This is a genomic window from Dactylosporangium sp. NPDC000244 (assembly GCF_040300725.1).
Classification (GTDB): Bacteria; Actinomycetota; Actinomycetes; order Mycobacteriales; family Micromonosporaceae; genus Dactylosporangium.
On the sequence record NZ_JBEPEH010000020.1, the window covers coordinates 115,344 to 171,299 of the forward strand.

The 55,956-nt window shown below is 72.7% G+C and carries 54 protein-coding genes and 1 tRNA gene (2 of these 55 running past the window's edge); 20 read left to right on the forward strand and 35 right to left on the reverse strand.

Annotation, left to right across the window (positions count from 1 at the left end; all coding sequences use genetic code 11):
• From rho to argS, 9 genes are all read right to left on the reverse strand, one after another.
• Positions 1 to 615 carry the 5' portion of a transcription termination factor Rho gene (gene rho, locus ABT369_RS27785; protein WP_350616240.1) on the reverse strand. Its footprint begins 1,518 nt before the window's first position, so the window shows 615 of its 2,133 coding nt (coding positions 1-615); it begins with the start codon at positions 613 to 615; the stop codon falls past the left edge of the window.
• Positions 616 to 1,552: 937 nt separating this feature from the next.
• Entirely contained in the window at positions 1,553 to 2,449 is an 897-nt protein-coding gene (gene thrB / locus ABT369_RS27790) for a homoserine kinase (protein ID WP_350616242.1), read from the reverse strand.
• Between the two features lie 350 nt (positions 2,450 to 2,799).
• Positions 2,800 to 3,030 (reverse strand): type II toxin-antitoxin system antitoxin, encoded by a 231-nt coding sequence (locus ABT369_RS27795; RefSeq protein ID WP_350616244.1) that lies wholly within the window; start codon positions 3,028 to 3,030, stop codon positions 2,800 to 2,802.
• A gap of 9 nt (positions 3,031 to 3,039) precedes the next feature.
• Positions 3,040 to 3,891 carry an SPFH domain-containing protein gene (locus ABT369_RS27800; protein ID WP_350616246.1) on the reverse strand — a complete coding sequence of 284 codons (852 nt, stop codon included), beginning with the start codon at positions 3,889 to 3,891 and terminating at the stop codon, positions 3,040 to 3,042.
• A 212-nt stretch (positions 3,892 to 4,103) separates the two neighbouring features.
• Entirely contained in the window at positions 4,104 to 5,315 is a 1,212-nt protein-coding gene (locus ABT369_RS27805) for an MFS transporter (RefSeq protein ID WP_350616248.1), read from the reverse strand.
• A gap of 142 nt (positions 5,316 to 5,457) precedes the next feature.
• Entirely contained in the window at positions 5,458 to 6,507 is a 1,050-nt protein-coding gene (thrC, locus tag ABT369_RS27810; RefSeq protein ID WP_350616250.1) for a threonine synthase, read from the reverse strand.
• A 6-nt stretch (positions 6,508 to 6,513) separates the two neighbouring features.
• A complete protein-coding gene (locus tag ABT369_RS27815; protein WP_350616429.1) occupies positions 6,514 to 7,785 on the reverse strand; it encodes a homoserine dehydrogenase in 1,272 nt (423 codons plus the stop codon).
• 15 nt (positions 7,786 to 7,800) lie between these two features.
• On the reverse strand, positions 7,801 to 9,186 hold the full coding sequence (lysA, locus tag ABT369_RS27820) for a diaminopimelate decarboxylase (protein ID WP_350616252.1): 1,386 nt from the start codon (positions 9,184 to 9,186) through the stop codon (positions 7,801 to 7,803).
• 8 nt (positions 9,187 to 9,194) lie between these two features.
• Positions 9,195 to 10,853, reverse strand: coding sequence for an arginine--tRNA ligase (gene argS / locus ABT369_RS27825; protein WP_350616254.1), 1,659 nt, complete (start codon positions 10,851 to 10,853; stop codon positions 9,195 to 9,197).
• 479 nt (positions 10,854 to 11,332) lie between these two features.
• Here argS and ABT369_RS27830 point away from each other — a divergent pair, with 479 nt between their 5' ends.
• From ABT369_RS27830 to ABT369_RS27845, 4 genes are all read left to right on the forward strand, one after another.
• Complete coding sequence (locus tag ABT369_RS27830) at positions 11,333 to 11,965, forward strand: DUF3105 domain-containing protein (RefSeq protein WP_497986605.1); 633 nt, start codon at positions 11,333 to 11,335, stop codon at positions 11,963 to 11,965.
• 3 nt (positions 11,966 to 11,968) lie between these two features.
• A complete protein-coding gene (locus tag ABT369_RS27835; protein WP_350616258.1) occupies positions 11,969 to 12,598 on the forward strand; it encodes a DUF305 domain-containing protein in 630 nt (209 codons plus the stop codon).
• A gap of 89 nt (positions 12,599 to 12,687) precedes the next feature.
• Positions 12,688 to 12,759: transfer RNA gene (locus ABT369_RS27840), tRNA-Arg, on the forward strand.
• A gap of 414 nt (positions 12,760 to 13,173) precedes the next feature.
• A complete protein-coding gene (locus ABT369_RS27845; protein WP_350616260.1) occupies positions 13,174 to 14,508 on the forward strand; it encodes an aminotransferase class I/II-fold pyridoxal phosphate-dependent enzyme in 1,335 nt (444 codons plus the stop codon).
• On the opposite strand, the gene ABT369_RS27850 is transcribed toward ABT369_RS27845, so the two are convergent.
• Positions 14,505 to 14,912, reverse strand: coding sequence for an ASCH domain-containing protein (locus ABT369_RS27850; RefSeq protein WP_350616262.1), 408 nt, complete (start codon positions 14,910 to 14,912; stop codon positions 14,505 to 14,507). The two genes, ABT369_RS27845 and ABT369_RS27850, sit on opposite strands and share 4 nt — an antisense overlap.
• A gap of 87 nt (positions 14,913 to 14,999) precedes the next feature.
• Between ABT369_RS27850 and ABT369_RS27855 the strand changes: the two genes are divergently transcribed.
• Positions 15,000 to 15,731: a hypothetical protein gene (locus ABT369_RS27855; RefSeq protein ID WP_350616264.1), complete on the forward strand. Its 732-nt coding sequence runs from the start codon at positions 15,000 to 15,002 to the stop codon at positions 15,729 to 15,731.
• Here the strand turns inward: ABT369_RS27855 and ABT369_RS27860 are convergent.
• Positions 15,717 to 16,382, reverse strand: a complete 666-nt coding sequence (locus ABT369_RS27860; protein WP_350616266.1) for a response regulator — start codon at positions 16,380 to 16,382, stop codon at positions 15,717 to 15,719. The genes ABT369_RS27855 and ABT369_RS27860 overlap by 15 nt on opposite strands.
• Positions 16,379 to 17,131 carry a sensor histidine kinase gene (locus tag ABT369_RS27865; protein WP_350616430.1) on the reverse strand — a complete coding sequence of 251 codons (753 nt, stop codon included), beginning with the start codon at positions 17,129 to 17,131 and terminating at the stop codon, positions 16,379 to 16,381. The genes ABT369_RS27860 and ABT369_RS27865 overlap by 4 nt, the downstream gene beginning before the upstream one ends.
• Before the next feature lie 197 nt (positions 17,132 to 17,328).
• On the opposite strand from ABT369_RS27865, the gene ABT369_RS27870 reads away from it, so the two are divergent.
• Both ABT369_RS27870 and ABT369_RS27875 read left to right on the forward strand, forming a co-directional pair.
• A complete protein-coding gene (locus ABT369_RS27870) occupies positions 17,329 to 17,991 on the forward strand; it encodes an ABC transporter ATP-binding protein (RefSeq protein ID WP_350616268.1) in 663 nt (220 codons plus the stop codon).
• Positions 17,988 to 20,318: an FtsX-like permease family protein gene (locus ABT369_RS27875; protein ID WP_350616270.1), complete on the forward strand. Its 2,331-nt coding sequence runs from the start codon at positions 17,988 to 17,990 to the stop codon at positions 20,316 to 20,318. The genes ABT369_RS27870 and ABT369_RS27875 overlap by 4 nt, the downstream gene beginning before the upstream one ends.
• Here the strand turns inward: ABT369_RS27875 and surE are convergent.
• Positions 20,268 to 21,089, reverse strand: coding sequence for a 5'/3'-nucleotidase SurE (surE, locus tag ABT369_RS27880; protein WP_350616272.1), 822 nt, complete (start codon positions 21,087 to 21,089; stop codon positions 20,268 to 20,270). The genes ABT369_RS27875 and surE overlap by 51 nt on opposite strands.
• Before the next feature lie 25 nt (positions 21,090 to 21,114).
• Between surE and ABT369_RS27885 the strand changes: the two genes are divergently transcribed.
• Together ABT369_RS27885 and ABT369_RS27890 are read left to right on the forward strand one after the other, a co-directional pair.
• Positions 21,115 to 21,420: a thiamine-binding protein gene (locus tag ABT369_RS27885; protein ID WP_350616274.1), complete on the forward strand. Its 306-nt coding sequence runs from the start codon at positions 21,115 to 21,117 to the stop codon at positions 21,418 to 21,420.
• 215 nt (positions 21,421 to 21,635) lie between these two features.
• Positions 21,636 to 22,277: a SnoaL-like polyketide cyclase gene (locus ABT369_RS27890; protein ID WP_350616276.1), complete on the forward strand. Its 642-nt coding sequence runs from the start codon at positions 21,636 to 21,638 to the stop codon at positions 22,275 to 22,277.
• Here the strand turns inward: ABT369_RS27890 and ABT369_RS27895 are convergent.
• Entirely contained in the window at positions 22,274 to 22,669 is a 396-nt protein-coding gene (locus ABT369_RS27895; RefSeq protein ID WP_350616277.1) for a cupin domain-containing protein, read from the reverse strand. The two genes, ABT369_RS27890 and ABT369_RS27895, sit on opposite strands and share 4 nt — an antisense overlap.
• 49 nt (positions 22,670 to 22,718) lie before the next feature.
• On the opposite strand from ABT369_RS27895, the gene ABT369_RS27900 reads away from it, so the two are divergent.
• Positions 22,719 to 23,522, forward strand: a complete 804-nt coding sequence (locus ABT369_RS27900) for an alpha/beta hydrolase family protein (RefSeq protein ID WP_350616279.1) — start codon at positions 22,719 to 22,721, stop codon at positions 23,520 to 23,522.
• Here the strand turns inward: ABT369_RS27900 and ABT369_RS27905 are convergent.
• Positions 23,497 to 25,374: a helicase-associated domain-containing protein gene (locus tag ABT369_RS27905; protein WP_350616280.1), complete on the reverse strand. Its 1,878-nt coding sequence runs from the start codon at positions 25,372 to 25,374 to the stop codon at positions 23,497 to 23,499. The genes ABT369_RS27900 and ABT369_RS27905 overlap by 26 nt on opposite strands.
• A 566-nt stretch (positions 25,375 to 25,940) precedes the next feature.
• Between ABT369_RS27905 and ABT369_RS27910 the strand changes: the two genes are divergently transcribed.
• Positions 25,941 to 26,432 (forward strand): LAVTG motif-containing sortase-dependent surface protein, encoded by a 492-nt coding sequence (locus ABT369_RS27910; RefSeq protein ID WP_350616281.1) that lies wholly within the window; start codon positions 25,941 to 25,943, stop codon positions 26,430 to 26,432.
• 92 nt (positions 26,433 to 26,524) lie between these two features.
• On the opposite strand, the gene ABT369_RS27915 is transcribed toward ABT369_RS27910, so the two are convergent.
• A complete protein-coding gene (locus ABT369_RS27915; protein WP_350616282.1) occupies positions 26,525 to 27,097 on the reverse strand; it encodes a TetR/AcrR family transcriptional regulator in 573 nt (190 codons plus the stop codon).
• An 80-nt stretch (positions 27,098 to 27,177) separates the two neighbouring features.
• On the opposite strand from ABT369_RS27915, the gene ABT369_RS27920 reads away from it, so the two are divergent.
• Positions 27,178 to 27,594: a tautomerase family protein gene (locus tag ABT369_RS27920; protein ID WP_350616284.1), complete on the forward strand. Its 417-nt coding sequence runs from the start codon at positions 27,178 to 27,180 to the stop codon at positions 27,592 to 27,594.
• Between the two features lie 64 nt (positions 27,595 to 27,658).
• Positions 27,659 to 28,507: a DUF72 domain-containing protein gene (locus ABT369_RS27925; RefSeq protein WP_502891831.1), complete on the forward strand. Its 849-nt coding sequence runs from the start codon at positions 27,659 to 27,661 to the stop codon at positions 28,505 to 28,507.
• Here ABT369_RS27925 and ABT369_RS27930 read toward each other — a convergent pair.
• From ABT369_RS27930 to ABT369_RS27965, 8 genes are all read right to left on the reverse strand, one after another.
• Positions 28,478 to 29,587 carry a winged helix DNA-binding domain-containing protein gene (locus ABT369_RS27930; protein ID WP_350616286.1) on the reverse strand — a complete coding sequence of 370 codons (1,110 nt, stop codon included), beginning with the start codon at positions 29,585 to 29,587 and terminating at the stop codon, positions 28,478 to 28,480. The two genes, ABT369_RS27925 and ABT369_RS27930, sit on opposite strands and share 30 nt — an antisense overlap.
• A 771-nt stretch (positions 29,588 to 30,358) precedes the next feature.
• Complete coding sequence (locus ABT369_RS27935) at positions 30,359 to 30,724, reverse strand: DUF4279 domain-containing protein (RefSeq protein WP_350616433.1); 366 nt, start codon at positions 30,722 to 30,724, stop codon at positions 30,359 to 30,361.
• Between the two features lie 192 nt (positions 30,725 to 30,916).
• Entirely contained in the window at positions 30,917 to 32,146 is a 1,230-nt protein-coding gene (locus ABT369_RS27940; protein WP_350616288.1) for a glycosyl hydrolase, read from the reverse strand.
• 35 nt (positions 32,147 to 32,181) lie between these two features.
• A complete protein-coding gene (locus ABT369_RS27945) occupies positions 32,182 to 33,069 on the reverse strand; it encodes a carbohydrate ABC transporter permease (protein ID WP_350616289.1) in 888 nt (295 codons plus the stop codon).
• Complete coding sequence (locus tag ABT369_RS27950; RefSeq protein ID WP_350616291.1) at positions 33,066 to 33,974, reverse strand: carbohydrate ABC transporter permease; 909 nt, start codon at positions 33,972 to 33,974, stop codon at positions 33,066 to 33,068. Before ABT369_RS27950 ends, ABT369_RS27945 begins: the two co-directional genes overlap by 4 nt.
• Positions 33,974 to 35,350, reverse strand: a complete 1,377-nt coding sequence (gene ngcE / locus ABT369_RS27955) for an N-acetylglucosamine/diacetylchitobiose ABC transporter substrate-binding protein (protein ID WP_350616293.1) — start codon at positions 35,348 to 35,350, stop codon at positions 33,974 to 33,976. The genes ABT369_RS27950 and ngcE overlap by 1 nt, the downstream gene beginning before the upstream one ends.
• Positions 35,351 to 35,426: 76 nt before the next feature.
• Positions 35,427 to 36,173, reverse strand: a complete 747-nt coding sequence (locus ABT369_RS27960; protein WP_502891832.1) for a sugar isomerase domain-containing protein — start codon at positions 36,171 to 36,173, stop codon at positions 35,427 to 35,429.
• Between the two features lie 2 nt (positions 36,174 to 36,175).
• Positions 36,176 to 37,093 carry a MurR/RpiR family transcriptional regulator gene (locus ABT369_RS27965; protein WP_502891829.1) on the reverse strand — a complete coding sequence of 306 codons (918 nt, stop codon included), beginning with the start codon at positions 37,091 to 37,093 and terminating at the stop codon, positions 36,176 to 36,178.
• 93 nt (positions 37,094 to 37,186) lie between these two features.
• Between ABT369_RS27965 and ABT369_RS27970 the strand changes: the two genes are divergently transcribed.
• Positions 37,187 to 38,107, forward strand: coding sequence for an N-acetylglucosamine kinase (locus tag ABT369_RS27970; RefSeq protein WP_350616295.1), 921 nt, complete (start codon positions 37,187 to 37,189; stop codon positions 38,105 to 38,107).
• On the opposite strand, the gene ABT369_RS27975 is transcribed toward ABT369_RS27970, so the two are convergent.
• Both ABT369_RS27975 and ABT369_RS27980 read right to left on the reverse strand, forming a co-directional pair.
• Positions 38,061 to 39,911 carry a LamG-like jellyroll fold domain-containing protein gene (locus tag ABT369_RS27975; protein ID WP_350616296.1) on the reverse strand — a complete coding sequence of 617 codons (1,851 nt, stop codon included), beginning with the start codon at positions 39,909 to 39,911 and terminating at the stop codon, positions 38,061 to 38,063. The two genes, ABT369_RS27970 and ABT369_RS27975, sit on opposite strands and share 47 nt — an antisense overlap.
• Positions 39,912 to 39,922: 11 nt before the next feature.
• A complete protein-coding gene (locus tag ABT369_RS27980) occupies positions 39,923 to 40,549 on the reverse strand; it encodes a hypothetical protein (RefSeq protein ID WP_350616297.1) in 627 nt (208 codons plus the stop codon).
• Positions 40,550 to 40,605: 56 nt separating this feature from the next.
• Here ABT369_RS27980 and pepN point away from each other — a divergent pair, with 56 nt between their 5' ends.
• Positions 40,606 to 43,041 (forward strand): aminopeptidase N, encoded by a 2,436-nt coding sequence (gene pepN / locus ABT369_RS27985; RefSeq protein ID WP_350616298.1) that lies wholly within the window; start codon positions 40,606 to 40,608, stop codon positions 43,039 to 43,041.
• Here the strand turns inward: pepN and ABT369_RS27990 are convergent.
• The gene (locus tag ABT369_RS27990; protein ID WP_350616300.1) at positions 43,031 to 44,122 is read right to left on the reverse strand and encodes a glycosyltransferase; all 1,092 of its coding nucleotides are present in this window, start codon (positions 44,120 to 44,122) and stop codon (positions 43,031 to 43,033) included. The genes pepN and ABT369_RS27990 overlap by 11 nt on opposite strands.
• A gap of 99 nt (positions 44,123 to 44,221) precedes the next feature.
• On the opposite strand from ABT369_RS27990, the gene ABT369_RS27995 reads away from it, so the two are divergent.
• Both ABT369_RS27995 and ABT369_RS28000 read left to right on the forward strand, forming a co-directional pair.
• Entirely contained in the window at positions 44,222 to 44,578 is a 357-nt protein-coding gene (locus ABT369_RS27995) for a YciI family protein (protein ID WP_350616301.1), read from the forward strand.
• Between the two features lie 13 nt (positions 44,579 to 44,591).
• Complete coding sequence (locus ABT369_RS28000) at positions 44,592 to 45,842, forward strand: RNA polymerase sigma factor (protein ID WP_350616303.1); 1,251 nt, start codon at positions 44,592 to 44,594, stop codon at positions 45,840 to 45,842.
• A 175-nt stretch (positions 45,843 to 46,017) separates the two neighbouring features.
• On the opposite strand, the gene ABT369_RS28005 is transcribed toward ABT369_RS28000, so the two are convergent.
• From ABT369_RS28005 to ABT369_RS28015, 3 genes are all read right to left on the reverse strand, one after another.
• On the reverse strand, positions 46,018 to 46,683 hold the full coding sequence (locus ABT369_RS28005) for a DUF2306 domain-containing protein (RefSeq protein ID WP_350616305.1): 666 nt from the start codon (positions 46,681 to 46,683) through the stop codon (positions 46,018 to 46,020).
• A 71-nt stretch (positions 46,684 to 46,754) separates the two neighbouring features.
• On the reverse strand, positions 46,755 to 47,417 hold the full coding sequence (locus tag ABT369_RS28010) for a response regulator (RefSeq protein ID WP_350616306.1): 663 nt from the start codon (positions 47,415 to 47,417) through the stop codon (positions 46,755 to 46,757).
• Entirely contained in the window at positions 47,389 to 48,744 is a 1,356-nt protein-coding gene (locus tag ABT369_RS28015; protein ID WP_350616308.1) for an MFS transporter, read from the reverse strand. The genes ABT369_RS28010 and ABT369_RS28015 overlap by 29 nt, the downstream gene beginning before the upstream one ends.
• Before the next feature lie 130 nt (positions 48,745 to 48,874).
• Between ABT369_RS28015 and ABT369_RS28020 the strand changes: the two genes are divergently transcribed.
• A complete protein-coding gene (locus tag ABT369_RS28020; protein ID WP_350616309.1) occupies positions 48,875 to 50,236 on the forward strand; it encodes an FAD-dependent monooxygenase in 1,362 nt (453 codons plus the stop codon).
• Positions 50,237 to 50,414: 178 nt separating this feature from the next.
• Here ABT369_RS28020 and ABT369_RS28025 read toward each other — a convergent pair whose 3' ends face one another.
• Positions 50,415 to 51,878, reverse strand: a complete 1,464-nt coding sequence (locus tag ABT369_RS28025) for a multicopper oxidase family protein (RefSeq protein ID WP_350616311.1) — start codon at positions 51,876 to 51,878, stop codon at positions 50,415 to 50,417.
• A gap of 142 nt (positions 51,879 to 52,020) precedes the next feature.
• Here ABT369_RS28025 and ABT369_RS28030 point away from each other — a divergent pair, with 142 nt between their 5' ends.
• Entirely contained in the window at positions 52,021 to 52,686 is a 666-nt protein-coding gene (locus tag ABT369_RS28030) for a permease prefix domain 1-containing protein (protein WP_350616312.1), read from the forward strand.
• 27 nt (positions 52,687 to 52,713) lie between these two features.
• On the opposite strand, the gene yidD is transcribed toward ABT369_RS28030, so the two are convergent.
• From yidD to ABT369_RS28045, 3 genes are all read right to left on the reverse strand, one after another.
• Positions 52,714 to 53,169, reverse strand: a complete 456-nt coding sequence (yidD, locus tag ABT369_RS28035) for a membrane protein insertion efficiency factor YidD (RefSeq protein WP_350616313.1) — start codon at positions 53,167 to 53,169, stop codon at positions 52,714 to 52,716.
• A 243-nt stretch (positions 53,170 to 53,412) separates the two neighbouring features.
• The gene (locus ABT369_RS28040; RefSeq protein ID WP_350616314.1) at positions 53,413 to 53,844 is read right to left on the reverse strand and encodes a hypothetical protein; all 432 of its coding nucleotides are present in this window, start codon (positions 53,842 to 53,844) and stop codon (positions 53,413 to 53,415) included.
• A 108-nt stretch (positions 53,845 to 53,952) separates the two neighbouring features.
• Positions 53,953 to 54,714 carry a helix-turn-helix domain-containing protein gene (locus ABT369_RS28045; RefSeq protein ID WP_350616315.1) on the reverse strand — a complete coding sequence of 254 codons (762 nt, stop codon included), beginning with the start codon at positions 54,712 to 54,714 and terminating at the stop codon, positions 53,953 to 53,955.
• An 80-nt stretch (positions 54,715 to 54,794) separates the two neighbouring features.
• Here ABT369_RS28045 and ABT369_RS28050 point away from each other — a divergent pair, with 80 nt between their 5' ends.
• A complete protein-coding gene (locus ABT369_RS28050) occupies positions 54,795 to 55,331 on the forward strand; it encodes a DUF4240 domain-containing protein (protein ID WP_350616316.1) in 537 nt (178 codons plus the stop codon).
• Here the strand turns inward: ABT369_RS28050 and ABT369_RS28055 are convergent.
• Positions 55,324 to 55,956: the 3' portion of an urease accessory protein UreD gene (locus ABT369_RS28055; protein WP_350616318.1), read on the reverse strand. Its footprint extends 90 nt past the window's final position; only the last 633 of its 723 coding nucleotides appear in the window; its start codon lies beyond the right edge, outside the window; it ends in the stop codon at positions 55,324 to 55,326. The two genes, ABT369_RS28050 and ABT369_RS28055, sit on opposite strands and share 8 nt — an antisense overlap.

A 55,956-nucleotide genomic window follows, 5' to 3' on the forward strand; every position in this document is an offset into this window, starting at 1 on the left:
GCCGCGCTCGGCCCGCTCAGTGGTGCCGCGCTCGGCACGCTCAGTGGTGCCGCGCTCCGCCCGCTCGGTGGTGCCGCGCTCGGCCCGCTCCGCGCGCGCGGCGCGGCTGGGGCGCTCGGCCCGCTCGGCGACCGGGGCCTCGGCGGCGGCCGGCTCGGCCGTGGCGGTCTCCTCGCGCGCGGCCCGCGGCTCCGGCGGACCCGCGGCGCGGGTGGCCCGACGAGGGGAACGGGCCGGCGGCTCGGTGACCTCGGTGGCCGAGGGCCACTCCGCCTCGGGGGCCTCGGTGCGGGCCCCGGCGGCCGTGCTGCGCGACCGGGTGCGAGTGGGGGCCGCGGTGGCGGTGGCCTTCGCCTCGGTGGCCTTCGCTTCGGTGGCGGGGCGCGAGTCGCCCGCCTGACGCTCCTGGATGGCGGTGACGAGCTCGCCCTTACGCATGCGAGCCGTGCCGGAGATGCCCAACGAGGCGGCCAGGCTCTGCAGCTCGGGAAGCAGCATGCCGGCCAACCCCGTGCCAGAGCGCCGCCGACGCGTCGCGCCGGCCTCGGCGCCGTCGGCCTCAACCGCGGTGCGGTCGGTGGAGACATCCGACGTGACGTCGGTGGTGTCGCTCAATGGATTCCTTCCCTCGTTAGGTTCCGGGGCCGGCCCGTTCTTCGACTGTGGTGGCCGGGCGGCCCGCGGGTGCTCCCCGCCGCCGTCTTGCGCATTGCGGTGTGGAGGTCGTGCGTTGCCCCGTATCCGGGGGTGGTGCGTGTTCCCGCATCGACGGTGTGCCGGGGTCTTGCGTGCTCCCATCTCGACCTTGCGATGCGGAGTTTCCTGCTACTCCCCCGGATTCGACGTGCGACCGGGAGGGTGTTGCAGCGCTTTTGGCGGTGGGCCTTGACGCCACTCAGTGCGTCACCGGCCCAGCCGAGTGCGCGCGACCACAGGAAACGCGGGTTGGCGGCCGGGCGTGCGCAAGGGGTGCCACGGAATTCGGAGCACGCCGCCCCGCATGAGATCGCCGCACTGAGCGGCTGCTTAAGACTAGAGAGTAATCAACTCCGCCAGCCAGCGGCAACAGGGCCCCGCTCGGCGTGTTCCAGCGTACCCCATACCCGCTCACCGCCGGGCCGGACAGCCACGACATCGACAACGGCACATCGCGGCTCACCCGCCACCTTCGACCGGCCGCGGAGGCACACAGCCTCGGCTGCACACGGCCACGGCCGCACGGCTGCATACGGCCCACGGCCCACGGCTGCACACGGGGCCGCGGCGGCACACGGCCCACGACGGTGCAGGTCCCGCGGCTGCACACGGCCCGCGGACCGCGGCTGCACACGGCCGCGACTGGACACGGCCCACGGCGCGCGGCGGCACACGGGGCCGCGGCGGCACACGGCCCACGACGGTGCAGGTCCCGCGGCTGCACACGGCCGCGACTGGACACGGCCCACGGCGCGCGGCGGCGCACGGCCGCGGCTGCACGTGGCCAGCGGCTGGTGCACGACTCGCGGCTGTGCACGGCTCGCGGCGACCGGGTTTTCAGACTCTGCGGATCAGGTCAGTCGCCACCGAGCCGGGCACCGGTCAGGTCGACGTCGAGCGGGAGGACGCGCCAGCCCGCGACCGGCCGCGGGGTCCACGTGCCCACGCCGAACGCGAGCACGCTCGGGCCCGCGCCCGAGACCACGGCGGGCACGCCCTCGGCGCGCAGGCTCGCGACCAGGTCGGCGGTGCCCGGCATCCCCTCGGCGCGGTAGTCCTGGTGGAGCCGGTCCGCCGTCGCCGCGAAGAGCGCGCCCGGGTCGCCGGCGAGGGCGTGCACGAGCAGCGCGGCGCGCCCGGCGTTGAACGCGGCGTCGCCGTGCGGGACGGTCTTGGGCAGCGCCGCGCGCGCGACCTCGGTCAGGCCGCGCTCCTCGGGCACGAAGAGCACGGGGCGGATGTCCGGGGAGGGCTCCCGGCGTACGGCCACCGCACCCCCGTCCCCCGTCCACGCGATCGTGAAGCCGCCGAGCAGGCACGGCGCCACGTTGTCGGGGTGACCCTCGATCTCGTCGGCCAGCACCAGCGCGGCCGCGTCGTCCATGCGCTCGGCGCCGCCCTCGACCAGGGCCCGGGCCAGCACGACCCCGGCGACGATGGCGGCCGAGGAGGAGCCGAGGCCGCGGGCCTGGGGAATGCGGTTGCGGCACCGCAGCGCGAGGCCTGGGGGCTGCTCGCCGAGCACGGCGAAGGCGCGGCGCATCGCGCGCACGACCAGGTGGGTCTCGTCGGCGGGCAGGTCGCCCTCACCCTCGCCGCTCACCTCGACCGTGACGCCGGCGGCGGTGACCCGGGCCTCGACCTCGTCGTACAGCGTCAGCGCCAGACCGAGCGCGTCGAATCCGGGGCCGAGGTTGGCGCTCGTCGCGGGAACGCGCACGACGACGGGTCGGGGCAGGAAGGCCATACCCATCATCTCACCATGAGGACGGCGCGCCCATTTCCCGGGATCGCCACCGGTTCCCGGAATTCGCGCGAGCGGTGAGCACCCCGCCGCCCTACGCGAGCGGTGAACACGCCCGCCGCCCGCGCGACACGCCGCCGCCCCACGCGAATGGTCAGCACGCCGCCGGCCCGCATGAGCGATGAGCACCCCGACGCCCCACGCGAGCGGTGAACACGCGCGCCGCCCCGCGCGACACGCCGCCGCAAATGCGCGAACGGTCAGCACGCCGCCGCCCCCGCGCGAGCAGTGAGCACGCCGCCGCCCCGGCGCGGGCTTGGAGCCCAGCGGCCGGGGCGGCGGGGTCGAGCGGCACAGCCTCAGTCGCCGGCCTCCCCTTCGTCGCCGGCTTCGCCTTCGGCTGCGGGGTCGACGTCGGCGCCGGGCGGGGGCTGGCCGCGTTTCGGGTCGCGGCCCGCCTGGCGCAGGGCGAGGCGCAGGGCGAACTCGATCTGCGCGTTCACGCTGCGCAGGTCGTCGCCGGCCCACCGCGCGATCGCGTCGTAGACCTGGGGGTCCAGCCGCAGCAGCAGCTTCTTGCGCTCGGGCACGACGATCGATCAGGCGTAGAGCGTGCCGGTGTTGACCACGGGCTGGACGTTGCGGTCGCCGCAGAGCACGACGAGCAGGTTGGCCACCATCTGGGCCTTGCGCTCCTCGTCCAGCTCGACGACGTCGAGCTCGCTGAGCCGCTCCAGCGCGCTCTGCACCATCCCGACGGCGCCCTCCACGATTTTGTACCGCGCAGCCACGATCGCGCTGGCCTGCTGGCGAGCGAGCATGGCCTGGGCGATCTCGGGCGCGTAGGCGAGGTGGGTGATCCGCGACTCCAGCACCTCGACCCCGGCCAGCGCCACGCGCTCGCCCAGCTCGACGGTGAGCTCCTCGCTGACCACGTTGCCCTCGCGCAGGCTCGAGCGGCCGTCGTCGTGGGACTCGTAGGGGTAGCTCGTGGCGAGGTGCCGCACGGCCGCCTCGGACTGCACCGCGACGTACGAGATGTGATCGTCCACGCCGAAGGACGCCTTGAACGTGTCCGTGACGCGCCAGACGACCACGGCCGCGATCTCCACCGGGTTGCCGTCGGCGTCGGAGACCTTGAGCCGGTCGGTCTCGAAGTTGCGCACCCGGCGGGACAGGCGGCGCTTGGTCGTGAGCGGCACGGTCCAGTGGAAGCCGGCGTCGCCGATGGTGCCCACGTACCGCCCGAAGAACTGCATGACCCGGGCCTCGTTCGGGTTGACCACGGTGAACCCGGACAGGATCAGGGCCGCGAGCAGTGAGAGCAGGACGACGACCGCGACGCCGGCGTCCTCGGACAGCTGGGTGACGGCGGCGACGGCCCCGGCGACCAGGATGAGCAGCACGCCGAGCATCGCGAACCCGGCTACTCGAAACGCCCGTCGCTCCATGACTCCTCCAGGGGGGTGGCTATCGAAGTGATATCACCACGATAGCTCACCCGCGCAAGAGCCCGAAACTTTCACGATCTTCGGCTGAATCGTAAATATGACCTGTCAGGGTATAAATGCGATATGTCCGATCGCGAAGCGTCGGACATATCGGGAGCAGGGCGCCGCGCGCAGCGACACCAGCGACCAGCCCGCGGCGCACAGCTCGGGGGCTACTCCGTCGCAGGAGCCGGGCGGCGCAGCGACACCAGCGACCAGCCCGCCGCGTACAGCAGCGTCACCGCCCCGCACGCCGCGACCAGCACCCGCGGATCGGTGTGGTCCACGAAGACGCCCACCGCCAGCTGGCTGGCCGCGACCGAAAGGGTCGCCAGCATGAAGTCCGCGGCGAAGACCCGTCCCCGCAGCGCGTCGGGCACCTCCTCCTGCAGGACGTAGTTCGACATCATCCAGTTGCCGCCCGCGGCCAGATGCGCCAGCACCACGCCGGCGAGGGCCAGCGGAAACAGCGTCGTCAGGCTCACGCCGATGTAGGCCAGGCCGTACAGCGACATGGACAGGGCCAGCCCCGGCAGCAGCCAGGAGCGGTGGGACAGCACCTTCCGCAGGACCATCGGGCCGACCAGCGCGCCCAGGCCTCGGGCGGCGAAGAGCAGGCCGGTGCCCATCGGGCCGGCGCCCAGCGCGAGCGCCAGCAGCGGGAAGACCGTCAGGACGCCGTTGCCGAAGCCGACCGCGGACTTCACGGTCACCAGGGAGGCGATCCTCGGGCGGGCGCGGATGTAGCGCAGGGACTCGGCGATCGCGGCGAACGCGGGGGCCGGGGGCTCGGTGCGCTCCGCCTGCAGGGGGCGGCGCACGCGCCAGACCTGGAAGGCCGAGAAGAGCAGCAGGGCCGAGGCGATGACGAAGCAGGGGTAGGCGCCGAAGGCCTCCGACGCGATGCCGCCCAGCGACGCGCCGATCACGAGCATGGTGCCCCAGGCCGAGCCGGCGAGCGCGTTGGCCGCCGGGAGGTCCTCGGGGTCGACCACGTTGGGCAGGGCGGCCTGGGCGGCGGGCGTGAAGAAGGCCTTGGCGACCGCGATCGCGCCGACGGCCACCAGGGCGACCCAGGCCGTCGCGGGGGTGCGAACGAGCAGCAGGAACAGGGCGCACCCGGCCATGGCGAGGTCGGCGGCGATGACGATGCGGCGGCGGTCCACGCGGTCGGCGATCGTTCCCGTGAAGGGCAGCAGCAGCGCCGTCACCCCGGTGTCGGCGGCCAGCACGAGCCCGCCCCACAGGCCCGAGCCGGTCAGGTGGGGCAGCAGGGTGAGCAGGGGGATCATCACGAACCAGTCGGCGCCCAGGCCGATCAGGTCAGCGGTGAACAGGTTGCGGAAGTCCTTGTTGCGGGTAAGGACCGAAAGCGCTGGCGGCACCTGAACACACTAAAGGGTTTTCCGCTCTTGGCACCGCGCGGTCGCAGGGCCAGGGCCAGCGAATGCTGGGCCCCGGCCCGAGTCGCGCGGGAGCAACGGTCCGCAGGTGACGCGGACCGGGGCAAAAAGCTAGGCCAGAAACCTAGGCCAGGTCGAGGGCCTTCGCGGCGGCGAGGGGCTCGGCGGGGATCGTCGTCGGCGCGGGGGCCGTGGAGATCGCCCACTCCGGGTCCTTCAGCCCGTGGCCCGTCACCGTGCACACGATCGTCTGGCCGGGCTCGATGCGGCCCTGCGCGGTCGCCTGCAGCAGGCCGGCCACGCTCGCCGCGCTGCCCAGCTCCACGAAGACGCCGACCGAGCGGGCCAGCAGCCGGTACGCCTGCAGGATGTCGCGGTCGGTCACGGCGTCGATGAGGCCGCCGGACTCGTCACGGGCGTCGACGGCCTTCGTCCAGCTCGCCGGGTTGCCGATGCGGATGGCGGTGGCGATCGTGCTCGGCTCGCGCACCACCTCGCCCCGGACGATCGGGGCGGCGCCGGAGGCCTGGAAGCCGAACATGCGCGGGCGCCGGGTGGCGTTGCCGGCCTCGACCTCCTCCTTGTAGCCCATCCAGTACGCGGTGATGTTGCCCGCGTTGCCGACCGGCAGGCAGTGGATGTGCGGCGCGTCGCCGAGCGTGCGCACGATCTCGAAGGACGCGGTCTTCTGGCCCTGCAGCCGGTCCGGGTTCACCGAGTTGACCAGCGAGACCGGGTAGTCCAGCGACAGCTTGCTGGCCAGCGCCAGGCAGTCGTCGAAGTTGCCCGTCACCTGCAGCAGGCGGGCGCCGTGCACGAGGGCCTGAGCGAGCTTGCCGAGGGCGATCTTGCCCGTCGGCACGAGCACGGCGCAGGTGATGCCGGCCCGGGCGGCGTACGCGGCGGCCGAGGCCGACGTGTTGCCGGTGGAGGCGCAGATGATCGCCTTCGCGCCGTCCTCGACAGCCTTGGAGACCGCCACCGTCATGCCGCGGTCCTTGAACGAGCCGGTCGGGTTGGCCCCCTCGACCTTGAGGTACACGTCGCAGCCCGTGCGCGCGGAGAGCTCCGGCGCCGGCAGGAGCGGCGTGTTGCCCTCCTGCAGGGTGATCACCGGAGTCTGCGGCCCGACTGGGAGACGGTCCCGGAATTCCTCGATCAATCCACGCCACATGGCGCCTTACTCCCCTTCGACCCGCAGGACGCTCGCCACGGCGCGAACGATGTCCAGTGCCCGCAGCTCGGCGACGGTCGCGGCGAGGGCGCGATCCGGCGCGGCGTGCGTGACGATGACGAGCACGGCCTGGTTGCCGCGGCCGGACTGGTTCACGGTCGCGATGCTGACGCCGTGCTTGGCGAAGACGCCCGCGACCGCGGCGAGCACGCCGGCCTTGTCGGAGACGTCCAGGCTGATGTGGTACCGCGTGAACACGTCCCCGATCGGCGAGACCGGGAGGTCCGCGTAGGCGGACTCGGACGCGCTGCGCACGCCGGCGAGGCGGTTGCGGGCCACGGCGACGACGTCCCCGAGCACCGCGGAGGCGGTCGGGGCGCCGCCCGCGCCGCGGCCGTAGAACATCAGCTGCCCGGCCGCCTCGGCCTCCACGAACACGGCGTTGAACGCGTCGCCGACGCCCGCGAGCGGGTGCGTGCGCGGGATCATCGCCGGGTGCACGCGCACCGAGACGGCCCCGTTGGCCTTCGACGCGATGCACAGCAGCTTGATCGTGCAGCCCATGGCCTTCGCGCTGGCCACGTCGGCCGCGGTGACCTCGGTGATGCCCTCGCGGTGGACGTCGGCCGAGGTGACCCGGCTGTGGAAGGCCATCGAGGCGAGGATCGCGGCCTTGGCGGCGGCGTCGAAGCCCTCGACGTCGGCGGTCGGGTCGGCCTCGGCGTAGCCCAGCGCGGTCGCCTCCTCCAGCGCCTCGGCGAAGCCGGCGCCGGTGGCGTCCATCGAGGACAGGATGAAGTTCGTGGTGCCGTTGACGATGCCGGTCACCCGCGTGATCCGGTCGCCGTGCAGCGAGTCGCGCAGGGGGCGCAGGAGCGGGATGGCGCCGGCGACGGAGGCCTCGTAGTACAGGTCCGCGCCGCAGTCCGCGGCCGCCTTGTGCAGGGTGGCGCCGTCCTCGCCGAGCAGTGCCTTGTTGGCCGTGACCACGCTCTTGCCGGCGTGCAGGGCCTCCAGCAGCCAGGTCCGGGCCGGCTCGATGCCGCCGACGACCTCGACCACCACGTCGACGTCGTCGCGCGTGACGAGCCCGAGCGCGTCGGTGGTGAACAGGGCGGGGTCGATCGGCAGCTCACGCGTCTTGTTGAGGCGGCGGACGGCGACGCCCACCAGCTCCAGCGGCGCGCCGATGCGGGCCGTGAGGTCGTCCTCCTGCTCGTGCAGCAGGCGGACCACCTCGGAACCGACGGTCCCGCAGCCCAGCAGCGCTACCTTCACCGATTGCGGCATCTGTCACCCCACGTCCAGTCTCAGCAGATCGTCCACGGTCTCCCGGCGGACGATGACGCGCGACGCACCGTCGGCCACCGCCACGACCGGCGGGCGGGGCACGTGGTTGTAATTGCTCGCCATGCTGCGGCAATAGGCGCCGGTGCCCGGGACCGCAAGAAGATCTCCGGCCTTGACGTCGGCCGGCAGGAATTCATCTTTCACGACGATGTCCCCGGACTCGCAATGTTTTCCCACCACGCGGGCGAGAATCGGCGGTTCGGACGACGCCCGTCCGGCCACGGTGGCCGAGTAGGCCGCGTCGTACAGCGCGGTGCGGATGTTGTCGCTCATGCCGCCGTCGACGGAGACGTACGTGCGGATGCCGTCGACGTCCTTGACCGTGCCGACCTCGTAGAGGGTGAACATCGCCGGCCCGACGATGGCCCGGCCCGGCTCGACGGAGAGGTGCGGCACGCTCAGGTGCAGCGCGGCGCACTCCTGCTTGACGATCCGCAGCAGGTCCCCGGCCAGGTCGTGCGGCTCGGCGGGCTCGTCCTGCGTGGTGTACGCGATGCCGAACCCGCCCCCGAGGTCGAGCTCGGGCAACTCGCGGCCGTGCACCTCGCTGATGCGGGCCTGCAGCGACAGCAGCCGCCGGGCGGCGACCTCGAAGCCGGAGGCGTCGAAGATCTGCGAGCCGATGTGCGAGTGCAGGCCGCGCAGCTCCAGCACGTCGTCGGCGAGGATCTTGTCGACCGCCTCGGCTGCGGCGCCGCCGGCCAGCGAGAAGCCGAACTTCTGGTCCTCGTGCGCGGTGGCGATGAACTCGTGCGTGTGCGCCTCCACGCCGACGGTCACGCGGACCATCACGTTGGGGCGCCTGCCGGACTCGATCGCGATCCGGGTGAGCCGCTCGATCTCGTCGAAGGAGTCGACGATGATCCGGCCGACGCCGGCCTCGACGGCGGCGGTGAGCTCCTCGACGGACTTGTTGTTGCCGTGCAGGCCGATGCGCTCCGGCGGCATGCCGCCCTTCAAGGCGACCGCCAGCTCACCGCCGGTACAGACGTCCAGGCTGAGGCCCTCCTCCACGAGGATCTTGACCACGGCCGTGGCGAGGAAGGCCTTGCCGGCGTAGTAGACCTCGGCTCCGCCGAAGGCGTTCCGGAAGTTCCGGCATCTGTCGCGAAAGTCCGCTTCGTCCAGAACGTAGGCTGGCGTGCCGTGATCTCGGGCGATTTGCCCGACCTCAACGCCGCCGACTGTGATTTGCCCGTTTTCTCCGCGTGTGACGGTTTTGGGCCACAAGATCGGGACCAACGCGTTCACGTCCGCGGGCGTTCGCAGCCAGGACGGTCCGCTGGAGCCGAGGTCCGCGTGGAGCGCCCCAGCCTCGTGTGCGCGCATATCTTCCTCTACATCTGTTCCGGCGCGGAGACGCCGAGCAGGTCCAGGCCGTTGACGATGACCTGCCGGGTGGCGGCGTTGAGCCAGAGCCGGGCCCGGTGCGTCTCCGTGAACGGGTCGTCGCCCCGGGGCAGGACGAGGCAGTTGTCGTAGAACCGGTGGTACTCCCCGGCCAGGTCCTCCAGATAGCGTGCCACGCGATGCGGCTCGCGCAGCTCCGCCGCGGTGGCGACGACGCCGGGGAAGTCCCCGAGCGCCTTCAGAAGATCCAGTTCCTTCTCGTGTACCAGCAGAGCCGCGTCGTACGCCTCGGAGCGCTCGTATCCATACTCGGCCGCGTTGCGCGCGATCGACGAGATGCGCGCCCCGACGTACTGCACGTAGAAGACCGGGTTGTCGTTCTTCTGCCGCGTGATGACCTCGATGTCCAGCGTCAGCGGCGAGTCGGTGGAGGAGCGGGCCAGCGAGTACCGGGCCGCGTCCACGCCGACGGCGTCGATGAGCTCGTCGAGGGTGATCAGCGTGCCGGCGCGCTTGCTCAGCCGGACCGGCTCGCCGCCGCGCAGCAGGCTCACCAGCTGGCCGATGAGCACCTCGATGTTGCGCCGCGGGTCGTCGCCGGCGCAGGCCGCGATGGCCTTGAGGCGGCCGATGTAGCCGTGGTGGTCCGCGCCGAGCATGTAGATGCAGCGCTCGAAGCCGCGCTCGCGCTTGTTGATGTAGTACGCGGCGTCGGCGGCGAAGTAGGTCTTCTCGCCGTTGGAGCGGATCAGCACCCGGTCCTTGTCGTCGCCGAAGTCGGTCGTGCGCAGCCAGACGGCGCCGTCCTGCTCGAAGACGTGACCCTGCTTGCGCAGCTCGTCGAGGGCGTGCTCGACCGCGCCGCCCTCGTGCAGCGTCTTCTCGGAGAACCACACGTCGAAGTGGACGCCGAACCGCTCGAGGCTGTCCCGCATCTCCTGGAGCATCTTCTCGTACGCCTTTTGGAGGAACGCCGCCTTCTGCTCCTCTTCCGGCAGCTGCATAATGTCCGGATCGGTGGCTTTGATGGCGTTGGCAATGTCCTGGACGTATTCGCCAGGATAGCCGTCCGGCGGCGTGGGCTGCCCGTGCGCGGCGGCCATGACGGACTCGCCGAACCGGTTCATCTGCACGCCGGCGTCGTTGATGTAGTGCTCGCGCGTCACGTCGGCGCCGGCCGCGCTCAGGATGCGGCCCAGCGCGTCGCCGACGGCGGCCCAGCGGGTGTGGCCGAGGTGGACGGGGCCGGTGGGGTTCGCCGAGACGAACTCCAGGTTGACCTTCTCCTTGGCCAGGGTCTCGCTGCGGCCGTAGCCACGCCCGGCCCGCACGATGAGCCCGGCGAGCTCGCCCACGGCCCCGGCCGCGAGCCGGATGTTGAGGAATCCAGGCCCGGCGATCTCCACACTGCCGATCCCGGGAGTTTCCTGCAAGTTTTTCGCGACCGCCGCGGCCAGCTCGCGCGGGTTCAGCCCGACCCGCTTGCCCAGCTGCAGGGCGATATTGGACGCATAGTCACCATGCTCCGGGTTTCGGGGTCGCTCCACGCTGGTCGTCGCCGGGAGCACGGACGCGTCGAGGTCACGCTCGGTGATGGCCGCACGGGCGGCGGCGAGGACTGCTACGGCGAGTTCAGCGGGAGTCACCGACAAATGCTATCGGGGGTAGACTCCGGTACTTGGCGGCGGCCCGTTGTGCTGGTCACAATGCGGGACGGCTGGAACCGGATTCCCCCCGCGGGGGAGGGAGCCACCGGAGCAGTTCCCCGCCGCGACCCCCGACCGTTGACCAGACGAGGCCCGATGAGCGAGCACAACGCTGAGCGTTGCGAGGCGACGAGATGAGCATGAGCACCCAGCACGGTGGCGGCAACCGTAAGCCGTCCACCAAGGCTGTCTCCGGCGCGAAGCCGAAGCAGGGCGGCGACGAGGACGCCGACCTGGAGGATGTGGACGCCGTCGAGGATTCGGAAGTCTCGGATTCCGAGGAGACCGCGACCCCGGCCAAGCCCAAGGCGAACCCGCGCAAGTCGGCTCCGGCCCGCAAGACGGCCCCGGCCGGGAAGCGGCCCGCCACCGCCCGGCCCGCGGCCAAGAAGATCGCGCCGGTCAAGGTCAAGCAGGGCATGAGCTGGGGCCCGATCGCGCTGTTCACCACGGTCGGCGTGCTGGCCCTGGGCATCGTGGGCTTCGCCGGCTACCAGGTGTACGAGAACGGCCTGGGCTGGCGCGACCGCGCGGACCAGATCAGCGGCCTCAAGGACTACTACAAGCTCGACAAGGCCATGGTCGGCCAGCGCGAGCACGTGTGGGGCCCGCAGACCTACAAGCTGAGCCCGCCCGTCGCCGGCAACCACAACCCGAACTGGCAGCGCTGCCTGGGTGACGTCTACACGTCCCAGATCGCCAGCGAGCACGCGCTGCACAGCATGGAGCACGGCGCCGTCTGGATCACGTACAACCCGAGCCTCCCGGCCGACCAGGTCGAGGCGCTGGCCAAGCGTGTGCGCGGCAACGACTACATGCTCATGAGCCCGTACCCGAACCTGGACGCCCCGATCTCGCTGCAGGCGTGGGGCTACCAGCTCAAGGTCGACAACGCGAGCGACAAGCGCATCGACGAGTTCATCAAGGCGCTGCGCCAGAACGCGACGCTCGAGGCCGGCACCCCGTGCTCCAGCGGCGACATCATCACCGAGACCGGCAGCACGCCGCGTGACCTCGGCAAGGACGGCACGACGCAGATGGGCAGCAACTAGCCCGTGTTCGCGCAACTTTCACGGCGGGCGCGCCTGAGCCTGGGCGCGCTCGCCGCCGTCCTCCTCCTGGTGACGGGCGTCGCGATCGGGTACCTCATCCCGATCATGAACCGCCCCGGCGAGACCTCCATCGACGCCGGCTTCGCCCGCGACATGAGCGTGCACCACGCGCAGGCGGTCGAGATGGGGATGTTCGCGTACCGTCTCGGCACCACCGACGACATCCGCAACCTGGGGTACGACATCGCAGCGAGCCAGCAGTGGCAGATCGGCCAGATGCAAACTTGGCTGACGGAGTGGCACCTCTCCCCCACGTCGTCCAACCGCCCCATGGCGTGGATGCCGTCGGGGATGAACACCCTGCAGTCGGACGGCCGCATGCCCGGCATGGCCTCGGACGCCGAGCTGAAGAAGCTCAAGTCCTCCCAGGGCAAGGACTTCGACACCCTCTGGTGCCAGCTCATGCTGCGCCACCACCTGGGCGGCATCCACATGGCGGAGATCGCCGCCAAGGACGCCTCAGACCCCGAGGTGCGTGACGCCGCCGAGAAGATCCGCGTCTCCCAGTCGTACGACATCTCGCAGCTGACGGAGAAGCTCAAGGACCTCGGCGCGCAGCCGCTGTCCTCGTAGTTCCGCCCTTTGTCACCCGTCCCACGCAACGCAGGGGAACCAGTTCGTGGGGCGGGTGGGGGTTCTGCTAGTCTGTTCGAGGTCGCAAGGCCCCCGTAGCTCAGGGGATAGAGCACCGCCCTCCGGAGGCGGGGGCGCAGGTTCGAATCCTGCCGGGGGCACAGTATTTCTCCGCGCTGACGCGCGGGGCGGGGGGTTCCCACCCCGCACCCCCCATGGCTGCTACGCAGCCACTGGCCTAGCTTCGCTGGCCAGTTCCCAGACCCCCACTCGCTCGTAGTGGTCTTCGAGTTCGAGTTGGACGCGGCCAGCGCAACGAATTCCCGCGGACCACACGATCTCGCTGCATCCAGCGCCTCTCCCGCGCCGCCGCCATGCGCTTTCTGCCGCCGAGTAATCCCTGATCAGCGCGACAGAGGGACGGCGTGCACCGTGAGGTGGACCAGCCGCTCCGCGTGATGGACGGTGCAGCTCACGTCGTAGGTGTCAGCAGAGCCCACCCGGAACTCATACGTCGTGCGATCGCCGACGAAGTCCAGCGTCTCCCCCGGTCTGGTGGGCTATAGGGTCGGGGCGTGACCGTGGGCTTTGCGCTGGCCGGGCGTACGGCGAGCGAAATCTCCGCCGCCGTCGAAGCCGGTGTGCGCTCCGGCAGCCTGCAGGCCGGCGACCCGCTCCCGCCGATTCGCGCCGCGGCCACGCAGCTCGGGGTCAGTCCCGCGACCGTCGCCGCCGCGTATCAGGCGTTGCGACAGCGCGGTATTGCCGAGTCGGCGGGGCGGCAAGGTACTCGGGTGCGGCCCCGGCCCGCCGTTGCGCCGGCGCGGGGGCAGTTTCGGCTCGAAGTGCCCGACGGCGTGCTCGATCTGGCCACCGGGGCGCCCGATCCCCGGCTGCTGCCCGACCTCGGGCCGGCCCTCGCGCGTGCCGCCGCGGCGGGGACGTCTACCGGGTACGCCGCCGGGACCGTGCATCCGCCGTTGCGCGCCGCGGCCAGGGAGAGGCTCGAGCGTGACGGGGTCGACGCGAGTGAACTGGCCGTGGTCGGGGGTGCGCTCGACGGGATCGAGCGGCTGCTCAATGCGCATCTGCTGCCCGGTGACCGCGTCGCCGTCGAGGATCCCGGGTGGGCCAACCTGCTCGATCTCGTGGCCGCGCTTGGGTTGCGGGTGGTGCCGGTGCCCGTTGACGAGGACGGGCCGGACCCTCGGCGGCTCGCGGACGCGCTGCGCGCTGGGGCTCGCGCGTTCGTGGTGACGAGCCGCGCGCACAATCCCACCGGGGCCAGCGTCACCGCGGACCGGGCCGCGGGGCTTCGTGCCGTGCTCGCCCGGCACCCCGACGTGCTCGTGATCGAGGACGACCATGCCGGGGAGCTCTCCGTCGACGCGCTGCATCCGCTGGCCGGGGCTACGGGGGCGTGGGGATTCGTACGGTCGGTCAGCAAGTCCTATGGGCCCGACCTCCGGCTCGCCGTGGTCGCCGGGGACGCCACCAGCATCGGGCGGCTCGTCGGGCGGCAGCGCGTCGGCACCGGGTGGGTGTCGCTGCTCCTTCAGCGGCTCGTCGCCGATCTGTGGTCCGACCCGGTCGTGGCGGGGACGGTGGCGACGGCGAAAGAAGAGTACGAAACCCGCCGAATCGGCCTCGTGGAAGCGCTGCGGGCCAGAGGCCAGACGGTCACCGGCCGCACGGGGCTCAACGTCTGGGTGTCGGTGCCGGACGAGACGACCGCGGTGGCGCGGCTGCGGGAGGCCGGGTTTGCGGTGGCGCCCGGCGCGCTGTACCGCATCGCCACGCCGCCCGCGATTCGCATCTCGGTCGGCGGGCTGGAGACGGACGCGGTTCCCGCCGTGGCGGACGCGACCGTCCGGGCCGTGACCGGGTCGACCGACACGCCCGGGGTCTAGGGCACGAGCCGGAAGCGCTGCAACACCGCGCGCGTGTCGTCGTCGACGGTGAACGCGGGGTCGCCCAGCCAGCCCCGGTACTCCGGGCCGTGCCAGAAGCGCTCGTGCGTCTCCCGCCACTGCGCGACGGTGGCGTCCCCCTCCCCCTCGTCGACGGCGTGCGCGAGGTCGACGTCGCCGAGCCGGGCCACGCGGACCTCGACGACCTCGATGACCCCGACGCGCCGCCCGGCCGAGTCGACGACCGCGGCCCGCCGGCCGACGACCGGCAACGGCTCCTGGTCGAGCTCGTAGTCCTGCAGCAGGCCGGTCGTGGTCGTCTTGCTGCCGTCGAGCACGGCCGCGACCAGCTTGTCGCGCAACTCCCCGGGAAACCCGAACTCAGCGATCGGCAGCTCGTCCACGACGTCACTCTAGTCGCGCGGCTACTCAGCCGAAGGTGAGTACGGCGGCGGATTCGCGGCATCCATCGGTACCGAATGATGCAGCGTATGCGTGGGAGTAAATGGTGGTCGGTCGTGGTCGTCGGGGCCGCGTGTGTGTTGCTGTTCGCGTGGCTCGGGCGTCTCGCCGGGGTCACCGGTGAGCTGTTGTGGACGGTGGGCGCGGCGTTCGCGGCGCTCACCTGGACGCTCGTGCTCGTGTCCGCGCCCTGGAACCTCTACTTCGGGGCGCGTCAAGTCGTTGCCGAGGCGGCCGAGTCGCGGGACCGGGGCATCGCGGTCAAGGACGGCCACGAGGCCGAGGCGCGGCGGATCGCCCGGCGCATGCTCGGGTTCGCCGTCGCCGGGCACGTCGGGACGGCGGTCGTCGCGGCCGTGGCGGGATTCGTCACCGGGCGGGCGGTCGGGTACTACGTCGCCGGGTTCTTCCTGCTGTCCACCCTGATGCGGCCGGCCGGGGCGTACTTCTCGCACCTCCACCAGCGCATCACCGTCATGACCCGCGAGGTCACGCATCCGCGCGAGGACGTCGTCACGCTGCGGCGGGACGTTGCCGAGCTGCAGGAGCTGGTGCAGTCGCTGCAGCGGCAGGCCGACGAGCAGCATCGCGTCGCCGACGAGGACCGGAATGGGGCTCGGGAGCGGGATGACCAGCTGCGGCAGTCGATCGAGCGGATGGTGCGGCGCATCGACTCGGCCGTCGACGGGATCAGCGATCATCAGGATCTGCTCGCCGGGCTGCGGGCGCTCGTGCGGATGATCCGGTCAGAGCCCGTCTGAGGAGGGGCGGACGAGCCCGGTCTCGTACGCCAGCACGACCGCCTGCGCCCGGTCGCGCAGGTTCAGCTTGGTGAAGATCCGCGCCACATGGGTCTTCACCGTCGCCTCGCTCAGGGTCAGGGCCGCGGCCAGCTCGGCGTTGGACCGGCCCTGGCCCATGAGGGTCAGGACCTCGAGCTCGCGCGGCGTGAGGGGGGTCAGGTCGCGGTGCAGGGGCGGCGGCCGCGACTCGGCGGCGAAGCGCTCGACCAGGCGGCGCGTGATCGACGGGGCCAGGAGGGCGTCGCCGGTGTCCACGAGGCGGACCGCGTTGGCCAGGTGCTCCGGCGTCACGTCCTTGAGCAGGAAGCCGCTCGCGCCGGCGGCCAGGGCCGCGTACACGTACCGGTCCAGGTCGAACGTCGTGAGCATGATGATCCGGCACCTCGGCTGCCGCTCGACGATCTGGCGGGTCGCGGCCAGGCCGTCGAGGTTGGGCATGCGGATGTCCATGAGGATCACGTCGGGGCGCAGGCGGTCGGCCGCGGAGACCGCCTCGACGCCGTCGGCCGCCTCGCCGACCACGTCCACGCCGCGCGCGTTGAGGATCATGCGGAAGCCGGTGCGGACCAGCGCCTGGTCGTCGACAATCAAAACTCCCGGACCGCTCATGCCGCGTCCAGGGGGATGCGGGCGCGGACCCGGAAGCCGCCGCCGAAGCGCCGCCGGGCGTCGAAGTCGCCGCCGTACACCGCGATCCGCTCCCGCAGGCCGAGCAGGCCCCGGCCGGTGCCGACGGGCGGGGTGCGGCGCGCGGGCCGGGCGGGTCCGGTGTTGAGGACCTCGATGCGCAGGGAGCGTTCGGAGTACCGCACGCAGACCTCCGCCCGATCCGCCTCCCCGTGCTTGAGCGCGTTGGTGAGCGCCTCCTGAATGATCCGGTACGCCGTGGTGTCGATCCCGGCCGGCAGCGGCCGCGGCTCCCCGTTGACGAACACGTCGACCGGCAGCCCGGCGAACGCGATCCGGTCCACGAGCCGGCTCAGCCCGTCGAGGCCGGGCTGCGGCTCGAAGTGCTCCTCGGACCCGTCGGCCGTGGGGGCGAGCAGGCCCAGCAGGTGCCGCAGCTCCTTGAGCGCGTCGCGGCCGGCTCCCTCCACCGCGGCCAGCGCGCCGGCCACGTCGGGCGGGACGTCGGCGGCCGAGGCGGCCAGGACCTCGCGCGCGGCCCCGGCCTGCACCACCATCACGCTCACGTTGTGGCTCACGATGTCGTGCAGCTCGCGGGCGATCCGGGCCCGCTCGGCCGCGACGGCCCCGCTCGCCGCCGCCTGCCGCTCGCGCTCGAGCAGCCAGCCCCGCTCGTCCAGCGCCCGCCGGTGCCGCCGCCGGGCCTGCGCGGCCGCGAAGCCCAGCGCCACCGCCGCCGCCGCGGCGGCCACGAACGCCGTGAGCAGCACAACGGCGAGGACGGTCACCCTTGTCACGATGCCAGACCCGCGCCCGGGCGCGCATCGGACCTGGGGAGCACCGGCGTACATCCCCAGGATGACCCCGGGCGGCGGGTTGCATCCGGCTGCGGACGTCACGGGCGGTACACCCGAAATAGCGTCGTGGCATGACGACGGTGGTGCGCCTGGACGGGGTGCGCAAGGAGTTCGGCGGCACGACCGCCCTCGACGGGGTCTCGCTCAGCGTCGAGGGCGGCGAGGCGGTCGCGGTCATGGGCCCCTCGGGCTGCGGCAAGTCGACGCTGCTGAACATGATCGCCGGGCTCGACCGGCCGACGGCGGGGCGGGTCGAGGTGCACGACGAGGACCTGGGGGCGCTGAGCGAGACGGGGCTGGCGCTGTTCCGCCGGCGCCGCATCGGCATGGTGTTCCAGTTCTTCAACCTGCTCGACGACCTCTCGGCGCTGGACAACGTGGCCCTGGCCGCGCAGCTCATGGGCATCCGCGCCGCGCAGGCCCGGCGGCGCGCCCTGGAGCTGTTCGACGAGCTCGGAATCGCCGACCGGCGCAACGCCTACCCGGCCTCGCTCAGCGGCGGCGAGCGGCAGCGGGTCGCGGTCGCCCGGGCGCTCATGAACCGCCCGGCGCTGCTGCTGGCCGACGAGCCGACGGGGGCGCTCGACAGCCGGGCCGGCGAGCAGGTGATGGACCTGCTGCTGGACCTCAACCAGATCGGGCAGACGCTGCTGCTGGTCACGCACGACACGGCGATGGCCGAGCGCTGCGCGAGCCGGGTGGTCGAACTCGCCGACGGCAGGGTGGTGGCATGAGTGCGGTGTGGCGGGCCGCGCGAGCCGCCGTGCGGCGGCGGAGGATGCAGACCTTCGTGATCGGGCTCGTGGTGCTGTGCTCGACGGCCACGATCGTGGTCGCGCTCGGGCTGCTCGACGCGTCCACGGGCCCGTTCGACCGCGCGTTCGCGCATCAGCGGGGGGCGCACGTCATCGCGACGTACGACACCCAGAACCCGGCGACGAGCGCCCCCGGCGTCGAGGCGGTCGCCGGCCCCTTCCCCGAGGTGGTGCTCGACGTGCCGGCCGACGGCGGGCCGATCTGGGCGACCGGGCCGCTGACCGTCGTCGGGCGCGCCGACCCGGCCGGGCCCGTCGACCGCGTCGACGTGTGGGTGGGCCGCTGGGCCACCGGCGCCGACGAGATCGTCGTCACCGCGCAGCCGCCGCCGGACCGGGCCGACGCCGACCGCTTCGGCGGCGACATCCTCGGCAAGAAGGTCTCCGTGCCCGGCAGGCCCGTCCTGACGATCGTCGGGGTGGCGTACAGCCTCGGCAACACCGCCGACGCCTGGGTCTCCCCCGCGACGATGGCCGCGCTCGGCCCGTCCGGATCCCAGGTCCTCTACCGCTTCCGGCACGCGGCCGACCGGGCCGAGGTCGACGCGGCGATCGCGTCCGTGCCGCGCGACGGGCTCACCGGGACGCAGTCGTACCTCACCCGCAAGGCCGAGGTCGCGGCCGGCCCGGGCACGATGCTGCCCTTCCTGGTCGTCTTCGGCGTGCTCGGCCTCGTGGTCGCCGTGCTGATCGTGGCCAACGTGGTCAGCGGCGCGGTCATCTCGGGCTTCCGGCACATCGGCGTGCTCAAGGCGATCGGCTTCACCCCGCGCCAGGTGGTCCTCGTGTATCTCGTCATGGTGTCGGTACCGTCCGCCGCCGGCGCCGTCCTCGGCACCGCGCTCGGCACTGTCGCCGCGCGGCCGCTGCTGGCCGGCGCGTTCCAGGGCCTCGGCTTCGGCGCGCGGGTCGACACCGGCCTGTGGGTGCCCCTCACCGGCGCCCTCGGCGTGCCCGTCCTGGTCGCGCTCGTCGCGCTGGTGCCGGCCCGGCTCGCCCACCGGCTCTCCGCCGCCGAGGCCATCAGCGCCGGCTCCGCCCCGAAGGCGGGCCGCGGCCTGCGGGTGCAGCGGGCGCTGTCCGGCACCCGCCTGCCCCGCGCGGTCAGCCTCGGCCTCGGCCTGCCCTTCGCCCGGCCCGGCCGCACCGCGCTCACCATGGCCGCGCTGCTGCTCGGGGTCACCACGGTCACGTTCGCCGGCGGCCTCGCCACGTCGGTGATCCGCTTCGGCGACGCCGTGGACCGCGCGGACGCGGTGCAGGCCCAGGTCCGCCCGAGCAACCCCGACTTCGGCCGCGTCTCCACGGACAGGACCGACCCGCAGGTGGAGGCGCTCCTGCGCGGGCTGCCCGGCACCGTGTACGTCACCGCCGACCTCACGCTGCCCCTCACCGTCGCCGGGCACCGCGACCCGGTGCAGGTCGACTTCCTGCGCGGCGACGCGACCACGCTCGGCTACCAGGCCGAGCTCACCGAGGGCCGCTGGATGGCCGCCCCGGGCGAGGTGGTCGCCGCGTCGAAGGCCCTGAAAAACCTCGGCCTGCGCGTCGGGGACACGATCCGGCTCACCTACGACGGCCGCGAGGCCCCCGTCACGATCGTGGGCCGCACCATGGAGGCCGGCATCGCCGGCGGGGACCTCTTCGCCGACTGGTCCGTCTTCACCGCCATCGCACCGTCGTACCACCTGGTGAACCACGAGGTCATGTACTCCGTGCGCGTCCAGCCCGGGACGAGTGTGGAGTCGTACCTCGCCTCCGTGCGCGCCGCCGACCCCGGGCTCTACGCCTGGTCCGCGGTGAGCGGTCTCGGCAACACCTACACCGTCTCGGTGGTCACCATCTCGGTCGTGTTCTCGCTGATGATCGGCACCGTGGCCGCGCTGAGCGTCTTCAACACGGTGCTGCTCAACGTCCGCGAACGCCGCCGGGACCTCGGCATGCTCAAGTCGATCGGCATGACGCCCCGGCAGGTGGTGGCCATGATGGTCACGTCGATGGCGGTGCTGGGCCTGCTCGTCGCGGTCGCGGGCATCCCGGCCGGCATCGCCGCGCACCGCCTGATCCTGCCGATGGTGGGCCGCACGGCGAAGATCGACCTCCCGGCGGCCATGTTCCACGTCTGGAACCCGGGCGCGCTGGCCCTGATGGCCCTGGCCGGCGTGGCGATCGCGGTCCTCGGCGCGCTGCTGCCCTCACGCACCGCCGCGCGGCTGCCCATCGCCGAGGTCCTCCACAACGAATAGGCCGCCGCCCACCACGAGTGGATCGAGGTCCTCCGACGGCGGCCGCAGCGCGGTCACGGTCGCGTACCCCTCGGCCAGCAGCGCCAGATCGGTGCCGGGCGGCGCCGGCTCCTCGCGGACCTCGACGATGATCCGCGCGAAGTCCTGCGCCGCCTCCGCCACCGCCATCCGGACCTGCCCGAACGGCGCCGGGGCCGCGCGCCGCAGCCCCTTGAGCGACGGCGGCGGCAGGTTCGGCGCGTTGAGGTTCAGCACCGTGGCAGCGGGGGCGGCCGCCAGCCGCGGCAGCAGCCGCGCGGCGAGCGCCCCGGCCGTCGGCCAGTGCTGCTCGACCACCGGCACCGCCCGATCCTCGTGGGGCAGCGCCGTGGGCACGTCGAGGGAGACCGCGAGCGCGCGGATGCCCTCGTTCGCGGCCGTGAGCGCGGCGCCCACGGTGCCGGAGTGCAGGATCGCGTGGCCGACGTTGGCGCCCTGGTTGATGCCGCTGAGCAGGATGTCGGGGGGCGGGCCGAAGACGCCGAGGGCCGCGAGCACCGCGATGTACGCGGGCGAGGCCGCCACCGCGAACGCCGTGATCCCGTCGAACTCGACCGGCTCGAGGACGAGCCGCCCCTGCTCGGTGACGGCGGTGAGCGCCGCCCCCGCCCCACTGAACTCGGTCTGCGGCGCGGCGACGGTGACGTCGTGCCCGTCCCGCGCGACGGCCTCGGCCAGCGCCCTGATTCCGGGCGCCCCGATGCCGTCGTCGTTGGTGATCAGCAGTCGCACGGTTGCCCAGGTTAGCGTCGAGTGCATGTCTGTGCTTGTCGCGTTCAGTGTCACGCCGCTCGGGCTCGGGGAGGACGTGGGTTCCCTCGTCGCCGAGGCGGTCCGAGTGGTCCGGGCCTCGGGGCTGCCGAACCGGACGGATGCCATGTTCACCACGGTGGAGGGCTCGACGTGGGAGGAGGTGATGGCGGTCGTGCAGGCGGCGGTGGCGGTCGTGCAGGCCTCGGCCCCGCGCACCAGCACCGTGATCAAGGTCGACTGGCGCGACGGCCCGGTGGGCCGCCTGGAGTCGAAGGTCGCCACTGTGGAGCAGCGCCTGGCGTCGAGCTAGCGCCGGGCCGGACCGTCCGGGAAATCCTCGCGGGCGGGTCCGGAATCGCTTCGACCGCCTCGCGCCACCAGAGGAAACACGGAATTAACATTGATGCCGGTGATCTTACTTGGATTGTCCAGCGCATTTACTCAACGGGGTTGACGCACGGCAATGCGTTAGCCCACGATCGCAGGCGATCACTTCCCCGTCACATACCGCGAAGGGACGTCAGCGTGACCGAAACCCCCCTGTGGTTACAGGGTCGTTCGGCCGTCGTGGAAGCCGCGAACCCGGACGACTGGCGCGAGGGAACCCCCGACTACCACCTTTCCCACACGGTGATGCCGGGCCAGCGCACCCACCAATTCGCGCCCGACTCGCTCGAGGCGGTCGTCGAGAGCATCGTGCAGGTCTTCGAGATGGAGGTCTCGCACAAGAAGGACCCCGCGACCTGGGTGTCGATGGTGACGGAGCACTTCCGCACCAACGTCAACGGTGGGGCGTGGGCCAGCGCGCAGGACATCGCCGACATCGGCAGCTACAACATCCTGATCGGTGACAGCGCCTTCTACAAGTCGGGCCAGGAATCGTTCGAATCCTCGCACCACATCTTCCACAAGGCGTTCCCGGGCGGTTTCTACTGGGAAGTCCTCGAGGTCCTGAGCCCGCCCCCGGTCGTCACGTTCAAGTGGCGCCACTGGGGCGCCTTCACCGGCGAATACCACGGTTTCCAGCCGACCGGCGAGACCGTGGAAATGTTCGGCATCAGCGTCGCCAAGGTGAACGACGACCTGAAGCTGCTCGAGGTCGAGCACTACTACGACCCGAACGCGTTCCTGGGCCGCCTGACGAATGGCTGCCCGGTCGCGCACTAGACCAGATCGTGCCCGGCGGTGCTGTCGACGTGTGCGGGGATCTCGCCTGCGACGGCATCGCCGGTCGTGAGCGTCCCGGTCGGCTCGAACATGAGGATGGAGCCGCCCGGCGACGACGGTTTGTGTTCGGTACCGCGCGGCACGACATACGTGTCGCCCGGATGCAGCACGACGGTGTGCTCGTGGCCGTCCGCCTCGCGGATGGCGATGTCGAACCGCCCGTCGAGCACGAGGAAGAACTCGTCGGTGTCGGCGTGCGTGTGCCACACGTGCTCGCCGCGCGTGTGGGCGACCCGGACGTCGTAGTCGTTCATCCGCGCGACGATCCGCGGGCTGTAGACCTCGGTGAACGACTGGAGCGCCTCGGTCAGGTTCACTGGCTTCGCGGTCATGCTCGAATTCTCCTCCCCGCCGGGCGCGCACGCACGGTACAACATCCGCATGGATGATCGCTGGCTGACCGACCCCGACCCGGCCCTGCTCCCCCGCGCCCGCACGCCCGAGGTGCGCTTCGACAGCGCCGGCGTGCCGCTGCTGGGCGTCCTGCACCTCCCGGCCGGGCCCGGGCCGCACCCGGTCGTCGTGGTGCTGCACGGCTTCCCCGGCAACGAGCGCAACTTCGACCTCGCGCAGGCGCTGCGGCGGGCCGGATACGCCGCGCTGGTCGTGCACTACCGCGGCTCGTGGGGCGTCGGCGGCGCGTACTCCTGGTCGAACGTCCTCGCCGACGCCGCCCGCACGGCCGCGGCCGCCCCCGGGCTCGACCCGTCGCTGGACCCCGGTCGCGTCGCGGTGGTCGGGCACAGCGTCGGCGGCTTCGCGGCCCTGCACACGGCGGCCGGCGATGCGTCGGTGCGCGCGGTCGCGGCCCTGGCCGCCTACGACCTCGGGGCCGTTTCCCAGGAGCCGGAAGGCGTACTGGAGCAGACCCGCGCCATGTTCGCCTCCGACCCGCTGCCGTTGCGGGGCACCAGCGGCGACGCGCTGTTCGAGGAGATGCGCGCCAACGGCCCGTCGTGGCGCCTGGCGAGCCTCGCGCCCCGGCTCGCGGACCGCCCGGTGCTGCTCGTCGCGGCGCAGGACGACACCGTCGCGCCACCGGCCCTGCACCACGACCCGCTGGTGCGCGCCTACGCCGGCATCGAGCGCTGCGAGACGATGCTGCTGCCGTCCGACCACGCCTTCTCGGATCGGCGCATCGCCCTGACGCGGGCGGTGATCAGCTTTCTGGATCGGTCCCTCTAGCCCGGTGCCGGGCCGGGCGCTCGAAGGCGATGGTGCCGTCGGCGTTCTCGGCCGCCGGCACGTAGCCGGCCTGGCGCAGGGCGGCCAGGGTCTCCGCGGGGCCCAGGGCGCTCGACAGCACGGTCGGGGCCAGCTCGGCCAGCTCCAGCCGCGCCAGGCTGCGCACGCGCATGATCTCGCCCAGCAGCGCGGTGTCGTCGCTGCGCAGCACGCAGCCGACCGTGCGCACCCGCACGTTGCCGTGCCGGCGGCCGAGGTCGGCGACCAGGTACTCCAGCGGCTGCGGCACCCGCCCGCCGGCCGCCGCCGCGCGGATGCGCGCGATGAGCTCGCCGGCGCCGGCGCCGGCGTCGAACGCGCGGCGCACCGAGGCCTCCGTGAACCGCCACGTGGAGCCGCCGCCCCGGGACTCGCGCTCGGCGGCCAGGTCCAGCAGGGCGCTCAGCGATGCGGACGGGGTGCCGGTGGCGATCGCGGTCAGGTCGCTCTGCAGCAGTACCGTCTCCTCGGCCGCCGGCAGGAAGTCGCGCAGGACCCCGGCCATCCGCTCGCCGTCGCCGGACGCGAGCGCGTGCCCGAGCGACGTCGGGGCGTAGTGCGCGCCCACGCCGATGAGCTCGCATTCGCGCCAGAGGGCGGCGGCCAGCGGTACGACCTCATCGGCATCGCCGGCGACCAGCGGCCGCAGGTAGGCCAGCATCGCGGCCAGCCCGTCCAGCCCGGCCGCCCCGCGCCCGGGCGGGAGCGAGGTGAGCACGGCGGCGAGGGTCACCCGCAGCACGGCGCTGCTCTCGTCGTGCTCGCTGCCGACCAGCGCGGGGCGGCCGTCGAGCAGCAGCGGCGCGGCCGGCATCCGCAGCCAGCCCTCGAGCAGCCACGCGAACCGCTCGGCCGGGTCGAGCTTGAGCCAGGCGTCGAACTCGGCCGACGGCGCGACCCGGTCAGCGGCGATGCCGATCAGCCCGTTCATGCCGGCGACGGTGAGCCAGAACCGCACGCCCTCCTCGTCGGAGTCGATGAGCCGGGCCAGCTTGCGTACCTCGCGCAGCCCGATCCCGCCCGCCTTGAGGATCGGCACCGGGGTCCGGCCGCACTCCTCCAGCAGCGTGACGACGGACGCGAGGGCCGCCCCGGCCGCGGCCGCCCCGGACCGGTCGACGGCCTCGGGGCTGATCGCGACCGATGCCGGTGCGGGCGGGGTGGTGTCGAAGTCCGCCCGGAACCCGGGGCGCAGCGCGGCCCCGACCTCGCTGGGCATGGAGAGAGCGGCGCCGTAGTACCCGTTGAAGATGAGCAGTCCCCGGTCGACGGCGAAGCGCAGCGGGGTGCCCCGGCGGTTGGTGCGCAGCGCGAGCAGGGCGTGCGGGTCGGCGTAGAACGGCTCCCCGGCGGCGAGGTCGCGCAGGATGTCCTGGGCCGCCTTCGGGGCGAGCCGGAACTGCTCGCGCACGAAGTCCGGGTCGGCGAGCGCGGCGCCGATGGCCCGGACGAGCTGCGCGTGGTCGCGCCCGCTGGGCCCTCCGAGCACGCCGAGCTCGTGGGCGACGCGCTGCAGTTGTTCCAGCGGGAGGTACGTCATCTCGTGCGCGGCGGCCCGCCCGAACCCGTAGCTGTTGGCGAGGACCTTGTGCAGTTCGACGGTGCGGATCCACTCGCCGTCCGGCCACGCGAGCCCGCGCTCGCGCAGGGCGTGCAGCGCGGCCTCGAGCCGCGGGTCGCCGGGCTCGACGCCGAGCGCCCGCGCCAGATCCCGGCGCCGCGTGCCCTCGGCGCGCAGGGACAGGATCTCGGCGACCTGGAGCTGCGGGAGGGTGAGCAGCGACGCGTGCTGCAGGATCTGCGCCGTCTCCACCGGCGCGATCCTATTCCGGCCCACCCGGCGCCCTCGACGACTACTTTGCGTGACCGTCGGGCGCCGACTTAAGACTTCCCTCAAACGCCGGCCCGGGCGTGCCCGACGGCATCGAAGCGCCGCCATGTCCTCGACCGCGACTCGGTCGCGCATCCATCGAGATCCGTCGTGGCATACACCTAGCGTTCTGCCACCATTACGGAGGGCCATCACGGCCGCCAGCTCGGCGTTTGCCCTTATGTTGTAACGGGTTCACCGCATCGAGTGATTAAGAGGATCATAGATCTTCATTATTTTTTTGAAGAATCCGGACAAACCCGTACCACTCGCGAATTTCTATGCCCTTACGACTGTCGCCGACGGGGCGAGCCGCACTATGTTGTGTCGTCGCTAAGTTCTGCCCCGTAGGAGACGACGTGAAAAACTCGCTGTTCAGGAAGGCTGCCGTCGGCACTTTCGCCGCGGCTGCCGCCGTCGGCCTATCGACCCTCTTCGCTACCCCGGCCAGCGCGCACAGCGCGGGTCCGGTTGGCAAGGCGGATTGCGGTGTCAACGGCACGTATACGGTGACCTGGACGGTCAGCAACGACTACGACAAGACCGTTGATCTGACCAACATCAAGATCAACGAGACGGGCGAGACCCACGCCGCCATCAGCTTGAAGGAGAAGGGCAAGCCCGGCAGCAGCAGCTCGTTCACCACCACGTACGCCGGTACCACCAACAAGAGCCTCACCCTGAGTGTCGACGCCCACTGGTCGGACGGTTACACCAAGTCCTTCGCGAGCCGGCCCGTGCAGCTCAAGGGTGACTGCAAGCCGACGGAGCACACGCCGTCGCCCTCGAAGTCGCCGTCGAAGTCCCCGTCGCCGACGCCCGAGACGTCGAAGTCCGTCACCCCGCCGCCGCCGTCGGTGTCGCCGAGCCCGAGCCTGCCGGTCACCGGCTCGTCGAGCACGCTGCCGATGGTCGGCACGGGCGCGGCCCTGATCGCGGGCGGTGCGGGGCTGGTCTTCGCCATCCGCCGCCGTCGCAACGTGACGTTCACGGCCGAGTAAGGCAGCTCGTTCCGAGGCGCCCGCCGGGTTTTCCCGGCGGGCGCCTCGTCATGTGCGGCGGGCCCGCCCCAGGGGCTCGTGGCTGCGCCTCGTCATGTGCGGCGGGCCTGCTCCAGGAGCGTCTCGCCGACCAGCTCCAGCGGTTCGAGGCTGCGCTCGGCCCGGCACATGACGACCGCGCCCTCGGTGGCGGCGATGACGGCCGCCGCGAACCGGGCCGCGCGGGCCTCGTCGAACCCCGCCCGCACGTAGAGGCCGGTCAGCCGCTCGCGCCAGGCCCGGAAGATCGCGGCGGCCCGCTGCAGGAGCTCCGGCGAGTCGGCGGCGACAGTGACCGCGAGCACCGCGCAGCCGGCCGCGAAGCCGGAGCGCTCCAGCACGAAGCGCCAGGCCCCGATCACGTACGCGGTGACCTCCTCCGCGCTGCGCCCCGCCTGCTGGGCGAGCCCGTCGAGCATGCGCGCCGCGACCAGGTCGAGGGCCGCGTCGACGAGCTGGTCCTTGCCCTCCGGGAAGTGGTGGTAGATCGACCCGCGGGGCGCGCCGGTCGCCTTCAGCACCTCCGAGAACGAGGTCGCCTGCAGCCCCTGCTTCGCCAGCAGCAGCGCCGCACCCTCGACCATCTTGCCCCGCACCTCGCCCGCCACCGGCAACTCCCCGCTCACGCCGTCTTGACTATGACGACTGGCATAATTTACGTTCTATGACGATCAGCATAGTCCTCTGCCCAAGGAGCCGCTTCGCCATGCCCATGATCGACGTCTACGCACCCGAGGACCTGTTCCCGGCCGGCTCCGACCGCGAGCTCGCCGCCCGGCTCACCGCGGCCCTGCTGCACGCCGAGGGGGTCGCCGAGCCCGGGCCCGCGCACACGAACAACACCGGCGCCTACCTGCACCGCCTTCCCGCGTCCGCCGTGCACACGGCGGCGACCGATCAGGCGCGGACGGTACGCGTGCAGGTCCTGACCCCGCCCGGCGTCCTCACCCGCGACGGCCAGCGGGAGCTGGTGGCGGAGGCGACGCGGATCGTCGCCGAGGTGAGCCGCGACCCGAGCCAGGCCCAGCGCACCTGGGTCCTGCTCACCGAGGCGGCCGAGGGCGGCTGGGGCATCGCGGGCACCGCCTTCGGACGGCCCGAGTTCGCCGCCCTCCTGGCCTGAGGTTTCCGCGCGACCTGAGGTTTCCGTCCAGCCGGCCGGATCGCCTACGGTGTTCGGCGTGACCATGCCCGCGTTGCACGTCGGCTGCGCCATGTGGAGCCTCAAGTCGTGGCAGGGGCGGTTCGTCGAGCACCCGCTGCCGGCCGGGGAGCGGCTGCGCGCCTACGCGGGCTGGTGCAACGCCGTCGAGGGCAACACCACCTTCTACGCGACCCCGACCCGCGAGACGGTGCGGACCTGGGCCGAGCAGACCGGCCCCGAGTTCCGTATGGTGCTCAAGCTGCCCCGGCCCGTCACGCACGAGCACCGCCTGACGGGCGCGGACGACGAGCTGCGCGGCTTCCTCGACGCGATCGAGCCGCTCGGGGCGCGGGTGCACGCACTGTGGGTACAACTGCCGGCGTCCTTCGCCCCGTCGGACGTGCCGCTGCTGGCCGCGTTCCTGCGCCGGCTCCCGTCCGGATATCGCTGCGCCGTCGAGGTCCGGCATCCCGCGTTCTTCGCCGGGGCAGCGACCCTGCTCGAGGACATGCTCGTCGCGGCCGGGGCCGAGTGGGTGCCGTTCGACACCACGGCGTTCTTCGCCGCGGCGCCGACGAGCGACGCCGAGCGCGACGCGTGGCTGAAGAAGCCGCGGCTGCCCCGGCGGACGGCGGCGCTCACGTCGTGGCCGATCGTGCGGTACCTGGGCCGCGACGATCGGCAGCAGACCGTCGACGGCTGGCAGGGCTGGGCCCGCCAGGCGGCCGCGTGGCTGCGCGAGGGCCGCTCCCCGACGTTCTTCATCCACACGCCGGACAACGCGGACGCACCGCAGCTGGCCCGCGACTTCCACGCCGCCGTCGCGGCGCTGCTTCCCGGCCTGCCCCCGCTGCCGGAGCCGTTACCGGTCGGCCCCCTGACGCTCTTCTAACTTCACGGTCGTACCGTCCGGAAGCTGCAGAAACTCGAGCAGCCTCGCCGCCTCGGCGCAGACCGCCGCGGGGTCGAGCAGTGGCCGGAACGGTTGCACGGCCAGGGTTTCGCCCCGGACCTCCCACGTGCCGGCGACGAACCCGTCCTCGAGGAACGTGGGGCGCACGACGGAGTACCCCGGGCAGATCACGGCCCGGTCGGCGGCGCTCGCGACGATGCGGCCGCGGTCCTCGTGACTGAGCACGAGGTTGTCGAACTCGGGCAGGAACCGCACGGGAGCCGGCTCGTCCGCGTCGGCGATCTCGGCGTCGGGCAGGTCGAACAGCTCCCGCCCGTCGTCGGCGAGGTACACGCGCAGCGAGCGGCGCATCCCCTCGATGTCGTCGCGGACCCGCCGGAGCCCGGACCAGTTCTGGAAGTCGGCGACGGTGGCGGGCCCGCATCCTTTGAGGTACCGCCGGAACAGCTCCTGCACCCGCCCCTCCCGCGCGTCTTGCAGCGGCGCCCCGATCCACTCCTCGGCCAGCGCGACGTGCACGTGCCCGCGCCGTCGCCACATCCCGGTGGGCGGCGGGTGGATGAGCGCGAGCTGGTGCTGCGCGGCCCAGGCGAGCGCCATGGTTTCCCGCCCCGGATACCGGGCCGCGAGCGCCTTGGCGAGCTGCGGCCGGGTCATGGTCCGCCCGCCGAGCACCTCCCGCGCGGCGGCGGCGAGCTCGCTGAGCTCGATCCCGTCGAGCTGCCGCCGGAACGCGGAGAGCCCGGTGTTGCCCATGCTGCGCGAGACCAACGGCCGGAGCCAGAGGTAGTCCTCGGCGGCGACGATGTGCTGCGTGCCGCGGAGCAGCCCACCCCGGACGACGCCCTTGCCGGACAACGCGTCCTGCAGCCCGCTGTGCGCGAATCCTCTTGTCCGCGCCCAAAGCCCGACATATGGCGCATCTACCTCCTGGGCCTGCACGGCCACGAGGTGCGCGACTACTTCGGCGGCGCTTCGGGGGCTTTCGCCGCCTCCGCCACCGTCGAGGAGCTGCCGCCGCAGGTAGGTCCGATTGAGCGCCCGCAATGAGATCCGCACACGGATGAGGCTAGGGCGAGATGCGGCCAGTTTCTGACCGCATCGCGGACGAGGTGATGCACCTGGCCGCGGCTGCGGCCAACCTCGCCGCGGCCCTCCCGCGAACGGACTCGCACGATGTCAGCGCCGCCAGGTCAGAACAAAAGCAAAAGCAACAAGCCTTTGAATTTTCCAAAGGGAAAAACAATAGGTCGGACGGTTGCCGAGGGGTTCCCGATCCTGAGGTGTTGCCGTGGCCGGCCGCCGTCGGCGTTGAAGAGCATCCTGAGCAGCGGCAGTGGCGAGCGTTAAGCGCACGGTTCGCAGCTTCTACGAGCACCCTGACGGCGGACCGACCTCGATCAAGATCCCCATCGCGGCCGACATCGACGCGGCCTGCATCTGGCGCCATCGGGGCGCACCCGGGCCGACGCCCGAGAGCTGCGGGCCGACGTTGTCTCCGCGGCCCTGCCCTTCAACCCCGACGGTGGCCACCACGGCAACGCCCCGGGATCAGGAACGCTTCGAATCCGTCCGGCCTATTGTTTTTCCCTCTTCTAGAAATTTGAGGTTTTCGCTCTTCGGTTTTCGCTTGTGTCCACAGTCATGATGGCGACCGCCCCGCTGAACTGCCGAGAAGCGTGCACGTGGCACGCCGCTCGTCGGCTAGCTTGACCGAGCAGGCCTGGAGCGAACGCATCCGGACGAGGGCGCTCCTGGCTCTGGCGTCGGCCCGGCCATGAACACCGTCGTGCCCGATCGCGACTCCCAAGGGGCCGCCGTCCGCGAGCGTCACGCCGATGGCTCCTCGTCGTAGACGTCCAGCCACAAATCCCCAGGCAGGCCGAGCAGGCGCCGCATCGTGTCGCGATCCAGCTCCGCCGCGTGCTCGGTCGCGTGGGAGCCGAGGTAGCACAGCCAGTTCGCCTCGTATCCCGATCCCACCAGCTCCCAGAGCCGGCCCGTCACCGGCTCGAGGATGTCCAGCAGCCGCCGCAACTGCACGGCGAGTTCGACGCCGTCCTCAGCACCAGATGCGCTGCACAACAGCCAGCCCAGACCGTCCCGCGATACATGACTGGGCCGCAGTCCAAGATGCGCGGTCACATCATCGGCCGAGCCGTTCTCCCCACCTCCGAAGAGACGGAAGGTCACCATCGTCCTCACGCCCACAGTGTGCTGCAGAAGATGGACGCGGGTCGCGCGTGCTGTTCCGATTGCTCAATGCTACCCGACGCCAAAAAATCCAGGACATCGATCAACTCGCAGAGCCATCCAAGCATGACAGAACGTAAGAGGGCCGGCGCCCCAAGCGAAGGGGCGCCGGCCCGAGCAGCAGGGAGAGCCTACTCAGCAGTGGCCGAGGTCTTCCCAGTTGGCGGTCCAGCCGGGCTCCGAGCCCTGCGTCCACCACTTCGCGCGCCACAGGTGCTTACCCTGGCCCGACGCCGGGCCGTTCGGGTTGCCGTTGGCGCTCTTCTCGTGCTTGACCGTCTGGCCGGCCGTGTAGATGCCGCTGATCGTCCACTCAGGAGCGGACGCGCAGTTGGTGGCCGGCGGCGTGGAGGTCGACGGCGACGGTGACGCCGACGGGGACTTCGACGGCGAGGCCGACGAAGACGGAGTCGCGGAGCCGGTCGGCGTCACGCACGGGCCGGACGAGTCCACCGTGTCGGTGAACGCGTTGCCCGCGCCGCGGTAGGCGGCCGCCTGTGCCGTCGCCTGGCTCGGGGTGAGGACCTGGTTCTTGGCGTACAGCACCCAGTCGACCTGCTGGATGTAGGTCGAGAGGCCGCCGGAGTGGGCCGCGGTGTCGATGAACCACAGGTTCCAGTTGATGGTCATCGTCTGGCGCGGGTAGAACTTGCCGGAGTGGTCGCCGACCTGCTGGCCGTCGATGTAGTAGATGACGTGCCCGCCGGAGACGGTGACCACGAGGTCGTGCCAGCCGTCGAAGCTCTGGCGCTGCTCCGAGTGCACGTTGTCGGCGTACCACGGGTCGTTGCGGTAGGTGTACCAGGTCGTCTGGTAGTTGATCGGGCCGGTCTCGCCCCAGCCGCCATTGGGCAGGTACTCCGAGAAGTCCAGCTCGCTGTAGGTGGGGTCGAGGTCGCCGTTGAGCGGGCTGATGGTGAAGAACGTCTCGTTGATGTGGTCGCCGTCGTTGCCGCTCGTCGGCGCGTCGGTGAAGCGGATGCGCGAGGCGTAGGTGCCCTCGAGGTAGCGCTTCTGGCTGGTGTACAGCTCGGCCTGGTTGGTGCCCCCGCCGGTGCCGTCCGTGGACGCGGTGAGCTGCATGACCTTCTGGCCGCCGTTGGTCGGGAAGGAGATGCTGTTGGCCGACCAGGTGGCGCCGGGCACGCCGGGGCCGCCGGAGTAGGTGCGCGGCACCCACCCGTGGGCGGTCAGCGACGCGTCCGAGGACGAGCTGTAGTTGAAGTCGTCGAACAGGTAGCCGCAGTTGTTCGCGGCGGCACTGGCGGTGCCGACGGTCGCCGCGGTGATCGCGAACGCTCCGACGGCGCCGGCCAACGCGATGCCGGACGCGATCGCGATAGATCGACGTTTACCGATTGACATGGATAGAGCCCTCCCCACACACAATCACGGGTGTGTTACTTGACCGCGCCGGCGGTCATTCCGGCGCGGATGTGCCGTTGGAACGCGACGTAGGCGATGAGCACCGGCAGCATGGCGATCGTCAGGCCGGCGAACAGTCCGCTCCAGTCGCTGCGGTAGCCCTGGCTGACCGACAGGGAGGCCAATCCCTGCGCCAGGACGTACCGGTCCGGGTCGGGGTTGAGAACCAGCGGCAGCAGGTACTGGTTCCAGAGCCCGAGGAAATTGAAGATGCCGACGGCGACCAGGCCCGGCCGGGCCATCGGCAGCATCACGCGGAAGAACACCCCCGCGTGCGAGCAGCCGTCCATGAACGCGGCCTCGGCGACCTCGTTGGGCAGCGTGCGGAAGAACGCGTGCAGGAAGAAGACGGTGAACGGCACCGCGTAGGCCGCGTAGACCAGGATCAGCCCCTGGTAGGTGCCGAGCAGGTGCAGCTGCTGCACGACGAAGAACAGCGGCACCAGCGCGAGGAACACGGGGAAGAACATGGCCGCGACGAACGTGTAGTAGATGAGGCGGTTGCCCCGGAACTCGTACCGCGCCAGGGCATAGGCCACCAGCGCGCCCAGCAGCATCGTCAGCAGCAGCGCGCCGCCCACGACGATGAGGCTGTTGAGGAAGTACCGCCCGATGTCGGCCTGGTTCCAGGCGCGCGACCAGTTCTCGAAGTGCGGGCGCGACGGCACCGACCACGGGTCGTTCAGGATGTCGTTGTCCGTCTTGAAGGAGCTCATCACCGCCCACAGCAGCGGCAGCGCGGTCACCACGCCCCAGCACAGCATCGCGATGTGCGGCAGCACCTCTCCGACCCGGGCGCGGGGACGAGCGGGGCGCGGCGGCGCGGAGACCGGCGCGGTGCGCTCCAACGAAGCCAGAGTCATGCCAGCTCGACCCTTTCCTTGCGGCCCGCGCGCAGGGCGAGCACCGCCAGCGTCAGCGTCGCGAAGAACAGCGCGACCCCCATCGCCGAGGCGTAGCCGAACTTGCCGTAGGTGAAGGCGTTGCGGTACAGCGACAGCCCGATCACCTCCGTGGCCCCGTCCGGCCCGCCCGGCCCCACGGTCATGACCTGCACGACGGCGAACCCGTCGAGCGCCGCGATGCCGAGGTAGACGAACGCGACCTGCACGGTGTCGCGCACGAGGGGCAGCGTCACCTTGCGGAACGTCGCCCAGCCGCTCGCGCCGTCGAGCAGCGCGGCCTCGAAGAGCTCCTTCGGGATCGAGTCGATCGCCGCGCTGAACAGCACCATGTAGAACCCGGCCGACGACCAGACCAGCACGGCCATCACGGCCGGCAGCGCCAGGTTCGGCTCGGCCAGCCAGCTGCGCGCCGCCGAGCCGAGTCCGGCCGCCCGCAGCGCCCCGTTGAGCAGGCCGTTGTTCGGGTTGTAGATGAACTGCCACAGCACGGCGACGATGACCAGCGACAGCAGCTGCGGGAAGAAGTACACGATCTGGTAGACGCGGGTGCCCGCGATCCCCCGGCGCCCGTCGCGCCCGCCGAGGTGGAGCATGCTCGCCAGGAACAGCCCGAGCCCGATGGTCACGACGGGCACCACGACGAGCATGATCGCGTTGTTGCGCACCGCGTCGAGGAACAGGGAGTCGCCGCCGAGGCGGGCGTAGTTGCCCGCCCCGACGAAGTGCGCCTCGCCGGCCACGCCGGTCCAGTCGGTGAGCGACAGGTAGAACGCCTGCGCGTACGGGGACAGCACGAACAGCACGTGCAGCACCAGCGCGGGCACGAGCGCACCGACGAGGAACCGGAGCCGACCGTGCTTCATCAGCGGGTGTACTTCTTGACGCCGGAGTCCTTCGCGAGCGCGTCGGCGGCCTTCTGGACCCGGTCCGCCCACTCGGCGGCGGTGGCGCGCTTGTTGACCAGCTCGCCGGTCGCGTCGTCGACGGCCTTGGCCAGCGGGGCGTACCAGGTGCGGAACTTGAAGCTGAACGCCTCCTTGCCCGCCGCCGTGATCGCGTCCCGCGTCGAGCCGAGCCCGCTGCTCAGGGTCAGCCCGTCGGTCGCCCCGGCCACGGCCGGCAGCGTGCCCGCCGACTGCGCGAAGCTCTTCGCCGACTGCTTGGAGAACAGGATCCGCAGGTACTCCATCCCGCCGGCGACGTTCTTCGCCTTCGACGGCACGATGTAGGACTCGGAGCTCGCCGCCTGCACCGCGGCCCCGCCCATCTTGTCGCTGCCCGTGCGGGACGGCACCGGGCCCATCACCATGTCGAAGCCGTTGGGGGCGACGCCCTTCTGCTCGCTCTCCAGCCAGGAGCCGCAGGGGATGAACGCGGCCTTGCCCTGGCACCAGGCGGCCTGCGACTCGGTGTGGGACAGGGCCTCGGAGCCGCTCATGATGTACCCCTTGGCGGCCAGCTCCGCGAACGCCTCCGCGGCGGCCTTGAGCCCGTCGGCCTTCCACGCGTTCGGCTCGAGGTTGTCGACGCTCTTGAGCAGCGCCTCCCCGCCGATCTTGGCCGCCATGGTGAGCAGCGGGTCGTTCATGTACTCCGGGTACTTGCCCTGGTAGGTCCAGGGTGCGATGCCGGCCGCCTTGATCGTGGCGCACAGGGCGAGCATCTCGTCCCACGTCTTCGGGTACGCCCAGCCCTTGCTCGCGAACAGCGGCTTGGAGTACCACAGGCCCCACACGGTGTAGGTGAAGTTCAGCGTGAGGACCTGCTTGTCGAAGGTGCCGTCGTCGACGACGCCGGGCAGCAGCGTGTCGCGCACCTTCGTGCCCGGGTCGTCGAACGACGGGGCGTCGAGCAGCTCGGTGAGGTCCGACAGCTGCTTGGCCGAGACGAGCGTGGCCAGGTCGAGCCGGCCGGCGCCGGTGTTGTCGACGACGTCCGGCGGGGTGTTGGCGACGAACCGGGGCTGCAGCGCCTCGCCGACCTTCTGGATGCCCTTGTGGTCGATCGTCGCCTTGGTGTGCTTGCCCTTGTAGAGGTCCTCGGCGTGCTTGGCGTAGTCGTCGCCGTAGCCGCCCTTGAAGATGACGACCTCGAGCGGGGCGTCGTCCTTGACCCCGAGCGGGTTGTCGGCGCTCTTGTCGCCCGTGCTGGCCGCGGGCTTGTCGTCGTTGCTCCCGCTGGTGACACAGGCGCTGAGCAGGGGCGCGGCGATGGCGACGCCGGCGGCACCCTTCAGCACGGATCTGCGGCTGGGGTAGTTTGGGAGTGAAGGTGAGGGGTTCATGACTTGGACCATGTTCGAGCTCGCTCTCCTTTTAAGCGGTACGCCGGATGCGCCCGGCGTACCGCGCCTCAAGTGCTGCGTTGTGCTCCCGCCCGCCCGGCACGTTGTCGGACAGGTAGACCGGCGGCGTGACGCCGGCGGCCAGCAGGCGCGCCACCACTTCGATGACGATCTGCTGGGCCAGCAGGGCCGCCGTGACCGAGGAGACCGCGCCGACGGCACCGCCGCCGGGCAGCGGCAGCGACGCGTCGCCGTAGGGGGCCCCGTTGTCGAGGACCACGTCGGCGAGGTCGCCGAGCTTCAGGCCGCTCTCGTGCCGCGAGTCCACCCGGGCGGAGTGTTCGAGCGACGTGATCGCGATGAGGGCGTGCCCCCGCTGCTTGACCAGTTGCGCCATCTCCACCACGGCGCCGTTGACGCCGGAGTTGGAGGCGATGACGAACGTGTCGTCGGGCTTGACGGGGGCGAGGTCGTAGAGGCGGTGGGCGACGGCGGGGGTGCGCTCGAGCTGGGGGTCGGCCAGCGCGCTGAGCGGGTCGCCGCCGTAGAGCACGATGTCGCGCAGGGCGATGCGGCTGGTGGGCACGAGTCCGCCGGCCCGGCCCGCGATCTCCATGGCGAGCGCCTCGGAGTGCCCGCAGCCGAACGCCTGGATCACCCCGCCCGCCTGGACCGTCGCGGTCATCAGGTCGGCGGCGTGCGCCACCTTGTCGCCCTGGGTGGTCCCGACGCGGTCGATCGCGGCGCGGATCACCTCGACGTAGTCGGCACTTCTGATGGTCACAGCGGCTTGTCCCTCCGTGGTCGCTTGCGGGTGGTGGTCGTGTCGGGCAACCGGTGCGCGTCGACGGCGCGCACGGTGAGCTCGAGGGCCTCGGCGGTGCGCTCGTAGGTGCGCTGCGCCACCGCGACGTAGATGAGGTCCAGGACCAGCAGCTGCGAGTGCAGCGCGGAGAGGGCCGCGACCCGGAAGGTGGTCTCGTGGACCGAGGTGGTGAACACGACGTCGGCCACCTCGGCCAGCGGGGAGCGCCCGAAGGACGTCACCGCGATCGTCGTCGCCCCGTGGTCGGCGGCCTCGGCGAGGGTCTCGATCACCTCGCGGGTGCGGCCGGAGTGCGACAGCCCGATCGCGACGTCGCCCGGCCCGAGCAGCGCCGCGTTCGTGAGCGCGGTGTGGCTGTCGGAGCGGTACCAGACCGGGACCCGGATGCGTTCGAGCCGGAAGGCCATCTCCCGGCCGGCGGTACCGCTGGAGCCGAACCCGAAGATCTCGACGCGCCCGGCGCCGGCGATGGCCTCCGCGACCCGCTCGACCGCGGCGACGTCCAGCCCCGCGGCGGTCGCCTGGATCGCCCGGGTGTCCGCGGCGGTGATCACCCCGAGGACGTCGCCGAGCGGGTCGCCCGGCGCGATGTCCCCGCTGATGTCGGTCTCCCAGCGCGCCTGTTCGGCCCGCCCCGTCTCGGTCGCGATCGCCACCCGCAGGTTCGCGTAGCCCTTGAAGCCGAGCGTCCGGCTGAACCGCGTGACGGTGGCCGTCGAGGTGCCCGAGCGTTCCGCGAGGTCGACGATGCTCGCGTGCGCCGCCGTCTCGGGATCGCCGAGGATCGTCTCGGCGATCTTCCCCAGGGCGTCCGGCATCGTCGGCCCCTCGATGCGGAGCCGCCCGAGCAGCCCGCCACTCTCACCCGTCACCGGTCATCCTTTTCATCGTTCCGCCTTGGCGATGAAAATTACGACCACTTCAACTTCTAGTCAATAAGCATTTTCTATGTTTCCATCGATGCCATGGCAGTCGTGGTCCGGTCCGTGGTGGTCGGCGTAGACGCGGGCGGGACGGCGTCGAAGGCGGTGGTCGTCGACGAGACGGGCGCCGTGCTCGGGCGCGGGTCCGCCGGTCCCGGCAACCCGGCCGCCGGCGGCCCGGCGGCCGCGCGCGCCATCGGGTCGGCGCTGCGGGCCGCGCTCGGGCCGGCCCCGGCGACGGTGACCTCTGGGGTGGTCGGCGTCGCCGGGGCCAGCGCCCTGGCCGATCCCGCGATCGCGGCCGCCTTCGCGGCGGAGTGGGACGCGCTGGGCCTGCGCTGCCCGATGACGATCGCGGGCGACGCGGTCACGGCCTTCGCCGCGGGCGGGGACTGGGCGTCGGGCGCGGTGCTCATCGCCGGGACGGGCGCGGTCGCCGCGCTGGTCGAGGGCCTCGAGATCACGCGGGTCGCCGACGGGCTGGGCTGGCTGCTCGGCGACGAGGGCTCGGGGATGTGGCTGGGGCTGCAGGCCGTACGGCTGGCGGCGCGTCAATGGCAGGCACCGCTCGCGCGCCGGGTGGCCGCGCACGCCGGGGCCGCGACCGCGGACGACCTCGTGCACTGGGCCCAGGCGCTGCCCCCGTTCGGTGCCCTCGCGCCGGTGGTCTGCGAACTCGCCGACGCCGGCGACCCGGACGCCTCCGCGATCACCACCGAGGCCGCACGGCGGCTGGTCGCCACCCTAGACGAGCTGGAGGCGCCGGACGCCCCGGTGGTGCTGGCCGGCGGCCTGCTCGTCGCCGACACCCCGGTGCGCCGCGGCGTGCTGGCGCGACTGGCTGAGCGCGGGGTCGTGCACGGCACCACCGTGGGCACCGCGCACGACCCCGCGCTCGGCGCGGCCCGGCTGGCGCTCAGAACCGGGTCAGGAAGTCCCGCACCGGCAGCGCCGCCGCGGTGATCCGCACGTCGCCGATCCAGCCGTAGAAGCCCTGCGAGAACTGCTCGGCGAACTGGGTCGCCCCGATCACGAACGGCTTGCCGAACGTCGTGATGCCCTTCGACGGCTGGGTGGGGTTACGCGCGATCGGCGAGCCGTCGACGTACACCACCGTCTTGCGCGAGTCGTTGACCACCGCGAGATGCATCCAGCGGCCCACCGGCAGCGCGTGGCTCCACGACGTCGGGTCGGCGTCGCGGTCGGTGGGGTAGACGACGAACTGCAGGAACCGCTCCGGCGACAGGTTCAGGCTGCACGTCGGCTCCTCGGGCGACCAGCCGCTGGTCTTGCCCGCGTCGCCGTTGCGCCCCTCCCAGGAGAGGATCCCCATCCAGGCGTGGTCGCCCTCGAACGGGTCCGGGAACTTCACGAACGCCTCGATGGTGTAGCCGCGCTCGAACCGCTGCGCGTTGATCGGCGCGGACCTGACCGCCTCGAGGATCGCGCCGCGGTCCGGGGACTTGCCGCCGTCGAAGCGCAGGCTCGCGTGGGCCGGCGCGCCCAGGTGATGCTCCGGCGACCACGTCAGGGCGCCCGGGCCGCCGGCGTGCAGCCGGTGCACGACGAGGTCGTTGCCCTTGCCGGTGAGGTCCTTGACGACGGTACCGTCGGCGACCGCCGCGCCCGCCGGACCGCCGGACGGCAGCCCGGCGGGGTCGAAGCGCCAGTACGCCGCCGTGTCCCGCCCGATGACGGCCGCGGCGGGCCGGGGCGCGGGCGGCGTGACGGGCGCGAAGCCGGCGAACCGGGCCGCGAAGTCGATCTCCAGGCTGAAGCGGTCGGCCGGCCCGGTCAGCTCGATCGTCTCCGCCTCCAGCGGGTTGCGCTGGTGCGGGTCCCGCCGCAGGAACCACGGCGAGAACGTCTCCACGTCGATGACGCCGCGGGCCAGGTCGAAACGGTAGAGGCGGATCATGCCGGCGCCGCCGTAGTACCGGTCCTGGTAGTTCGTGATGTGCACGTGCACGTCGTGGCCCGCGTCGTTGCGCAGCACGGTGCGCCCGGGCGGCCAGAAGTGCCCGTTGAGGGTGAGGAAGATCTGGTCGTTGCGCTTGATGAACCGGTCCCACAGCCGCTGGCCGTAGTCGGACAGGTGCGCCTGCCCGTTCTCCTCGGACCAGGCCAGCTCGTGCGTGGTGAGCACGACCGGCAGCGTCGGGTGCGCGTCGAGCACGCCCTGCGCCCACGCCAGGCCCTTGTCCGACACCCGCCAGTCCAGCGCGAGGACGAGCCACTGGCGGCCGGCCGCGCGGAGGGTGTGGAAGCTGTTGTACCCGTCCGGCGACGCCCCGCCGAAGGTCGGCATCTTCGTGAAGCGCTTGGCCGCGGCCCCGAACGCCCGCAGGTACGCGGAGTCGCCGCGCTGGTCGTCGGTGGAGCCGTTGATGTCGTGGTTGCCGGCCAGGACGCTGTAGGGCATCCGGCCGTCCAGCGCCTTGAACGTGTCCGAGGCGAGCCCGATCTCGTGCTCGCTGCCGTGCTCGGTGACGTCGCCGAGGTGGGCCATGAACACGATGTTCGAGTCGGCGCGCTCGCGCAGCAGGTACTCGAAGGTCTCCCGCAGCGGCTCGGGGCGGGAGCTGTCCTCGTCGAAGAGGTACTGGGTGTCCGGCAGCACGGCGAGCGCGAACCTCGGCACGCCCGGGTCGGACGTCTGCGGGGCCGCCTCGGCGGTGGTCGCGGTGGTGGTGACGACGGCTCCCACGGCGGGGACGGCGACGGCGGCCTGGAGCAGTGCCCGCCGTCCGAATTGCCCTTCAGTCATGAGGTGGACCCTTATGTCCGCGTCTGACCGCCCGATGCCAACGAGCCGAACTCCGATCGAAGTTTGTTCACAGCTCGGGCTACGAGGTAGAGGACCACGGCGTTGAGGCAGTGCCAGGCCCAGTGCAGGCCGATCGGGAACGCGCCGCACAGGGGCTCGTCCAGGGTGCGCAGGGTGAGCGAGACGGCGAAGACGCCCGCCGCGACGGCCAGCGGCCGCGAGCGCAGGGCGACGGCGAACCCGGCGAGCCCGAGCAGGGCGGGCAGATAGCCGCCGAGGGCGTACTGCCGGCCCGCCCGAGCCAGCAGGACGTCGACGAGGGCGGCGAACGCCACGAACGCGGGCGCGGCCAGCCACGCGCGCCCGGGTCGCACGCCGAGGCCGTGCCTCGCGAGTAGCACGACGGCGACGAGGACGAACACCAGGATCGACAGCGAGTCCAGCGCCGCGGTGAAGCCGTTGGCGAAGGTGTGGAACGAGAGGCTGCACAGCCCGACGACGCCGAGCAGGATCGGCAGGGTCCGGTGCCGGGTCCGCACGAGCAGCACCGCGCACGCGACGAGGAACGCCGCGTTCGACACCGCGTTCATGGGCTCGGCCCACAGGCCCGGGCCGAGGCGCTCGCAGTAGCCGTCCACGCGGCCGAAGCTAACCGCCCGAGTTGACGGGCGGGCGAGCGGGTAGCGTCGGGATCATGACGAGCCTGACCCACGGCGAGGCGATCGAGCGAGCCCGGCTCGTCGCCGTGCGCTCCTACGCGATCGAGCTGGACCTCACCGAGCCGGACGCGTTCACCTCGCGCACGGTCGTCGACTTCGCCTGCTCCTCGCCCGGGGCCGCGAGCTTCGCGGAGGTCAAGGGGGCCCAGGACGTACGCGTGACGCTGAACGGCCGCGAGGCGCCGGTCGCGGACGGGCGCGTGGCGCTGGCCGGGCTGGCCGCCGAGAACCGGCTCGAGGCCGAGTTCACCGCGCGGTACTCCCCCAGCGGCGAGGGCATCCTGCGCTTCACCGACCCCGAGGACGGCGAGACGTACCTCTACGGCCAGGCCCCGCTCGACGACGCCCCGCGCATGTTCGTGTGCTTCGACCAGCCCGACCTCAAGGCGCCGATGACCCTGACGGTCCTCGCCCCTCCACAGTGGACGGTCCGGGCCAACGCGCCGGTGGCGACGCGCACCGGCGGCCGCTGGGCGTTCGAGCCGACGCCGCCCCTGTCCACCTACCTGTTCAGCTTCGTCGCCGGCCCCTGGCACGTGCTGGAGCGCGAGCACGACGGCATCCCCCTGGCCCTGCTGTGCCGCCGCAGCCTCGCCGCCGGCCTCGACGCCGACGCCGACGAGCTGTTCGCCGCGACGGCCGCGGCCTTCGACCGCTACCACGAGCTGTTCGGGGTGCGGTATCCGTTCGGCAAGTACGACCAGGCCTTCGTGCCCGGGTTCAGCGGCGGCGCGGTCGAGAACCCGGCCCTGGTCAACTACCGCGAGGAGTTCCTGTTCCGCGCGGGCGCGACCGACAGCGACCGGCACCGGCGCTTCGTGGTGATGGCGCACGAGATGGCCCACATGTGGTTCGGCAACCTGGTGACGCTGCGCTGGTGGGACGACGTGTGGCTGAACGAGGCGTTCGCGGAGCTCATGGGCTGGCGGGTCGCGGCCGAGACCGGGCGGCACCCGTCCGCGCCGGCGGACTTCGCGATCTGGCGCGAGCGGTGGGGCCTGCTGGCCGACGAGCGCCCGTCGACGCACCCGGTCGCCCCGGAGGGGGTCACGGACACGGCGGTGGCCTTCCAGAACTTCGACGGCATCTCGTACGCCAAGGGCGCCGCGGCCCTGCGCCAGCTCGCGATCTCGCTGGGCGACGAGGTCTTCCTGGAGGGCCTGCGCAAGTACTTCTCGGCATACCGGTTCGCCAACGCCGACCTGACGGACTTCCTGGCCGTGATCGGCTCGGCGGCCGGCCGCGACCTCACCGGCTGGGCCGAGCTGTGGCTGCGCAGCACCGGCGCGAACACCCTCCGCCCCGTGCCGTCCCGCGGCGAGCCCGGCCTGCGGATCAAACAGTCGGGCCGCCCGCTGCGCCCGCACCGCCTGACGGTGGCGATGTTCGCCTCGGACGGCTCGGTGACCCGCGAGCCCTGCACGATCGACGGCCCCGGCGCGCTCCTGCCGGGCGTCGCCGCGGCCGCCGGCACGGTCGTGCTGCTCAACGCCGGCGACGAGACCTACGCGAAGGTCCGCTTCGACCCGCTCAGCCGCGTGGCCCTGCCCGCGGTCCTGCCCGACCTGGACGACTCCCTGGCCCGTGCGGTGATCTGGGCCGCGGTGACCGACGCCGTGCGCGACGGCGAGATCCCGCCGTCGGAGCTGCTGAACCTGCTCTCCGCGGCCCTGCCCGCGGAGCGCCAGGAGGGTGTCTTCGACGAGGTCCTGGCCTTCGCCCGCGACGCCCTGGCCCGCCGCGGCCTGATCCCGTTCGCGCCGCTGGCCGAGGTGTGCACGGCGGCCCTGTCGGCGGCGGCGCCGGGCTCGGGCCGCCAGCTGGCCACCGCGCGGGCGCTGGCGACCGTGGCCGGCGCGCCGGTGCTGCGCGCGTGGCTCGCGGGCGGTCCGGGCGCCCCGGACGGCCTGGCGATCGACGCCGACCTGCGCTGGTCGCTGCTGCTGCGCCTGGCCGCCCTGGGTGACGCCACGCCCGACGAGATCGCCGCCGAGGAGCGCCGCGACCCCAGCGCCATGGGCGCCGAGCGCGCGGCCGCCTGCCGGGCCGCCCGCCCCGACGCGGAGGCCAAGGCCGCGGCCTGGGACGTGCTCGTCCACGACCCGAACCCCCGCCTCGCCATGGTCAACGCCGAGGCGTTCTGGCAGCCGGGCCAGGAGGCGCTCACCGACCCGTACGCCGAGCGGTACTTCGCCGACGTGCCCGCCATGCTCGAGGGCCGCTACCTGCTCGGGGCGCTGAAGGTGGTCCGGTTCGCGTTCCCCCTGTTCTCCCCGCGCGCCCTGGCGCCGGCCGAGGCGATGCTGCGCCGCACCGACCTCGACCCGCTGCTGCGCCGCGAGATCGCCGAAGGCGCCGCCGAACTGCGCCGCTGGGCCCGTGACCAGGACCAGGACCCCGTCACGCGGTGAGCGCCTCCAGGCGGGCGACCGCGGCGGCCGGGTCCGGCATCGCGGCCACCTCGGCGCGCAGGGCCTGAGCCGCGGCCGCGTACGACGGGTCCGTGAGCACGGTCCGCAGGGCCGCGGCCGCTTCTGCCCCGGTCGCGGACACGGCGTCGAGGACCACGCCCACGCCCAGCTCCGCGCACCGGTCGGCGTTCGCGGGCTGGTCGGCGCCCATCGGCACCAGCACCATCGGCAGGCCGTGGGCCAGGGCGCCGACGACGGTGCCGGAGCCGGCGTGGGTCACCACGGCCGAGCAGCGGGGCAGCAGCGACGCCTGCGGGACGTACCGCTCCACCCGCACGTGCGCGGGCTGCGGGCCGAGCTCCGCGGGGTCGATGCCCGCGCCCACCGTGACGACGAGCCGGATCGGCAGCGAGCGGAAGCCGGACAGGAAGCGCGTGAAGAGGTCGCCCGACTCGGTGTTGAAGATCGTGCCGAGCGTGAAGTACACGGTCGGCGGGTCGGTCGGGGCCGGGGTCACGGGCTCGAACGGGCGCATCTCGAACGGGCGCATGCTCGCGGCCGGGCGGAACGTCGGCGGTACCGGCGAGATCACCAGGTGCCGGTCCAGCATCGCCAGCGACGGGTCGGCGGGCAGGCCGTGCGCGGCGCGCGTCTCGTCGAGCAGGGTGGACAGGCCCGCGGGGCGGCCGAAGCCGCCGGCCGCCAGGACCACCACCGACGCGTGCGGAAGGCCGAGCGACTCCGCCGCGATCATGCTGCCGAAGTCGCCCTCGTCGCACACGATCAGGTCCGCGCGCCACTGCCGCGCCACCGCGCCGGTCGTCGCCGCGCGCTCCCGGGCGATCCAGCCGCCGAAGCCCCCGAGGAAGTCGCGCTCCTCGCGGTCGCGGTCGACGGGCCGCAGGGGGCGGCGATCGTCCGGCTCGTCCGCGCCGGCGGGGTAGCCCTCGAACTCCTTGGGCAGGACGCCGGGTCTTCCGGTGAAGGCGACGGCGTGGCCGCGGGCGGCGGCGGCCCGGGCGAGCGGGAGCAGCGGCTGGACGTGGCCGTTGCCGCCGGCGAAGCCGAAGAGGATGCGCATGGAAATCTCCCGGGAAAACTCGTGGGGGTGTTGTCGAAATCCGCGGACCGAACTCGACGCGGTGGTGAAGGCTACAGAAACCACGGAAGGGAACCCGAAATGCGCTACATGATGATGCACAAGCTGGACGACTCGAACCCGGCGCTGTGGCAGCCGACCCCCGCGTTCATCGAGCGGTTCGGGAAGTACATGGACGAGGTCAGCAAGGCCGGGGTGCTGCTCGCCGCCGAGGGCCTGCTGCCCAGCTCGGCCGGGGCGGCGACGATCTCCAAGCGCGACGGCGAGACCACGGTCGTCGACGGGCCGTTCGCGGAGGCGAAGGAGGTCATCGGGGGCTTCGGCATCGTGCAGGTGCGCGACCAGGCCGAGGCCGTCGAGTGGGCTCGGCGGTTCGCGGACCTGTTCGACCACGACATCGAGATCGAGGTGCGGCGGGTCTCGGAGTACGAGGGCTAGTTATGTTGGCCGGGTGAGCACTCCCGGTACCGATGCCAAATCCGCGATCGAGGCAGTCTGGCGGATCGAGGCGGCGCGCGTGATCGCGGGCGTCGCCCGGCTCGTCGGCGACGTCGGCCTCGCGGAGGAGCTTGCGCAGGACGCCCTGGTCGCGGCGCTGGAGCAGTGGCCGGCCGAGGGCGTCCCGCGCAATCCCGGGGCGTGGCTCATGACGACGGCGAAGCGGCGCGGGATCGACACCATCCGGCGGCAGCAGGTGCTGCACAAGCACCTGCCCGCCCTGGCCGGCGAGGAGCGGCTCGACGACCCGGCGCTGGAGGCGGTGCTCGAGCAGGAGCCCATCGAGGACGACCTGCTCCGCCTGATCTTCACGGCGTGCCACCCGGTGCTCAAGCCGGAGGCGCGCACGGCCTTGACCCTGCGCCTGCTCGGTGGGCTGTCCACGGACGAGATCGCGCGGGCGTTCCTGGTCCCGGACGCGACGATGGGCCAGCGCATCAGCCGCGCCAAGAAGGCCCTCACCGACGCGAAGGTGCCCTTCGAGCTGCCCACGGGCGCGGCGCGCAGCGAGCGGCTGGCCTCGGTGCTGGAGGTCATCTACCTCATTTTCAACGAGGGGTACTCCGCGACGGCCGGCGACGACTGGATGCGCCCGGCCCTGTGCGGGGAGGCGATGCGCCTCGGCCGCGTGCTGGCGGGCCTGATGCCGGCCGAGGCGGAGGTGCACGGCCTCGTCGCGCTGCTGGAGATCCAGGCGTCCCGCGCGGCCGCCCGCACCGGCCCCGGCGGCGAGCCGATCATGCTGCTGGACCAGGACCGGCGCCGCTGGGACCGGCTGCTCGTGACCCGCGGCCTGAAGGCGCTCGAGCGCGCCGAGGAGCTGGGCGGGGGCACCTACACGCTGCAGGCCGCGATCGCCGCCTGCCACGCCCGCGCCCGCACCGCGGAGGAGACCGACTGGTCCGAGATCGCGCGGCGGTACGCCCAGCTGTCCGCCCTCGCCCCGTCGCCGATCGTCGAGCTCAACCGCGCCGTGGCGGTCTCGATGGCGGACGGCCCGGCCGCGGGCCTGACGGTGCTGGAGCCGCTCCTGCGGGACAAGGCGCTGCGGGGGTACCACCTGCTGCCCTCGGTCCGCGCCGACTTCCTCTTCCGCCTGGGCCGCCTCCCCGAGGCCCGCGCCGAGTTCGAGCGCGCCGCGTCGATGACCCGCAACGAGCGCGAGCGCACTCTGCTGCGGGCCCGGGCCGAGGCCTGCGGATGACGTAACTGGTTCGGGCTCGAGCCCGCCGAAGACCTCACCGACGCCTGGGTCGCCGACGCCGTGGACCGGGCCACGCGGACGAGCGAGGCGACATGGACGCGGTGAGCGAGCACTGGCTGCGGACGAGGCCCACGCGGACGGCGTGGCCCGGTGGATCCTCGGCCGCCCCGGATAGTCATGCCTCGGTGCGGGGGCGCGGGCGGGCCGAGCGGCGGATGACGATCTCGGCGACGGCCAGGTTGAGCACCCAGGCGGAGATCAGCGCCACGCTGCGCCAGGCCGGGTAGTCCGGGCCGTCCGGGTCCAGCGGGATCAGGGGCAGGCTCGTGAAGACCTGGGTGCCGGCGCCCATCGCGAGGGCGTACGCGCGGATCATCCAGGCCTTGTGCGCGTGGAAGTCGCGGCGGCGGATGGCGACGAAGCCGAGGACGATCGACGCCAGCATGCCGGTGCCCACGACGTAGCGGGCCGCGTTGGTCGCGGCGTTGTCGCCCCTCGGCAGGTCGTAGAAGGTGGTCATCCACAGGCCGGACAGGGCCACGGCCAGGCCGCAGAGCACCAGGACCCGGCCGGTGACGCGGTGCCACCGGCGATGCCGGCGCCGGAAGTGCGGGGCGAACTGCAGGGCGCCCAGGAAGCCGTAGAGGACCGCGCCGACGATGTGGACGAGGACAGGGGCGGGCATGTCGACGAAGCGGGCGTTGGCCGCGGTGCGCTCGACGCCGCCGGTCAGCTGGGCGACGCGCACGCCGCCGGCCAGGGAGGGAACGAGGGCGAGCACGAACAGGCCGGCGATGATGGGCCAGTCGCGGGGGCGGGTGCGGTTGGCAACGGTCGTCATGAGCACCGATGGTGGGCTTCGCGCGGGCCGGAAACATCGGTCCATGGGCCGGGACCGGGCCCGACCAAAGTTCAGCCCCCGGGTCGGACCCGGTTGGTCTCGTAGGCCCACATCGCGATCTCCACGCGGTTGCGCACGCCCAGCTTCAGCATGAGGGCGGTCACGTGGGACTTGACGGTGCTCAGGGTGACGAACAGCTCGTCGGCGATCTCGTTGTTCGTGCGGCCCCGCGCCACCCGGGCCAGGACCTGCTCCTCGCGCTCGGTCAGCGGCTCGATCGGCTGGCGGGGCGGGGCCGCGGGGCCGTTGTCGGCAAAGGCGCGCAGCAGGCGGGTCGTGACGCTGGGGGCGATGAGCGCGTCGCCGTTCGCGGCCGCGTGCACGGCCTGGGCGAGCAGCGCCGGGCCCGCGTCCTTGAGCAGGAAGCCGCGGGCGCCGGCGCGCAGGGCCGAGTAGACGTATTCGTCGAGGTCGAAGGTGGTGATGACGACGACGGCGATGGGGTCCTCGACGCCCGGCCCGGCCAGCTGCCGGGTCGCCTCCAGGCCGTCCATGGCGGGCATCCGCACGTCGAGGAGGCAGACGTCGGGGCGCAACCGGCGGGCCAGCTCGACGGCGCGGCGGCCGTCGGCGGCCTCGGCCACCACCTCGATGCCCGGCTGGGCGTTGAGGATCATCGTCAGCCCGGTGCGGACGATCTCCTGATCATCCGCGACCAGCACCCGCACGCTCACCGGCCAATGCTACTGGGGGCGTCGTACCGTCAGATCCGCCGAAAGTACGACCGGCGACGGCGATCGCGGCGAGGGCGGGGACGAGCGCGACCGCGAACGCGGCGAGGTAGGCGACGGGGCCGGCGTCGACGAGCGCGGCGAAGAGGGAGCCGCCGACCGCGAGCGCGATGGTGGTCAGCAGCGCGTCGGCGACGGAGAGGGCGGAGCTGCCCGCGCCCTGCCGGCCCGGCTCGGACAGCCGCAGCACGAGCGCCGCCGAGACCGGGGACACCAGGCCCATGCCGAAGCCGCCGAGGCACCAGCCGGCGACGACGACGGCCACCGGTACCGCCGCCGACACGATCGCCACCGCGGACAGCACGCCGGCCGCGATGGCCGCGGCGCCGAGCCGCAGCCGGGCCGCGTCCGAGAGGCGCTGCCCCGTCCGGGCCTGCAGCCACGAGCCGGCGGACCAGAAGAGCGCGCCGACGGTGACGCTGAGCCCGGCCAGCGCCGGGCTGAGGCCGCGCTCGCGGGTGAGGATGAGCGGGATGAACACGTCGGCCTGGACGAACGCGGCCCCGGCGAGGCCGCGCAGGAGCACGACGCTGGGCAGGCCCCGGGCGGCGGCGAGGGTGCCGCGCGGCAGCAGCCGCACCCCGCACACGGCGGCGATCACGAACCCGGCCGCGAGCAGGGGCAGCGACTCCTGCCCGCCGACGTAGAGCACGAGGGCGCCCACCGCCGCGCCGATCGCCCACGGCACCCGCGAGGGACCCGCCTCGCCCGAGCCGCCGGAGATCCCGGAGATCCTCGGCCACACCACCGCCATCGCCGGGGCGGCCGCCAGCAGCACCAGCAGGAACACCCAGCGCCAGCCGACGAACTGCACGATCAGCCCGGCCACCGCGGGCCCGGCGACGGCGGGCAGGACCCACGCGGCCGACATCATCGAGAAGACGCGTGGATGCTCGGCGCCGGGGTAGGCGCGCCCCACGACGACGAACAGCGCCACGTTCACCAGCCCGCCGCCGAAGCCCTGCACCAGGCGCCCCAGCACGAGCACCCACATGTGCGGGGCCAGCCCGGCCAGCAGCAGCCCGGCGCAGAACAGCGCCACGCCCACGGCGGCCGGCCGGGCCGGGCCCGCGCGGTCGCACCACGCGCCGGCCAGCACCATCCCGACCACGCTGGTCGCGAGGGCGCCGCCGAAGGCGAAGCCGTAGAGCGGGATCCCGTCGAGGGCGCGGGCGACCGAGGGCATGGCGGCGGTGACCGCCACCGCCTCGAAGGCGACCAGCGTGACCAGGGTCACGAGGCCGGCCGTGAGCGTGCGTCTGTTCTCCACGCGGCCCAACCTCGCACCTCAACAGGGCTTCAGGTCAAGCGAGATCGCGATTTCACCACCCGTTGACATCGGTGTGCGCGTATGCCAACAATTGTTTGCCAACGCTTGTTGGCAAGATCGAGGAGGAGCCATGAGGACCGTCATCGCCGGGGCCGGCCCCACCGGCCTGCTGCTCGCCGGGGACCTGGCCGCCGCCGGCGCCGACGTGACCGTGCTGGAGCGCCGCGCCGGGGAGTCGAACCTGACCCGCGCGTTCGCCGTCCACGCGCGCACGCTGGAGCAGTTCGACGCCCGGGGCATCGCCGAGGACGTCATCGCCACCGGCACGAAGCTGGCCCGGCTGCGGCTGTTCGGGCACGTCTCGGTGGACCTGGGGGTGCTGCCGTCGCGGTACCCGTACGTGCTCATCACCCCGCAGTACAACGTCGAACGCATCCTCGAGGAGCGCGCGCTCAAGGCCGGGGCGCGGATCGTGCGCGGCACCACGGTCACCGGCCTGCGCCAGGACGAGCACGGCGTCGAGGTGCGCACCGACGGCGACACGTTCGCGGCGGACTGGCTGGTCGGGGCCGACGGCGCGCACAGCGGGGTGCGGGAGGCGCTCGGCCTGCGGTTCCCGGGCCGGGCCGCGGTCCGCTCGCTCATGCTCGCCGACGTCCGGCTCGCCGAGCCGCCGGCCGACGTGATCACCGTCAACGCGGTCGGCTCCGCGTTCGCGTTCGTGGCGCCGTTCGGCGACGGGTGGTACCGCGTCTTCGCCTGGAACCGGGGGCACCAGGTCGGCGACGAGGTGCCGCTCGAGCTCGAGGAGGTCCGGGCCACCGTGCGGGAGGCGTTCGGCACCGACTTCGGGATGGGCGAGTGCCGCTGGCTCTCACGGTTCCACAGCGACGAGCGGCAGGTCGAGCGGTACCGCACCGGCCGCGTCTTCCTCGCCGGCGATGCCGCGCACGTGCACTCCCCCGCCGGCGGCCAGGGCATGAACACGGGGCTGCAGGACGCGGCCAACCTCGGCTGGAAGCTCGCCGCGGCCGGGGCGGGCTGGGCGCCGGCCGGGCTGCTCGACACCTACCAGTCGGAGCGGCACGCCGTCGGCCGGGCGGTGCTGCGCTCCAGCGGCGGCCTCATCCGCCTCGCGCTGCTGCAGTCGCGCGGCGCCCGGCTCGGCCGCGACGTGGTCGCCGGGCTGGCGCTGCACGTCCCGGCGGTGCAGCGGGGGCTGACCGGCACCGTGTCCGGGATCGGCATCGACTACCCGCACGCGCCCCGCCAGGCGGACGTGGACCTCGGCGGGGCGCGCCTCTACGAGCTGCTGCGCCAGGGCCGGCACGTGCTGCTCGCGCCGGAGGCTCCGGAGGGGTACGAGGACCGGCTCGTCCATGCCCCGCACGAGCGCCGCGTGCTGGTCCGCCCCGACGGGTACGCGGCCTGGACGGGCACCCAGGGAGACCTTGCGGTCGCGCTCCGCGCGCATCTCGGAGAGCCTCGGTGACGAACGACACCTAGCTCGGATGATCTCTTGACACGGGGGCGTTGATCGATGTGTCATGCCGGTCACAGGAGCGGTTCTCGTTGGGTTGCTGCCGCCGCATGGACGACACACACGGGGACGACGGAACGCTTGCGAGACGTGCCGGGCCCCGCGCCGCCACGGGGGGCCCGGCACCCTCTCACCCGTGCAGCCTCGGCTGCTGTCCCCGCTCGACCACCACGAACTGGCCCATCATGCCCTCGTCCTCGTGCTTGAGGACATGGCAGTGGAACATGTACGCCGTCGCCGGGTCGGCGTAGTCGGCGAACCTCGCGATCACCGAGTAGTGCTGGTGCGGCGCCATGAACACGGTGTCCTTCCAGCCCGACAGCTCCGGCGGCGGGGCGTGCCCGTCCACCGTCAGCACCTGGAACTGCACGTCGTGGATGTGGAAGCTGTGCGGGGTGTCGTGGCCGTTGGAGACATTCCACACCTCGACGGTGTCCTTGACGACGACGGCGTCGACGCGGCCCATGTCCATGCCGTCGCCGTTGATCTCGCGGCCCTGGAACTCGAAGTTCCGGGTCTGCGCGGCCTGAGCCGGGTCCAGGCGCGGGGTGCTCACGAGCGTCTCCGGCAGCGTGGCCGGCGTCAGGGTCGCGGCCGCCCGCAGCTGGAGGATGTCGAAGCTGTCCTGGCCGCCGTTGAAGCGGCTGTCGAGGGAGCCGCCGAGGGGCCGCTCGCTGCGCAGGGTCAGCCGCTCCCCCGGCTGGAGCGCGACCACGATCTCGGCCCGCTCGCCGACGGAGAGGCGCACGTGACTCGTCATCGCCGGCCGCTCGAGCAGGCCGCCGTCGGTGCCGACGAGGGCGAACGGGCGGTGGTCGGCGAGGGTGAAGTCGTAGATGCGCGCGGTCGAGGCGTTGACCAGGCGGAGGCGGACGAGGCCGGAGTGGACGTCGACGTACGGGCCGGGGGTGCCGTTGACGAGGATCTCGTCGCCGAGCACGCCGATGTCGCTGCCGAAGCGGTCGCCCATGGACAGCTGGTCCCCGTCGAACTCCTTGTCCTGCACCAGGACCGGGATGTCGTCGACGCCGTAGTCGTGCGGCAGGGCCCGCTGGGCCGGCTCGTCGTCGTCGACCAGGAACAGGCCGGCCAGGCCGCGGTACACCTGGGTCTCGGTGCGTTCGCTGGGGTGCGGGTGGTACCACAGCGTCGCCGCCGGCTGGTCGACCGTCCACGCGGCCTGGAACTCCCCGCCGGTCGGGATCGGCCGGTGCGGGCCGCCGTCCATCGCGGCCGGCAGGTGCATCCCGTGCCAGTGCACGGTCGTGGGCTCGGCCAGGGCGTTGCGCACGTTGACCACGACCGGCTCGCCGCGCTTGGCCCGCAGCGTCGGGCCGAGGTAGGCGCCGTTGTAGCCCCAGGTGCGGGTCGCGCCGTGGCCGAAGTCGCTGTCGCCCGGCTCTGCCCGCAGGTCGAACACCCGCCGGCCCTGCGCGTCGACGGTCGAGGCGGCCAGTGGCGGCACCCGCAGCGGCCGGGTGAAGTCGGCCCGCACGTCCAGCGGCGGGCGGACGAAGAAGTAGACCAGCGCGGCGACCCCGCCCGCGCACAGCACGAGCAGCAGGATCAGGCCGCCCAGCAGCCACTTGCGCATCTGGTGTCTCCCTACATGTAGAACGGCTACATGTAGGCTGGCTGACGTCGCGCCCGGCGCGCCAGACCCGAGGCCCGAACCCGGGGAAAGGTCAGGGACAACCCGGACTGCCCGCCGCGCGCCCTGGCGGCATGCTGAGGAGGTGCTGACTGCCGGCCCCATCGACGCCTACGTCGCCTCGCTGCGCGGCGCCCTGCGCGGCCCCCGCGCGGCCAAGACGGACCTGGTCACCGAGGCCCGCGACGGGCTCGCCGACGCCGCGGAGCGCTACGAGGCCGACGGCCTGGACCGCCTCGCCGCCGAGCGGGCCGCGGTCGAGGAGTTCGGCCCCGTCGCCACCCTCGCCCCCGAATACCAGCGCGAGCTGGCGCTGGCCCAGGGCCGGCGCACCGCGATCATCGTGGGCGGCGCGGTGGCGCTCGAGGCGCTGGTCTCCGAGCTGGCGTGGCGGCGCGCGGCGGTGGGCTGGAGCTGGGAGCCGAGCCGCGCGTACCTGATCCTGGCGCACACCGTCGACTACGCCACCTACGCCGTGGTCGTCGGGGCGCTGCTGGCCGCGCTGGCGTGCGGGATCGGCAGCCGGTACGTCGACGTCGGCCGCCGGTTCGTGCGCGCGACCGGGATCGCCGCGATCGCCACGGTCGCCTTCTTCGCCGTCGGCGGCATGCTGCTCTCCGCGTTCAGCCCCACCTGGGGCCACGGGAACGCCGGCGGTGCGACCGACCTTTCGCTGGCCGCCTCCGCGATCACGTTCACGCTGCCGGCCGTGATGACCTTTTCGGGCCTACGCTGCGTCCGTGCTTCCTAGAGCGTCGTAGAGCGTTCTGGAGACGGCCTAGGGCACCTGGTCGACGGTGCCGCGCGGGGTCGAGGGGTTGCAGCGCTTGATCCGCGCCGCGGTGAGCCGCGAGCCCTCCACGAGGCCGTAGCGCTGGACCGCCTGCAGGCCGTAGTTGCTGCACGAGGGCACCTGGCGGCACTTGATCCCCAGATGGGGCGAGACGAAGCGCTGGTACCCGCGGATCGCCGCCATCCCCGCCCGCCCGGGCCCGCCCGGGTCCCGCCGCGGGGCGCGCGAGGGCGCCGAGACCGCCATGAGCGACAGCAGCGAGCCGAGCATGATGGGACTGCAGTCGCAGACGTCGCAGTGCCAGTCCGGCCCGCAGTCGCCGTCGTCGCGCCGCTTCTGCTTCTGGTTCTGCTTCCGGTTGCCGTTGCGGTTCTGCTGTTGCTGCGCCCGCCGGTGCCGCCGCTTCGCCCGCCACATCCCCACGTAATCCCCCAAACCCATACCGGCGATTGTGACCAGCGCCGCGGAGACGATCAAGGAAAGGTCGCGGCCCCGACACGAAAACGCACCCGGATGGCCGACTTCGCGCGGGCGGCCGGGAATGTCCGGACAGTCCCGGACACCCGGACGAAGTCGAACAACCGAGTGCGTTGTGCCGTAGCCGCGGGGTGCGGGTTGGGTGCCCGGCCGGCGGGGCTGATCCGCCGGCCGGGCCGAAGCCACACCATGAGGTACTGCGGTGCCTTACTTGGACGCGATCTGGGCGTCGCCGCCGTCCGCGTGGAACTTGGTGCCCTCGGCGAACGCGGTGTCGAAGCGCTCCTGCAGGGCGCTGAGCTCGCTGAACTCGGCCTGGTGCGAGGACTCGCTGCCCTCGGCGGCGAAGACGTGGTCGTCCGAGGTCGCGTCGTGGGAGTAGTTGGTGTAGTCGTCCGACTCGTAGTGCACGGCCGCCGGGGCGTCGTACTCGACGTGGTGGCCCTGCGAGAAGTCCGTCGACTCGGCGGTGTGGTGGTCCTGCTCGTAGACGCCGTACTGCGACTGGGCGTCGGCCTCGGAGCCCTGCGCCTGGTGCAGCTGGTCCAGGGCGCCGCTCTCGTGGCCGGCCTCGTACTGGCCGTAGTCGACCTCGTGGCCGCCGTCGTAGCCGGTGTCGCCGGTGTCGTAGTCGCTCATGGTGCGCTCCCTCTGGGACGTTGTGGTGTGTGGCCTTGCATGAAGAACGTTACGGTCGCGGCCGCCGCCCCGAATCCCGGAAACGTGCCACCACCGAGCCGCCACCGATCAGCCCTGCCGCAGGGCCTCCGCGGTCGCCGGGTCGGCGGGGAAGAACGACTCGATCGCCAGCTCCGCGACCGTCACGTCGTGCGGGGCGCCGATGACCGCGGTGATGCCGAAGAGTCGCAGCTCCACGCCGCCGAGCCGGATGCACAGCGGGACCACGACGTCGTGCGGGGCCGCGGGGGCCTCTCCCCCGGGGTACCGCCGCAGTTCCTCGAGCAGTTCGCGCAGTGCGGCGTCGCCCGTCGCCGCGATCTGCCGGCGCAGGCGCGCGAACACGTGCCCGCGCCACTGGTCCAGGTTGGCGATCCGCGGCGCGAGCCCCTCCGGGTGCAGCGACAGGCGCAGCACGTTGACCGGCCCGCGCAACAGGTGGGCGGCCGCCCCCTCGGTGAGGCGCAGCAGCGCGTTATTGGCCTCGAGCAGGTTCCAGCCGCGGTCGACCAGGACGGCCGGGTAGGGCTCGTGGCCGGTCAGCACCTGCCGCAGCGAGGCCCGGACCTGCCGCAGCGCCGGGCCGTCGAGGCCGTGCTCGGGGTAGGCGGGCGCGTAGCCGCCGGCCAGCAGCAGGGCGTTGCGCTCGCGCAGCGGCACGTCGAGGTGCTCGGTCAGGCGCAGGATCATCGCGCTGGTCGGCCGCGCCTTGCCGGTCTCCACGCAGCTCAGGTGCCGGGTGGAGACCTCGGCCTGGTTGGCCAGCGCGAGCTGGCTGAGCCGCCGCCGCTCGCGCCACTGCCGCAGCAGCACCCCCACCTGCTCGCTCATGGGCGCAGCCTAGGCCTTGTCCTGCGCCTCGGCCGCGCGCCGTTCCCAGGAGCTGCGCGGTCGTGCAAGACTTGCCTGCCGTGGACAGCGATACTTTCTGGTCGATCATCGACGGTGCTCGTTCCGCCGCCGGGGACCGCGTCACGCCGGGCTTCGCCGGGCGGTTCACGGCCGCGCTGCGGATGCGCCTGGCCACCCTCGACAAGAGCGAGCTGCTGGACTTCGACGCCCACCGCACGCGGTTGCAGGCCCGGGCCAACTCCTCGGCCATGTGGGCGACCGGCCGGGTGGTGGCCCGCTACGCCGACGCGTTCGTGGACGGGCTGATCGCGCGCGGTCGCGACACCTACGAGCGCGCGGTCGCCGACCCGGACGCGCTCGCCGACGACCCGGTGGTGCGGGCCGTGGCCGCGGGCGACCTCGCCGCGCACGAGCTGGCCCCGCGGGAGGTCGAGGACCTCGCCGAGGAGCTCTACGGCGAGGCCGACGACTATCCGATGCTGCTGCGCGCCCGCACCGGGCAGGTCGCCCCGCTCGTCGAGGACGACTGGGACGACGATGACGACAACGACGTACGCAAGCACCTGCCGAAGATCGCCGCGCTCTTCCTCAGGTAGTCCGGGCGGCCGCCTCCGTTGAGCCCGGCGGTCGCGCCGGTGTGACCAGCGGGTCGGTGACCGCGCGCGTCTGCGCCAGGTCGTCGCCGAGCGCCGTGGCCACGGCCCCGCCGCCGGCCAGCGGCATGACCGCGGCCCGCTCGCCGGCCGCGGGCCCGGCCGCGTCCGTGGTCAGCAGCGAGGCCAGGACGCGCGCGTCGCCGAGCACGGCCGGTCCCCGGGCGATGGTGACGTCGCTGTGGTACCAGGGCCGGCCACCCCGGCGCGCGTTCGTCGACAGCCGCAGGTCGCCCGGCTCCTCGCCGAAGCGGCCCAGCACCGCCTCCTCGCGCCAGATCAGGCGCGCCCCGTCGGCCAGCTCCACCCGCGAGGCGTTGTGGTGCCGGCAGCGCGCGGCGGCCACGATCGGCTCGGGCAGGAACGCCAGGAAGCCGTTCTCGCCCACGGTCGCGTGCACGGCGAGGACCGACTCGGCGCCGGAGCGGCCGGGCAGGGCGATGGAGGCGGCGACGGTACGGACCCAGAGCTCCGCCCCCGGCCCGACCTCGATCTCCAGGCTCAGGTCGTCGCCGCCGAGCGGGCCCGCCGCGCCGCCGACGAGGTGCACCCCGGCCGGGCCCGTGCG

Excerpts from the sequence above, each read along its gene's own strand:
- thrC (WP_350616250.1), bottom strand. The coding sequence starts at position 6,507 with ATGTGGCGTGGATTGATCGAGGAATTCCGGGACCGTCTCCCAGTCGGG.
- ABT369_RS27990 (WP_350616300.1), bottom strand. The coding sequence starts at position 44,122 with ATGCGCATCCTCTTCGGCTTCGCCGGCGGCAACGGCCACGTCCAGCCG.
- ABT369_RS27885 (WP_350616274.1), top strand. The coding sequence starts at position 21,115 with ATGTCTGTGCTTGTCGCGTTCAGTGTCACGCCGCTCGGGCTCGGGGAG.
- ABT369_RS27875 (WP_350616270.1), top strand. The coding sequence starts at position 17,988 with ATGAGTGCGGTGTGGCGGGCCGCGCGAGCCGCCGTGCGGCGGCGGAGG.
- ABT369_RS27950 (WP_350616291.1), bottom strand. The coding sequence starts at position 33,974 with ATGAAGCACGGTCGGCTCCGGTTCCTCGTCGGTGCGCTCGTGCCCGCG.
- ABT369_RS27925 (WP_502891831.1), top strand. The coding sequence starts at position 27,659 with ATGCCCGCGTTGCACGTCGGCTGCGCCATGTGGAGCCTCAAGTCGTGG.
- ABT369_RS27855 (WP_350616264.1), top strand. The coding sequence starts at position 15,000 with ATGCGTGGGAGTAAATGGTGGTCGGTCGTGGTCGTCGGGGCCGCGTGT.
- ABT369_RS27975 (WP_350616296.1), bottom strand. The coding sequence starts at position 39,911 with ATGACTGAAGGGCAATTCGGACGGCGGGCACTGCTCCAGGCCGCCGTC.
- ABT369_RS27935 (WP_350616433.1), bottom strand. The coding sequence starts at position 30,724 with ATGGTGACCTTCCGTCTCTTCGGAGGTGGGGAGAACGGCTCGGCCGAT.
- ABT369_RS27895 (WP_350616277.1), bottom strand. The coding sequence starts at position 22,669 with ATGACCGCGAAGCCAGTGAACCTGACCGAGGCGCTCCAGTCGTTCACC.
- ABT369_RS27970 (WP_350616295.1), top strand. The coding sequence starts at position 37,187 with ATGGCAGTCGTGGTCCGGTCCGTGGTGGTCGGCGTAGACGCGGGCGGG.
- ABT369_RS28025 (WP_350616311.1), bottom strand. The coding sequence starts at position 51,878 with ATGCGCAAGTGGCTGCTGGGCGGCCTGATCCTGCTGCTCGTGCTGTGC.
- lysA (WP_350616252.1), bottom strand. The coding sequence starts at position 9,186 with ATGCGCGCACACGAGGCTGGGGCGCTCCACGCGGACCTCGGCTCCAGC.
- ABT369_RS28020 (WP_350616309.1), top strand. The coding sequence starts at position 48,875 with ATGAGGACCGTCATCGCCGGGGCCGGCCCCACCGGCCTGCTGCTCGCC.
- ABT369_RS27995 (WP_350616301.1), top strand. The coding sequence starts at position 44,222 with ATGCGCTACATGATGATGCACAAGCTGGACGACTCGAACCCGGCGCTG.
- ABT369_RS27800 (WP_350616246.1), bottom strand. The coding sequence starts at position 3,891 with ATGGAGCGACGGGCGTTTCGAGTAGCCGGGTTCGCGATGCTCGGCGTG.
- ABT369_RS27945 (WP_350616289.1), bottom strand. The coding sequence starts at position 33,069 with ATGACTCTGGCTTCGTTGGAGCGCACCGCGCCGGTCTCCGCGCCGCCG.
- ABT369_RS27830 (WP_497986605.1), top strand. The coding sequence starts at position 11,333 with ATGAGCTGGGGCCCGATCGCGCTGTTCACCACGGTCGGCGTGCTGGCC.
- ABT369_RS27900 (WP_350616279.1), top strand. The coding sequence starts at position 22,719 with ATGGATGATCGCTGGCTGACCGACCCCGACCCGGCCCTGCTCCCCCGC.
- ABT369_RS27860 (WP_350616266.1), bottom strand. The coding sequence starts at position 16,382 with ATGAGCGGTCCGGGAGTTTTGATTGTCGACGACCAGGCGCTGGTCCGC.
- ABT369_RS27940 (WP_350616288.1), bottom strand. The coding sequence starts at position 32,146 with ATGTCAATCGGTAAACGTCGATCTATCGCGATCGCGTCCGGCATCGCG.
- ABT369_RS28040 (WP_350616314.1), bottom strand. The coding sequence starts at position 53,844 with ATGAGCGACTACGACACCGGCGACACCGGCTACGACGGCGGCCACGAG.
- ABT369_RS27870 (WP_350616268.1), top strand. The coding sequence starts at position 17,329 with ATGACGACGGTGGTGCGCCTGGACGGGGTGCGCAAGGAGTTCGGCGGC.
- ABT369_RS28005 (WP_350616305.1), bottom strand. The coding sequence starts at position 46,683 with ATGACGACCGTTGCCAACCGCACCCGCCCCCGCGACTGGCCCATCATC.
- yidD (WP_350616313.1), bottom strand. The coding sequence starts at position 53,169 with ATGGGTTTGGGGGATTACGTGGGGATGTGGCGGGCGAAGCGGCGGCAC.
- thrB (WP_350616242.1), bottom strand. The coding sequence starts at position 2,449 with ATGGGTATGGCCTTCCTGCCCCGACCCGTCGTCGTGCGCGTTCCCGCG.
- ABT369_RS27920 (WP_350616284.1), top strand. The coding sequence starts at position 27,178 with ATGCCCATGATCGACGTCTACGCACCCGAGGACCTGTTCCCGGCCGGC.
- pepN (WP_350616298.1), top strand. The coding sequence starts at position 40,606 with ATGACGAGCCTGACCCACGGCGAGGCGATCGAGCGAGCCCGGCTCGTC.
- ABT369_RS28045 (WP_350616315.1), bottom strand. The coding sequence starts at position 54,714 with ATGAGCGAGCAGGTGGGGGTGCTGCTGCGGCAGTGGCGCGAGCGGCGG.